Origin of the sequence: Mesorhizobium sp. L2C066B000, from assembly GCF_000502335.1 — a bacterium.
Taxonomy (GTDB): domain Bacteria; phylum Pseudomonadota; class Alphaproteobacteria; order Rhizobiales; family Rhizobiaceae; genus Mesorhizobium.
The window spans coordinates 1-57,671 of the sequence record NZ_AYWZ01000021.1 but is presented as its reverse complement, the minus strand read 5'-3'; the positions used below and the strand labels follow the sequence as shown (position 1 = coordinate 57,671).

42 protein-coding genes and 9 pseudogenes (1 of these 51 running past the window's edge) are annotated in these 57,671 nt (G+C 57.9%); 14 read left to right on the top strand and 37 right to left on the bottom strand.

Annotation, left to right across the window (positions count from 1 at the left end; translation table 11 throughout):
- From X733_RS138690 to X733_RS138700, 3 genes and pseudogenes are all read right to left on the bottom strand, one after another.
- A pseudogene (locus tag X733_RS138690) lies at positions 1 to 280 on the bottom strand (transposase) (its annotated part extends 66 nt beyond the left edge of the window); the annotation flags it as partial.
- A gap of 52 nt (positions 281 to 332) precedes the next feature.
- Positions 333 to 1,183: pseudogene (locus X733_RS138695) on the bottom strand (IS5/IS1182 family transposase); the annotation flags it as partial.
- Positions 1,184 to 1,512: 329 nt separating this feature from the next.
- The gene (locus X733_RS138700) at positions 1,513 to 2,355 is read right to left on the bottom strand and encodes an enoyl-CoA hydratase-related protein (protein WP_196813783.1); all 843 of its coding nucleotides are present in this window, start codon (positions 2,353 to 2,355) and stop codon (positions 1,513 to 1,515) included.
- A 402-nt stretch (positions 2,356 to 2,757) separates the two neighbouring features.
- On the opposite strand from X733_RS138700, the gene X733_RS138705 reads away from it, so the two are divergent.
- Positions 2,758 to 3,027, top strand: coding sequence for a hypothetical protein (locus X733_RS138705; protein ID WP_023820074.1), 270 nt, complete (start codon positions 2,758 to 2,760; stop codon positions 3,025 to 3,027).
- 697 nt (positions 3,028 to 3,724) lie between these two features.
- Positions 3,725 to 4,003 (top strand): annotated as a pseudogene (locus tag X733_RS138710) (transposase); the annotation flags it as partial.
- Between the two features lie 243 nt (positions 4,004 to 4,246).
- Here the strand turns inward: X733_RS138710 and X733_RS138715 are convergent.
- From X733_RS138715 to X733_RS1000000171545, 3 genes and pseudogenes are all read right to left on the bottom strand, one after another.
- A complete protein-coding gene (locus tag X733_RS138715; protein WP_023820071.1) occupies positions 4,247 to 6,406 on the bottom strand; it encodes a peptidase domain-containing ABC transporter in 2,160 nt (719 codons plus the stop codon).
- 32 nt (positions 6,407 to 6,438) lie between these two features.
- On the bottom strand, positions 6,439 to 7,524 hold the full coding sequence (locus X733_RS138720) for an HlyD family efflux transporter periplasmic adaptor subunit (RefSeq protein ID WP_023820070.1): 1,086 nt from the start codon (positions 7,522 to 7,524) through the stop codon (positions 6,439 to 6,441).
- Positions 7,525 to 8,198: 674 nt separating this feature from the next.
- Positions 8,199 to 8,395 (bottom strand): annotated as a pseudogene (locus tag X733_RS1000000171545) (hypothetical protein).
- Positions 8,396 to 8,708: 313 nt separating this feature from the next.
- Here X733_RS1000000171545 and X733_RS01000000166700 point away from each other — a divergent pair.
- A pseudogene (locus X733_RS01000000166700) lies at positions 8,709 to 9,218 on the top strand (SMC-Scp complex subunit ScpB); the annotation flags it as partial.
- An 837-nt stretch (positions 9,219 to 10,055) separates the two neighbouring features.
- Positions 10,056 to 10,496 carry a MucR family transcriptional regulator gene (locus X733_RS1000000168750; RefSeq protein WP_081740757.1) on the top strand — a complete coding sequence of 147 codons (441 nt, stop codon included), beginning with the start codon at positions 10,056 to 10,058 and terminating at the stop codon, positions 10,494 to 10,496.
- Positions 10,497 to 11,608: 1,112 nt separating this feature from the next.
- On the opposite strand, the gene pcaF is transcribed toward X733_RS1000000168750, so the two are convergent.
- The 6 genes from pcaF to X733_RS138750 form a co-directional block, all read right to left on the bottom strand.
- A complete protein-coding gene (gene pcaF / locus X733_RS138725) occupies positions 11,609 to 12,814 on the bottom strand; it encodes a 3-oxoadipyl-CoA thiolase (protein WP_031194120.1) in 1,206 nt (401 codons plus the stop codon).
- A 1-nt stretch (position 12,815) separates the two neighbouring features.
- Complete coding sequence (locus X733_RS138730) at positions 12,816 to 13,622, bottom strand: CoA-transferase subunit beta (protein WP_023820064.1); 807 nt, start codon at positions 13,620 to 13,622, stop codon at positions 12,816 to 12,818.
- Complete coding sequence (locus X733_RS138735; protein WP_023820063.1) at positions 13,619 to 14,476, bottom strand: CoA transferase subunit A; 858 nt, start codon at positions 14,474 to 14,476, stop codon at positions 13,619 to 13,621. Before X733_RS138735 ends, X733_RS138730 begins: the two co-directional genes overlap by 4 nt.
- A 211-nt stretch (positions 14,477 to 14,687) precedes the next feature.
- The gene (locus X733_RS138740) at positions 14,688 to 16,244 is read right to left on the bottom strand and encodes an aldehyde dehydrogenase family protein (protein ID WP_023743459.1); all 1,557 of its coding nucleotides are present in this window, start codon (positions 16,242 to 16,244) and stop codon (positions 14,688 to 14,690) included.
- Positions 16,245 to 16,680: 436 nt separating this feature from the next.
- Positions 16,681 to 18,078, bottom strand: a complete 1,398-nt coding sequence (locus X733_RS138745; protein WP_245274526.1) for a VOC family protein — start codon at positions 18,076 to 18,078, stop codon at positions 16,681 to 16,683.
- A gap of 379 nt (positions 18,079 to 18,457) precedes the next feature.
- A complete protein-coding gene (locus tag X733_RS138750) occupies positions 18,458 to 19,573 on the bottom strand; it encodes a saccharopine dehydrogenase family protein (RefSeq protein ID WP_023820061.1) in 1,116 nt (371 codons plus the stop codon).
- 128 nt (positions 19,574 to 19,701) lie between these two features.
- Between X733_RS138750 and X733_RS138755 the strand changes: the two genes are divergently transcribed.
- Both X733_RS138755 and X733_RS138760 read left to right on the top strand, forming a co-directional pair.
- Positions 19,702 to 20,133 carry an Lrp/AsnC family transcriptional regulator gene (locus X733_RS138755; RefSeq protein WP_031194117.1) on the top strand — a complete coding sequence of 144 codons (432 nt, stop codon included), beginning with the start codon at positions 19,702 to 19,704 and terminating at the stop codon, positions 20,131 to 20,133.
- A gap of 138 nt (positions 20,134 to 20,271) precedes the next feature.
- A complete protein-coding gene (locus tag X733_RS138760) occupies positions 20,272 to 21,177 on the top strand; it encodes a LysR substrate-binding domain-containing protein (RefSeq protein WP_031194115.1) in 906 nt (301 codons plus the stop codon).
- Positions 21,178 to 21,221: 44 nt separating this feature from the next.
- On the opposite strand, the gene X733_RS0135845 is transcribed toward X733_RS138760, so the two are convergent.
- From X733_RS0135845 to lysA, 21 genes are all read right to left on the bottom strand, one after another.
- Positions 21,222 to 22,274 carry a GlxA family transcriptional regulator gene (locus X733_RS0135845; RefSeq protein WP_031194112.1) on the bottom strand — a complete coding sequence of 351 codons (1,053 nt, stop codon included), beginning with the start codon at positions 22,272 to 22,274 and terminating at the stop codon, positions 21,222 to 21,224.
- A gap of 140 nt (positions 22,275 to 22,414) precedes the next feature.
- Positions 22,415 to 23,743 carry an aspartate aminotransferase family protein gene (locus tag X733_RS138765; protein ID WP_023820056.1) on the bottom strand — a complete coding sequence of 443 codons (1,329 nt, stop codon included), beginning with the start codon at positions 23,741 to 23,743 and terminating at the stop codon, positions 22,415 to 22,417.
- Between the two features lie 19 nt (positions 23,744 to 23,762).
- Positions 23,763 to 24,086 carry a ferredoxin FdxA gene (fdxA, locus tag X733_RS138770; RefSeq protein WP_023743535.1) on the bottom strand — a complete coding sequence of 108 codons (324 nt, stop codon included), beginning with the start codon at positions 24,084 to 24,086 and terminating at the stop codon, positions 23,763 to 23,765.
- Between the two features lie 45 nt (positions 24,087 to 24,131).
- Positions 24,132 to 25,562 carry a hypothetical protein gene (locus X733_RS138775; protein ID WP_050588716.1) on the bottom strand — a complete coding sequence of 477 codons (1,431 nt, stop codon included), beginning with the start codon at positions 25,560 to 25,562 and terminating at the stop codon, positions 24,132 to 24,134.
- Between the two features lie 790 nt (positions 25,563 to 26,352).
- Positions 26,353 to 27,060, bottom strand: coding sequence for an amino acid ABC transporter ATP-binding protein (locus X733_RS0135840; protein WP_245274536.1), 708 nt, complete (start codon positions 27,058 to 27,060; stop codon positions 26,353 to 26,355).
- A gap of 282 nt (positions 27,061 to 27,342) precedes the next feature.
- On the bottom strand, positions 27,343 to 28,053 hold the full coding sequence (gene ehuD, locus X733_RS138785) for an ectoine/hydroxyectoine ABC transporter permease subunit EhuD (RefSeq protein WP_023820051.1): 711 nt from the start codon (positions 28,051 to 28,053) through the stop codon (positions 27,343 to 27,345).
- 3 nt (positions 28,054 to 28,056) lie between these two features.
- A complete protein-coding gene (gene ehuC, locus X733_RS138790; RefSeq protein ID WP_023820050.1) occupies positions 28,057 to 28,719 on the bottom strand; it encodes an ectoine/hydroxyectoine ABC transporter permease subunit EhuC in 663 nt (220 codons plus the stop codon).
- 14 nt (positions 28,720 to 28,733) lie between these two features.
- Positions 28,734 to 29,627 (bottom strand): ectoine/hydroxyectoine ABC transporter substrate-binding protein EhuB, encoded by an 894-nt coding sequence (gene ehuB / locus X733_RS138795; RefSeq protein WP_023820049.1) that lies wholly within the window; start codon positions 29,625 to 29,627, stop codon positions 28,734 to 28,736.
- 539 nt (positions 29,628 to 30,166) lie between these two features.
- The gene (locus tag X733_RS138800; RefSeq protein WP_023820048.1) at positions 30,167 to 31,279 is read right to left on the bottom strand and encodes a pyridoxal phosphate-dependent aminotransferase family protein; all 1,113 of its coding nucleotides are present in this window, start codon (positions 31,277 to 31,279) and stop codon (positions 30,167 to 30,169) included.
- A 632-nt stretch (positions 31,280 to 31,911) separates the two neighbouring features.
- Positions 31,912 to 32,982 carry an ABC transporter ATP-binding protein gene (locus X733_RS138805; protein ID WP_031194102.1) on the bottom strand — a complete coding sequence of 357 codons (1,071 nt, stop codon included), beginning with the start codon at positions 32,980 to 32,982 and terminating at the stop codon, positions 31,912 to 31,914.
- Positions 32,983 to 32,998: 16 nt separating this feature from the next.
- Positions 32,999 to 34,768 (bottom strand): ABC transporter permease subunit, encoded by a 1,770-nt coding sequence (locus X733_RS138810; protein ID WP_023820046.1) that lies wholly within the window; start codon positions 34,766 to 34,768, stop codon positions 32,999 to 33,001.
- 479 nt (positions 34,769 to 35,247) lie between these two features.
- Entirely contained in the window at positions 35,248 to 36,243 is a 996-nt protein-coding gene (locus X733_RS0135830) for a succinylglutamate desuccinylase/aspartoacylase family protein (protein ID WP_031194100.1), read from the bottom strand.
- Between the two features lie 102 nt (positions 36,244 to 36,345).
- A complete protein-coding gene (locus X733_RS138815; RefSeq protein WP_031194099.1) occupies positions 36,346 to 37,452 on the bottom strand; it encodes an ABC transporter substrate-binding protein in 1,107 nt (368 codons plus the stop codon).
- A 91-nt stretch (positions 37,453 to 37,543) separates the two neighbouring features.
- Positions 37,544 to 38,431 carry a diaminopimelate epimerase gene (dapF, locus tag X733_RS138820; protein ID WP_023820043.1) on the bottom strand — a complete coding sequence of 296 codons (888 nt, stop codon included), beginning with the start codon at positions 38,429 to 38,431 and terminating at the stop codon, positions 37,544 to 37,546.
- Between the two features lie 726 nt (positions 38,432 to 39,157).
- On the bottom strand, positions 39,158 to 39,724 hold the full coding sequence (locus X733_RS0135825) for a sarcosine oxidase subunit gamma (RefSeq protein ID WP_031194097.1): 567 nt from the start codon (positions 39,722 to 39,724) through the stop codon (positions 39,158 to 39,160).
- Positions 39,717 to 42,650, bottom strand: coding sequence for a sarcosine oxidase subunit alpha family protein (locus X733_RS138825; protein ID WP_023820041.1), 2,934 nt, complete (start codon positions 42,648 to 42,650; stop codon positions 39,717 to 39,719). Before X733_RS138825 ends, X733_RS0135825 begins: the two co-directional genes overlap by 8 nt.
- Complete coding sequence (locus X733_RS138830; protein WP_023820040.1) at positions 42,647 to 42,937, bottom strand: sarcosine oxidase subunit delta; 291 nt, start codon at positions 42,935 to 42,937, stop codon at positions 42,647 to 42,649. Before X733_RS138830 ends, X733_RS138825 begins: the two co-directional genes overlap by 4 nt.
- A gap of 10 nt (positions 42,938 to 42,947) precedes the next feature.
- Positions 42,948 to 44,198 carry a sarcosine oxidase subunit beta family protein gene (locus tag X733_RS138835; RefSeq protein WP_023820039.1) on the bottom strand — a complete coding sequence of 417 codons (1,251 nt, stop codon included), beginning with the start codon at positions 44,196 to 44,198 and terminating at the stop codon, positions 42,948 to 42,950.
- A 232-nt stretch (positions 44,199 to 44,430) separates the two neighbouring features.
- Positions 44,431 to 45,426: a succinylglutamate desuccinylase/aspartoacylase family protein gene (locus tag X733_RS0135820; protein ID WP_031194095.1), complete on the bottom strand. Its 996-nt coding sequence runs from the start codon at positions 45,424 to 45,426 to the stop codon at positions 44,431 to 44,433.
- Positions 45,427 to 45,492: 66 nt separating this feature from the next.
- Positions 45,493 to 46,401 (bottom strand): diaminopimelate epimerase, encoded by a 909-nt coding sequence (gene dapF / locus X733_RS138840; protein WP_023820037.1) that lies wholly within the window; start codon positions 46,399 to 46,401, stop codon positions 45,493 to 45,495.
- The gene (gene lysA, locus X733_RS138845) at positions 46,398 to 47,744 is read right to left on the bottom strand and encodes a diaminopimelate decarboxylase (RefSeq protein ID WP_081740761.1); all 1,347 of its coding nucleotides are present in this window, start codon (positions 47,742 to 47,744) and stop codon (positions 46,398 to 46,400) included. Before lysA ends, dapF (X733_RS138840) begins: the two co-directional genes overlap by 4 nt.
- A 145-nt stretch (positions 47,745 to 47,889) precedes the next feature.
- Between lysA and X733_RS138850 the strand changes: the two genes are divergently transcribed.
- The 6 genes and pseudogenes from X733_RS138850 (at position 47,890) to X733_RS1000000171030 (ending at position 52,495) form a co-directional block, all read left to right on the top strand.
- Positions 47,890 to 48,810 carry a LysR family transcriptional regulator gene (locus X733_RS138850; protein ID WP_031194092.1) on the top strand — a complete coding sequence of 307 codons (921 nt, stop codon included), beginning with the start codon at positions 47,890 to 47,892 and terminating at the stop codon, positions 48,808 to 48,810.
- Positions 48,811 to 49,201: 391 nt separating this feature from the next.
- A pseudogene (locus X733_RS138855) lies at positions 49,202 to 49,411 on the top strand (transposase); the annotation flags it as partial.
- 234 nt (positions 49,412 to 49,645) lie between these two features.
- The gene (locus X733_RS138860) at positions 49,646 to 50,032 is read left to right on the top strand and encodes a transposase (RefSeq protein WP_031194089.1); all 387 of its coding nucleotides are present in this window, start codon (positions 49,646 to 49,648) and stop codon (positions 50,030 to 50,032) included.
- Positions 50,029 to 50,373, top strand: coding sequence for an IS66 family insertion sequence element accessory protein TnpB (gene tnpB, locus X733_RS138865; RefSeq protein ID WP_023693549.1), 345 nt, complete (start codon positions 50,029 to 50,031; stop codon positions 50,371 to 50,373). Before X733_RS138860 ends, tnpB begins: the two co-directional genes overlap by 4 nt.
- Before the next feature lie 76 nt (positions 50,374 to 50,449).
- Positions 50,450 to 52,090 carry an IS66 family transposase gene (locus tag X733_RS138870; RefSeq protein ID WP_023820032.1) on the top strand — a complete coding sequence of 547 codons (1,641 nt, stop codon included), beginning with the start codon at positions 50,450 to 50,452 and terminating at the stop codon, positions 52,088 to 52,090.
- A 54-nt stretch (positions 52,091 to 52,144) separates the two neighbouring features.
- Positions 52,145 to 52,495 carry a hypothetical protein gene (locus tag X733_RS1000000171030; protein ID WP_031194087.1) on the top strand — a complete coding sequence of 117 codons (351 nt, stop codon included), beginning with the start codon at positions 52,145 to 52,147 and terminating at the stop codon, positions 52,493 to 52,495.
- Between the two features lie 276 nt (positions 52,496 to 52,771).
- Here the strand turns inward: X733_RS1000000171030 and X733_RS138880 are convergent, their stop codons facing one another.
- The 3 genes from X733_RS138880 to X733_RS138885 form a co-directional block, all read right to left on the bottom strand.
- Positions 52,772 to 53,872 carry an ATP-grasp domain-containing protein gene (locus tag X733_RS138880; protein ID WP_081740756.1) on the bottom strand — a complete coding sequence of 367 codons (1,101 nt, stop codon included), beginning with the start codon at positions 53,870 to 53,872 and terminating at the stop codon, positions 52,772 to 52,774.
- Between the two features lie 724 nt (positions 53,873 to 54,596).
- Positions 54,597 to 54,980, bottom strand: coding sequence for an SMR family transporter (locus X733_RS0135815; RefSeq protein ID WP_245274525.1), 384 nt, complete (start codon positions 54,978 to 54,980; stop codon positions 54,597 to 54,599).
- 439 nt (positions 54,981 to 55,419) lie between these two features.
- The gene (locus X733_RS138885; protein ID WP_023820028.1) at positions 55,420 to 56,148 is read right to left on the bottom strand and encodes a methyltransferase; all 729 of its coding nucleotides are present in this window, start codon (positions 56,146 to 56,148) and stop codon (positions 55,420 to 55,422) included.
- Positions 56,149 to 56,727: 579 nt separating this feature from the next.
- Between X733_RS138885 and X733_RS1000000168740 the strand changes: the two are divergent.
- A pseudogene (locus X733_RS1000000168740) lies at positions 56,728 to 57,014 on the top strand (IS110 family transposase); the annotation flags it as partial.
- Here the strand turns inward: X733_RS1000000168740 and X733_RS1000000171025 are convergent.
- Positions 56,985 to 57,065: pseudogene (locus tag X733_RS1000000171025) on the bottom strand (aldehyde dehydrogenase family protein); the annotation flags it as partial. The pseudogenes X733_RS1000000168740 and X733_RS1000000171025 overlap by 30 nt on opposite strands.
- On the opposite strand from X733_RS1000000171025, the pseudogene X733_RS01000000166695 reads away from it, so the two are divergent.
- Positions 57,030 to 57,671: pseudogene (locus X733_RS01000000166695) on the top strand (integrase); the annotation flags it as partial. The pseudogenes X733_RS1000000171025 and X733_RS01000000166695 overlap by 36 nt on opposite strands.

The following is a 57,671-nucleotide window of genomic DNA, read 5'->3' as shown; positions in this document are numbered from 1 at the left end:
GAAGTTCCGGTCCAGTCGCCCGTCGGTCTTCATGTGGCCGATGGTGGCCTCGATGGCCGATCGTCGCTTCAACTCCCGCGTCATGGTGGCGCTCAGCCCACGCTTGCTGCCGGCGATCATCACCGAACCCGAACCGGCATAGTCATGGCCGCGATAGCCCTTGTCGACGTAGATGCGGTCCGGATCGACACCGCCAATCTGCGCGGCCTGATCGACCGTCGCTGCGAGCGTGTTGGCCGTCATACGGATTGCCCTCGAAGGATTTGGCGGCCAGCACGAGGCCTTCACGGTTGGTTGTTGCGATCCCGACCTTGCAGCCGAACTCGTAGGGNCCGCGATAGCCCTTGTCGACGTAGATGCGGTCCGGCTCGACGCCGCCAATCTGCGCGGCCTGATCGACAGTCGCTGCGAGCGTGTGGCCGTCATACGGATTGCCCTGGAAGGATTTGGCGGCCAGCACGAGGCCTTCACGGTTGTTGTTGCGAGTCCCGACCTTGCAGCCGAACTCGTAGGGTGCGCGGGCTTTGCCTTTCGAGATGCAGACCACCTCGGGCGCATGCATCGAATAGAGCTTGTTCTTGTCCTTCGGCCTCTGGGCCAGCAGCCGCTCGACCAGCCCGAGCAGCCGAGCGAACCTGGCCTCGAGTTCACCATTGCCGGCGATCTTGCGGCTGATGTCGCGGAACACCCGGCCGAGATAGGTGCGAAGGCGCTTCAGTTCGCGCCGCATCCGTCGGAACTGCCGGGCGTGGGCATAGCGGCCGGCNCCGAGATAGGTGCGAAGGCGCTTCAGTTCGCGCCGCATCCGTCGGAACTGCCGGGCGTGGGCATAGCGGCCGGCGCGTACCGCCGCGGCCTTGGCCAGCCGAGCGTGGCTCTGCCTGAGCTCGATGCCATACCGCTTCGCCTGGCGCGCCAGGATCTGGATCGCCTTTAGGTAAAGCCGGCTGTCGGTCGGATGAGCGATCGCTTTCGGCTGCACCGTCGTGTCGACGGTGATCCGCTCCGGCGAATTCGGCCTGGCGGTCCCGCTGTCGAGCGCCGCCTCGACGCTCGCCTTCAGCATTTCTTGCAGACCCTCTGGTCCGATCCGCTTGCGCCAACGTGTCATCGTGCTGGCGTCGATCGGCGCCTCATGCTGGAAAAACTCGAAGCCGCTAAAATACTGGCAGTACGCATTGTCATACTCAATCCCGTTCTTTTTCGGACGACGTGACAGACGCACACAGCGTCTGGTTCAGCGCCGGCCACGAGATACCGGTTGAGACCAGATGCATCCGGAGGCGCGGATACCCATCGGAACTGACTGACATTAGCCCACATGCGTGAAGAACGATTGCGAGCTTGCGGGCCCGTGCCACCTGAGGGACAACCACCTTCCTGGTCTATGCGAGGAGCGCCAGCCCATTACGGCATCTATATGCGTTCGCCCTTACAAGGATCTCTAGTGCGGGTCAACTCACACTCGCAGCACCGGTACAGTATCGGAGAGCGGTGTCATTCGGCCAAGTGTCATTCAAGTCCTTCGTAACGCGCTTTGCTACTTTTTAACGCCACTTTCAGACCTTTTTCAATTGTCAGCTTGGTGAGCTCTGCGTACTCAGGAACCGGTTGGATCCCTAACATCGCAACCAACTCGAGGTAGTAGTCCAACGCACTCCTGAGCCCTTGCATTTCATACACGCGATTGAGGTACATTTTGTGCATCCGCTGCATATCGCGCGGCATGCGTGCCATGAGCGTGGCTTTGCGGCGGGTGACCTCCTGAAGGTCCTCAGGGGCCACAACCTCGGTCGCCAAACCTAGTTCCTTGGCTTCCTCGCCGGAAACTTCTCGGCCAGTCAGCAGAAGGTCCTTCGCTGCCTTCATGCTGACTAGCCAGGGCATAAACATGCAATGGCCGGAGATGCCGTGGCGAAGCATGCCGTAGCCCATCCGAATGTCTGAGGTGACGATGGACACATCGCAGAACAGTGAAAGTTCGAACCCCTTGCCGATGGCATACTTATGAACGGATGCTATGACCGGCTTACTAATGACCCACGGCGTTGTGAACTGCTCGAACTGGCGAATATATTTAAGGCGATATTCGTACAATGACGAGCGATCGTCCGACGTGTCCCCTTCGAGATCATGACCGGCGCAGAATCCGCGGCCAGCACCTCGGATAACAATTACATTCACATTGCCATCATCATCAGCGCGAAGTAGTCCCGCCCTAAGTTCAGCGAGCAGGCGCTCGTTCATAGCGTTGATCTTTTCAGGCCGGTTCAGCGTTAGCCAACAAACGTGTTCGGTGTCCACCTCATAGATGAGGTGCTGGTATTCGGTAGTCTCAGGTGGGACACGGTACATCATTTTCTCCCATGAAGTCGGATTGGTGGTCGGTTCGTTTTGGGCCCGCGATCCGAGACTGGCCGGCGAATTCTCATGGAGGGTGATTTCATGCCGATCGAAGGCTGCGGTCGAGTTTCGATGCCAGCGACAGCAGGATGAGTTCTCCTCAGTCTGAGCCGCAGCGCGTTTGCGGATAGCGCAGCATGTATCGTGCCAAATGAGAAAATGATGTCAGAACAATGCTATCGCGCTGATCGCGCTGTGTGTCGTGTCCAACTTCGTCGAAGACCCGACAAAAAGTGCAACCGTAGCCACAACCGCTGTGGTGGTACGCTTCGCATCACAACAACTCGAAGTTTTGGATCACAGCCGTCAACGATCTTTGCGTCAGACCCGGCCAACACACTCTTTGAGGTCGCCTTGGCCGAGCTGTTGAGGCATCCCTACGCCAAACTGTTGGCCGTTATCCAAGCCGTTCCCGAAGAGGCACTCGATCGAGTGTTCAATCTGCTGTTGAATTTCACGGTCGCAACCGAAAGCTATGTCAAAGAGATTTGGTCGGCTCTTTTTGAACGAGGATTGGAGCGTTGGTGGCGGATGAAGCGACCCGGGCGGTTGCCGCGATTGTTGCAGAAATATGTGTTCCCCGTGGTTTTACTGGACAGCATGACCGAACCGCGCCGAGCCTGAAGAACCGATCCGACGGCATTCGTGAAATCGGACCATGACATGCCTCGCAGCCGCTCGATCACGAGGGAGGTCCGGTGTGGCAGGACCCGTGCATCGAGACAGCCTGCGCAGCATTTGCGCCGCGACGCGAATGTTGTCGCGGATGACCCGGTTGAATTTGGCAAAGTATTTCATGTCACTCTTCCTCTTCGTCATCTGCGGCAAATGAGATGGAGACGGACGCAAGTCCGTTGTTCGAACTAAAGCCAACAAGCACGCCCTGGCGTGACAGAGCCTTTCGTATTGCCCTGAGCGTGTCGGGCCGGCTGTCCCGTCCCCGCTCAACATTGGAGACCGTTCCCGCCGACACGCCGGCGGCACATTGGCAAGCGCGGCTTGGTCCAGGCCAGCCAACATACGAGCGGCGGTATAGGTTCGGCCGAGCAGCGTTAGGCAGATCAGCCGTTCTGGTCCCGTCGGTATCATTGACCATTCACCGCGGCGAAGGCAGACCGGTCATTGCGACTGCGATCGCCGGCTTGGTCGCCACTTGTCGAAACCGTCGTCAGGATCCGGAAAAGCGGAAGGGTCTTGCGTATGGCGCCCAAGCGGCGAGCCACTGGGCAAGAAGCCCGGCTGAAACCGCTTCGAACTCGTCATACATCTCCGATTGGCTCATTCTTCGACGCGTTCGGTCACTGACTATTTCAGCGTCGCCATCTCCCGCGACCTCGATCTGTGGGCCTACACCAGGGGCGTCACGCTCGACTTCTCGCGACCGGGAAAGCCAACGGACAACGCTTACATCGAAGCCTTCAACGGCCGCTTCAGGGCGGAATGTTTGAACGCCCACTGGTTCCTGACGCTTGCCGACGCGGCCGAAAAGTTGGAGGATTGGCGCAGATACTACAACGAGGTGCGCCCCCATGGCGCAATCGGGCACAAGGTTCCGATCTCGTTGATCAATCCCGATGGCGCCGTCAGCCCGCTATCGTGAAACAGCCGGAAAACTCCACCTTCCGGCGGTCCAAAGGTATCGGATCAATGAAACTCCGGATTCTCCATTGAATTGGAGGGAACAAGGGTCTCAGGTCAATGCGATTATGCAGGGCAGGCCAGACGCTATTCACCGAGTGCGACGATGCGATCCGCGTCAGCTCATACGTGATGCTGCAGGCTACGCTCCTAGGTCTCGATGACCGGATCTGGCGGTGATCGATGCGCTACGGCACCGTCGTGGTTAGCTGGATCCGGTTTGCGCCCGCCACAAGCGTGCGTAAGCACCTTCAGTTGCCAGCAGATCAGCATGCCTCCCCTCCTCAATAAGCTGTCCCTTGTCGAAGACCACGATCTTGTCGGCCCTACGAATGGTGCTGAGTCGATGAGCGATGACGATTATGGTCTTACCGGCCCGACGAAGATCTTCAATGATTCGCAGGACAAACCCCTCGGCTATCGAGTCGAGAGAGGAAGTCGCTTCGTCGAGGATCAGGATCTCCGGATCCCGGTACAGAGCCCGAGCCAACGCAAGCTGCTGCTTCTCGCCGCCGGAGAGGCGTATACCATTCTCGCCCAAATAGGTCTGAAGACCGCCGGGCCAGCGCTCGATCAGCTCTCGTAGCCCTATTTGACCGCAGATGTGCAGGATCTTCTCGATGTCCGGCTCGAACTCGCCAAGGGCGATGTTCCCGACCACCGAGCCCGAGAACACATCGACCGATTGCGGCACAGCAGCGATAGCCTTGCGCACGGACACTGTTGAGAGATCCTGGAGGGCAAAGGGACCAATCCGGATGCGTCCTCCCTCAAGCGGGTAGACATTCTGCAGCAACGCCGCAAGGGTGCTCTTGCCCGAGCCGCTTTCCCCCACCAAGGCCGTCATCTCGCCCCGGCGGAAGGTGACGCTGAGATCGTGGAAAAGCTCCGGCTGCGAACCATGGCGGAACGTGACTTTCTCCAGGCGAATATCACCAAGGTCGGACTTTGTGGCATCGATGCCGCCGCCGCTTGTCTCCTGCTCCAGGTCGAAGATCTCAAACAGGCGATCCGCTGCGATGAAGCCATCCTGAACGATCCGATTAGTCTGGATCAGATTGGCGACCGGCCGGATGACATAGCCGAGTAACGTATAACAGGACAGTAACTCGCCGGGCGTGACGGTTTGATCGAGGGCAAGCGTCGTTCCGAACCACATCAGCACGATGGTGAATAGGGTCGAGAGGAAAGTCGAGGCATTATCCCCAAAGATCGAGATGAGACCGGAACTGTAGACGGAGTGCAGCATCTTGATGAAACGGATCTCCATCTTGAAGTTGGCGAAACTCTCCATGCCGGAGGTCTTGATTGTGGAGACAGCTCCGAGCGATTCCACCAGCTCCGCCTCCAGGTTGGCGGCATCCTCCATAATGGCGCGCTGGTGCTTGCTATTCAGCCGGTTGATGGTCCAATAGACCAAGAGGTACAGCGGAATGGAGACCGCCACGACCAAGGCGATCTTCCACGAGTAGATGCACATCAGACCGAACGAAAATAGAATCATTAGCACGTCAACGAATATGTTGATCGAGACGTCGTTCAGGAAGCTCCTGATCTTCACCGCGTCGTTCATGCGGGCGATGATTTCGCCCATGCGCATGCTGTCGAAGAACTTCTGGGGCAGGTTTAGAATGTGCTTGTAGTAGCCGAGGATCAAGTGGACATCGATCTTCTGCCCCGTTTGCAGGATAAGCCGGTTCCCGAGGAGATTGATCAGGATCTGCGCCACCAGGATCACCAGCATGACGAGGCTCATCAGGTTGAGCAGGTTGCGGTTGCCCGCTGTGATCACATGATCGACGATCTTCTGGACGTAGATTGCCGTCGAGAGCCCGAGTACCGTCGTCACGAGCGCCCCGGCGAGAGCCTGGGCCATCACCGCCCTTTGTGGCGCAAGCAGACGCGCGAACCGGGCAAGCGGCGTAATGGTCTCGTCGCGGCGCTTGAAGGTGGCTGCCGGAACCAGGAGCACCAGGACGCCAGTCCATTGCGTCTTGAATTCCTCGTGCGGCAGCTTGCGGATTTCGCCATAGGCTGGGTCCATGACGGTGACCCACCTCGCGTCGATCGCCTGGATGACGACGAAGTGGTGAAGGACCCCCTTGACGACGACGTGCGCGATAGCGGGCTTGGGGATCTTGTACAGGCTGTCGAAGCCACCCTTCACTCCCTTGGCGACAAAGCCCAGCTTCCGGGCCGCTTCCGTGAGGCCCAGTACGGTAGTGCCGGAGCGGTCGGTCGAGGCATACTGGCGGATGCGCGACAATGGCAGCTTGTGACCATAGAAGGCTGCGACAGAAGCAAGACTGGCAGCTCCACAATCGGTGATGTCGTGCTGCTTGAACTTGATAACCTTGCTCGACATAGCGGCTCGCTGGCTGTTTGGATAGGGAAGGACTAGTGGCCCGCCAGGAGGGGATTGAGCCAATCGTCGGCCTCATTGTAGAGGAGTTGCAGAAGAGTGCGTTCTGCCACGAGGAAGCGGGCCCGCACGGTCATGCCCTTCTTCAGATGACCGATGACCCCGTTCTTGAGTGCGAGATGGGTGCGAGAGAGTGCGCAGCGGACCTTGAAGACCGGGCTCATGTCGTGGAGGGTGAAGTCCTGCGCTACGCCGAGCACTGTCGCATCGATGAGACCCCATTGATTGTAGTTGAAGGCATCCACTTGGAGCCGCACCGACTGGCCCTCCCGCACGAAGCCGATGTCTTTGGGGGAGACGTAGATTTCCGCCACCAGTTCGTCGTCCGGCGAAACCCAAGCAACGGTTTGCCCGGCCTGGATGTAGCTGCCGGGGGTCAGGCCGGTGAATTGCTCGAGTGCGCCTGACACGGAGGCCCGAATGTGGGTGAGATCCCGTTCCTTCTCGAGCTGATGCACGGCGGCCGTGAGTTCCTTGAGGCGCAGGGTAAGGTCGAAGAGCTGCTGGTTCCATTCGGCGGATTTGCGCCGGGCAAGGATCTCCCCCTGAACCTCAATGTTCTGGAGGGCGAAAGCCTTCTCGTCAACGGCCTTTGCGGGCGTCGCAGCAGCGGAGAGCAGTCGCTTAGCGCGGTCGAGTTCCGCCGCGGCATTACTGCTGGCATATTGGTTCTCCCGCAGCAGATTGAGAAAATGCGCCCGCTCCGCCTTGGCGGACTCGGTCAGGAGGAGGATCGGGTCCTTGGCCTTCGTGCCGGAGGAGATCAGGGTTTCGAGGTCACGGGCAAGATCACTCTTAGCGCGAATATCGCCTTTATACGCCCTGAGCTTTTCCTCAACCACCTCATCATCGAGGGCGAGAATCTCCTGCCCCTGGGCAACCAGATGGTTCTCAACGGCAAGGATACGGGAGATGCGTCCGGAGACGGGTGCGACCAGGGGCGTCTTCTCGACGGTGGGGCGAATGATACCGGGACTTTGGACCGAGATCGCTATGGTGATGAGTGGCAGCGATACCAACGTCGCAACCACAGAGAGCAAAATCAGCCGATAGATGATCAAAGATCGTCCTGATCGTCGGGAGAGAATGCTCTCTGCAGTGTAGCTGGCAATTTCAGGAGAAAGGGTATTTAGCTTGCACACTAATGTTCTAACCGTGTCTCTTCCAGTGCCTCGCCGCTACCAGTATAGTCGCAGCCGCAACGCCTACTAACCCCGCCACCGCGAAAGCTATCGCCGCAAAAAAAGCCCACCCGCCCGAAATTGTGGATGCTTCTTCTGGAGCCAATTCAGTCACACCATAGTCTGACAGATCGACCTTCATTGCTGTCTCCTTTCCTAGAGATCAAATAAGATGAACCAGTCTGCCATTTAGCGGCTTTTGCCGCCGTACAACCAACATCAAGAGTCGTGCCAACTGCACAGGAAGCGACCCAGAAAACTAATTCTGGATGTTATTCAATGGCTTCACTGAGAGCGCGGCGGCACGCCAGCCAGACGTCACCGTGTCGCGGATTCGACAAACCCGACACTGGTAGGGGCCAGTGCGGTAGGTCGGATACTTAGGGTCGGATACTTAGGGATAGAGTCGAATATAGGTCTCCTGAGGGAGCTCTGCCTGCATGGAGGATATATTTCGGCCAAGCATTCTGCCGAGAGAACCGGCCTGTCAGGAACAGCATCTGGAACGCGCTGAGCAGCTTGCGGCAGTGTGGTCTTGTGTAAGCGCCCGATTGTTATCGCGGAGATTTCGCTTTGATGCGTGCGATGATGTCTGGGTCTGACGTAGTCTTCGAGGAAATCGTTTCCAGTCATTGGTCGAGCGGCGGGCATGGGCGCCGGTGCCGTCGTAAACGCTGATGAGACTGCCGTAGGACAGATTGTCGTGGTTACAGACGATCGCCTCCAGGAGTTCGGGGTCCTCTCCGAGCATTTTCGCGACGTGATTGAATTTATCCAGCGAATCCGCGAGGCATCTGAACTGGCGAGAAGCAAGAAGAAGCCTGATTATCCTGCCGATCAGCGACCAGCTGTCATTATCGGGCAATTGCGCCGGGTCCTGGCACGACCAGCGGTTGGAAAACTGTCTCAATCCCTCACCTGCATCGGCGGTCGGCAGCCTTTTGACGACAAACCGAAATTGGTTTTCTACCCAGAAGGGAGAGGTAAAGATCGTAGGCACTTTGGTCTTGTAGGAGAGCATCGCGCAAAACGGCGAGTATGTGATCGACTTTCCCTCCCAGGTGATGCGCGGCAGCGAACCGGTCACCCGTGAGGTGCTTGCGCGCATTGTCGGCAAGAGCTGCAGCATCGACCTGCTGATCGATGACATCCGCGAGGAATTGCGCGGCCGGCCCTATGACCTCTCGCCGTCGCCGGCGGCTGGAAGCACCTGACCCGGCCGGCCTATGCCGACGCCATCCGCGCCGCCGTCGGCGGACGTGAGAAGACGGCCGACCTGACACAGTCCGAGGTTTTGGTGCTGATGTGCATTGGCTACTTCCAGCCGATCACCCGCGCCGAGTTGTCATCGTTCTTCGGCAAGGAGATCAGCCGCGATTTATTGGTCATCTTCGCGGTGCCGGCCTGATCGCTTCCGGGCCGCGCAGCCCGACGCCGGGCGCGCCCTACACCTAACGACAAAACAATTCCTGCTGGAATTCGGCCTCGACACGCTGCGCGACCTGCCGGATTTCGAGGCGCTCGAGGATGCCGGACTGCTGAGCAAGGAGAAGCTGCTTGCGGGCGACATCATGCCAGGGTTTTCAGATAGCGATCGGGATGACGTTCGGAGCCCGACATCTGAAAGCAGATCCGACCCGACCTCGGGGTTTACAGCCCATATCGCCTTTGTCCCGCCTTGGCGCAAGTCGGCCTGGGTCCGTCAAACGAGCGCGCATCAAGCTGCCGGTTGCGCGATCCGACCAACGACGATGGCTATTCCAACGCCGCATCAACAGGGGAAGGAGTCAACCTTCGATGGTCTGAGCGAGATTTGTAAGTCAGCTAGCTCCGCCACGACGTCAGATCTGAACGTCGAACACAGTTCGATCAAGTCATCTTGCCGGGTATCAGCCCGATGTGATTCAGTCGGAGTGTCGTTCGAGATGGCTACGAATCGCGTTCATGGCCCGAACTGGCTCCTCAGGAGGATCTAAACCCAATACCGGCGCCATCCTCTTCGCTGGCTTCATTACCCCGCACGGCAAAGAGCCTCAAATAGATAGTGAATGCTCTCTGTCATAAGAAACTAGGAGACCCGACTAGATGGTTTTTGTAACAATAGCGACAGCTTTATTAGGCACTTGTGGTCTCCACTCCATGATATCCCGCTTCGCATAGTCCGGAACCTGCGTTTGACGCTCCTAGATCATATTCAATTGAGTAAGTTTCAACATCCTTTGGCCCCATACCAACCGGGAGGATGGTTTGGCGTGGATACGCTTTGTCACCAAACGAAAGTTCGTTTTGCCCCTGCGTCATACAGAAATGCCAAATATCCGGCTTGATCCGGGAAAATCCGAGTGGCATAGGTTGGAGGCATATCGTCTCTTTGACGGATATGAGGATCTGATGATTGAAGGAGCACGTTGATGCCCGGGGAACCAACCAATAATATGATTGAACTTACTGCAGATATCGTTGCCGCCTATGTCCAAAAAAACTCTGTGCCAGTGTCTGGATTGCCTGATTTGATTGCCAGCGTGAATTCGGCACTGTCCAATATTGGTCCGCCAACTCCCATTGCAGAACCGGCTCCTAAGCCGGCAGTCAACCCCAAAAAGTCAGTATTTCCAGACTATATTATAAGCCTTGAGGACGGTAGGAAATACAAGTCGCTTAAACGCCATCTCGCGACTAGTCATGGCTTGACACCCGATGAATACCGGGCAAGATGGGGTTTGCCGAAAGACTATCCCATGGTTGCGCCGAGTTATTCGGCGACCCGATCGGCTTTGGCAAAGTCGCTGGGCTTGGGAAGGAAGCCGGCTCCAGCCAAGAAACCTGCGGCAAAACGCAAGGCGAAGGCCTGAGCTGTGCACGTCAAGGCCAGAGGGAGCTTTTGACGTCGCAGCGAATTTACGTTTTTGGATGGCCCAGCCGGCGGAGGCGGGCAAGGCCGCACACGACGTGTATAGCCGAATGCGGTCACTGCTGCATCTCAATGCGCCACACTTCGACCATCGCGAGCCCGGCTTCCGCTTTGGTTTGCGGTCTCTGCGAAGCTGAATGACGGTGAATGTCCAGGCATTCAGCTCGCAAGTTCGTTAGCGGCATCAAGAAGCCGCGTAACAGCTACCGCCCGACACTCAACGCCATCCCGAAGGATGGCGTCGAGCACCGTCACGCAGGTCACGCCCGGATACGGCCGAGGCAGTGAGCCTCGCTGGCATAAGTCGACAGCGCTTAGACATCGATCGTGAGAATGCTGGCCACCAAGTGCCTATTCGCAAACCATACGGTACCGCTTGCCGGGCTCGCTGACGTTCTTGCAGACAAGCACCTTGTGCGGCTCGGAAGAGGAGAGCGGCGGACTTGCGGCCCGCCAAACGACTCTCTTTGATGTCTTTTGACCTGCCGAACGGCGCGGTTCGAGCCTCTCCGGCTCCTGTGGCGCAACCGGAAACACCCTGGTTTCGATCTGTTGCTGCTGCAGGCGTGGCGGCTCTTTGTCAAAGAATCGCCTGGCATCAAGCGATCTTGGAATAATCACCGTACCATCATCGCTGTGCGCGCAGCCGCTGCCCAACAGTAAGGCCAGCCCAAGAGGAAAAAAGGCAGAATCCGTTCAAACATAAGCATACCCTTGGCGGGCGTATACCCCGGCTTGCGGGTCGCCGACAACCGGCGCAAGGGCACGAAGAAAGGGCGCATTGCTTGCCGCCCTTTCGAAATTGTCGAGATGCGTGGACCTTTAAAAGCCCATACCGCCCATGCCGCCGCCAGGCATGCCGCCGCCAGCCGACTCCTTCTTCGGAGCCTCCGCGATCATGGCTTCGGTGGTGACCACCCTGAAATCGCGGCAACATTGGCTGCGGATTGATCGAATGCCAATCGGCGAGCGCTCAAGGAACGCCGATTTAGCAAATAACGCAAAGTTATTCGCGGAGAATTGCGTCGGTCCGCTGTACTGATCACCGGAGTGTTACACCTGCTGCAACGCGATCGCGATGCCCTGGCCGACACCGATGCACATTGTGGCCAGTGCATAGCGGCCGCCGCGTTCGAGTAGCTCCAGCGCCGCGGTGCCGGATATGCGCGCGCCCGACATGCCCAGGGGATGGCCAAGCGCGATGGCGCCGCCATTCGGGTTGACGTGCTCGGCGTCCTCGGCAATGCCGAGTTGGCGCAATACGGCAATGCCTTGCGAGGCAAAGGCTTCGTTGAGCTCGATGACATCGAACTGTTTTGGCGTCAGGCCAAGCCGGGCGCACAGCCTCTGCGTCGCCGGCGCGGGACCGATCCCCATGATGCGCGGCGCGACGCCCGCGGCGGCACCCCCGAGAATGCGGGCGATCGGCGTCAGGCCGTACTTCTTCACGACTGCCTCGGAGGCAACGATCAGCGCCGCCGCGCCGTCATTGACCCCGGAGGCATTGCCGGCCGTCACAGTACCGCCCTGCCGGAACGGTGTTGGCAATTTGGCCAGCGCCTCGACCGTGCTGCCGGCACGCGGATGCTCGTCCTTCGAAACGACAATCGCATCGCCCTTGCGCTGCGGGATCATCACCTCTGTGATTTCCTTCGCCAGTCGGCCATTGGCCTGTGCGGCGACCGCCTTGTCCTGGCTGCGCACGGCAAAGGCATCCTGGTCCGCGCGGGAGATCGCGAACTCTTCCGCCACATTCTCGCCGGTCTCCGGCATCGATTCGACACCATACTGCTTCTTCATCAGCGGGTTGACGAAGCGCCAGCCGATGGTGGTGTCGAAAATCTCGGCATTGCGCGAAAACGCCGTCTCCGCCTTGGGCATGACGAAAGGCGCCCGGCTCATCGATTCGACACCACCGGCGATCATCAGCTCCGCCTCGCCGGCCTTGATCGCTCGCGCCGCAATGGTCAGCGCATCCATGCCGGAACCGCACAGGCGGTTGACGGTCGAACCCGGAACCTCCTTCGGCAGGCCAGCCAGCAGCAGCGCCATGCGCGCCACATTGCGATTGTCCTCGCCGGCCTGGTTGGCGCAGCCATAGACGACGTCGTCCACCGCTTGCCAGTCGATGCCGGGGTTGCGCTCGACCAGCGCCTTCAGCGGTATGGCGCCGAGATCGTCTGATCGTACCGAGGACAGCGAACCACCGAAGCGGCCGATCGGCGTGCGGATGTAGTCGCAGATATAGGCCTCGGCCATGTCATGCAGCCTTTGCTTTTCCGGGTCCCTCATGCGCCGCCTTGGTGCGGGCCTGCAGGTCGCGCAATGTCGTGAGTTCGAGTTCGCTTGGCGCCGGTGTTTCGTCAAGCGCCTCGGCGAACTTAACCACCCAGCCACAGGTCTCCTGCACCTGTTCACGTGTGACGCCCGGATGCAGCGACACGACCGTGAATTCCTTGGTCACGGGGTCCGGTTTCCAGATAGCAAGATCGGTGATCAGCAAGGTCGGCCCAGCCGTGTCGATGCCGAGGCGCTTGCGATGATCGCCACCCTCGCCATGGCCGAAGGAGGTGGAGAAATCGATTTTCTCGACCATGCCGCGCTTGGTCTGCGCCATGGTCATGTAGATTTCCTTCGACGAGGTTGCGATCTCCGGCGCGCCGCCCCCGCCGGGCAGCCGGGTCTTGGGGTGAAAATAGTCGCCGATGACCGTGGTGTTGATGTTGCCGAACTTGTCGAGCTGAGCGGCACCGAGGAAGCCGATCGAAATGCGGCCGCCCTGCAGCCAATAGCGGAACATTTCCGGCACCGCGACGGTGGTGACGGCGGTCTCGCACAATTCGCCGTCGCCGATCGACAGCGGCAGCACGTCAGGTGCTGTGCCGATCGTGCCGCTCTCGTAGATCAGCGTGATGTCGGGCGCATGCGTCAGCCGGGCCACATTGCAGGCGGCCGACGGCGCACCGATGCCGACGAAGCAGACATCCTCATTCCGCAGCGCGCGGCTCGCCGCGATGATCATCATCTCGTTGGGGGTGAAGCCCAAGGGGTTATGATTTTCGCTCATGCCGCTTTCCTCAGATGCTTGACTCTGGCGGCGAAATCACCGGCGCTCTTCTCCATGACGTTCACCTGCATCCATGCGCGGAATTTCACGCGGTCCGCAGCGATCTCGTCCCATTCTAGATAGGCCGCATTGTCGCGCGCATAATAGCCATGCGCATAGGACGGATGCGACCCGCCGGGCACCACCGATATCGCTGATATCGTCCAGCGCGGCAGCACGGTTAGATTGGGGTGGAGATGGTCAAAATTGTCGACCACCTCCTCCACTGTCACCACGGCCCGCTTGGCCGCCAGCACTGCTTCCTTCTGGATGCCGACAATGCCCTCGACCAGCACATTGCCTTTTTTGTCGGCCTTCTGCGCATGGATGAAGGTGACGTCCGGCCGGATCGAGGGAACGGCGGCCAGCATTTCGCCGGTGAACGGACAGGTCACCGACTTGATGTTCGGATTGACCGCCGCAAGGCCCGCGCCGCGATAGCCGCGGAACACCGCGCATGGCAGGCCGGCAGCGCCCGCCTCATAGGCATTGGCCATGCCGGCATGGCTGTGCTCCTCGACCTCGATCGCCCGGGGAAAGCCGTTCTCGATGGCGTCTCGGGCGCGCCGCAGCAGGCCGACGCCAGGATTGCCGAGATAGGAGAAGATGATCTTCTTCGCCATGCCCATGCCGATCATCTGGTCGTAGATCAGGTCCGGCGTCATGCGGATCAGGGTCAGGTCGCGAAACCCCTGGCGGATCGCCTCATGCGCCGCCGCCGTCGGGATCAGATGGGTGAAACCCTCAAAGGCAACGCAGTCGCCATTGTTCAAGTTCTCCGCAACGGCTTGTTTGAGCGGCAGGAACTTGACCATCGCAGGAACTCCAAAAAAGTGGAACATGCGTGCAGGGGATCTGCACGCGTTTTAAAGCGGTTGCTCGCGCCATCTTCGATGTCGTCTGATATTAGAAGCGCCCCGTTGGTGGGGAGGACACCGGCAGGGCTCGCCGCCCATACGTCGCGACCGTGGCGCCTGGACATCACAGCCAAGCGTGGCTTCCGGCGGCGACCTCTTCGCTGGCTACTTACTCGACTTCGAACGTCACGCCCTGAGCGAGCGGCAGGCTGCGACCGTAGTTAATGGTATTGGTGGCCCGGCGCATATAAGCTTTCCAGGCGTCCGATCCGGATTCGCGGCCGCCGCCAGTTTCCTTTTCGCCGCCGAATGCGCCACCGATTTCGGCGCCGGATGGGCCGATATTCACATTGGCTATGCCGCAGTCTGAACCTCGCACGGAAAGAAAAGTCTCGGCCTCGCGCAGGTCATTGGTGAAGATCGAGGACGACAGGCCTTGCGGCACGGCGTTGTGCAGCCGCAGGGCCTCATCGAAATCACTGTAACGAATCACGTAGAGGATGGGGGCAAAGGTCTCTTTTTCAACCGAACCTGTCTGCTCGGCGATCTCGACCAGCGCAGGGCGGACATAATAGGCGTCCTCGCCGAAGCCGACATCGACCCTCTCGCCGCCAAAGACCGTGCCGTCAGCGGCCCTTGCGTCGGAAAGGGCGGCCTGCTGTGCGTCGTAGGCTGCCTTGCCAATCAAGGGGCCGATGAGGTTTCCCGATTCGAGAGGGTTTCCGACCGAAACGGAGGCATAGGCCTTCTTCAGTCGCGGAATGAAGCTGTCATAGACGCTGTCATGCACGAACAAGCGCCGCAGCGAAGTGCAGCGTTGCCCGGCGGTGCCCATCGCTGAGAAGGCGATGCCGCGCAGGGCCAGGTCTAAATCCGCGGTGGCGGTGACGATTGCCGCATTGTTTCCACCCAGCTCCAGGATTGAGCGACCGAAACGGGAGGCGACGCGAGGACCGACCGCGCGACCCATCGCCGTCGAACCGGTGGCGGAGAGCAGCGGCATCATCGGATGGTCGACTAGCACCTCGCCGATATCCCGGGCGCCGATCAGCACGCTCGCAAGTCCATGTGGGACGCTTCCGCCTTGATCCTGGAAGCGCTTGACCGCCCGGCCGAACAAGGCTTGAGTCGCTAGCGCGGTTAGCGGCGTCTTCTCCGACGGCTTCCAGACAATGGAATTCCCACAGACCAGGGCAAGCGCCGCGTTCCACGACCACACGGCGACAGGGAAGTTGAATGCCGAGATGATGCCGGTGACGCCGAGCGGATGCCAGGTTTCCATCATGCGGTGCTCAGCACGCTCGGTAGCGATCGTCAAGCCATACAACTGACGCGATAGGCCGACCGCGAAGTCGCAGATGTCGATCATCTCCTGGACCTCGCCAAGGCCCTCCGAAGGGATCTTGCCCACTTCTATCGAGACAAGACGTCCGAGGTCAGCCTTGGCCACCCTGAGCTCCTCGCCAAGCAAACGGATCAGTTCGCCGCGCTTAGGCGCGGGCACCAGTCGCCACTCGAGGAAGGCCGAATGCGCGTTCTCAATGGCTTTGTTGGTGTTTGCCGTATCGACCGTCTTCACTCGCGCTAGAGTCTCGCCCGAAATGGGTGATTTCACGATGAGCTCGCCAGCGGTCAGGGCGGCGACATCGACCCCGCATCGACTGAGGATCGCGGCGACCTCGTCGGCGAGCGATGGACGGGCGATCTGCGTGGCGTGGGAAGTCATGGTGTTCCTCCAAGTGTTAGGAATGCGTATTGGCGGCGACAGGTGCGTGACAGAGATGCGGTAAGTTGGTGGCACCGGGAGCGTACCTGCTTCAGCAAGAAGCCTCGCTTGAGCGGGTTCCTGTTCCGCGACCTTTCAATGGCCACACCGACGTCGGCGACTGACCGTTGATGCCGGTTTCCACCGCCACGGCCCGAAAGCGGTGAGCGCTCAAAATCACCTGAAGCGGCAGGATTAATAATGCGGTCTAACTCGTCTTCCTCACGTGGATGAAGAACCGTAACCGGTACGATCAGAAAGATGCTGTCGTTAGCGGCGAACAGAATTGGGCTAGAGAAGCTGGGCGGGAAGTCGCCACAGCAACCGGAGCGCCCCAGCGCGCCAAAGATCCGCAATAAATCGGCTGTCGCGGCCTTCCTGATCCGCTGCACTGTGGTCATGGCGCTTTGCGTGCTGCTTTGCTTAGGTGCGCCAATGCCCCGTCGATCGAGTCCTGTTGCGCCTTGGCGTAGAGATCAAGTTCGTTGGCGACCTTAACTCCCAAGCCTTGTTCGAAAGCGTCCCGATTGGAACATTCCGAATAGTTCTGCTGCTCGTCGGTATCGAGATTCGATTGGAAAATTCCCGCAGCGCTGACTGGCAGGAAATCTTCATAGATGATCGGATCGAAATGCAAATGGCCGCTCGCGACGAGCTCATCGACTGATCGCAGTATCTGCTTGCTTGCAGCAGCGGCAAGGCCTTCCCGAGTCGGTGCGTATCGAAAATAGGCGAGTCCTTGTTCGCGAAGTGCGCTCCAACTGTCGGGAAACTCCTTGAACCGCCCTGTCAGTTGGCTCTCGTAGGTACCGGCATGAGAGCCTGCAACGCCAACCTGGACCTGGCGGCGAACCGACGCCAGCAGCCTGTCATAGAGCTTGCGTCCCTTCGGCGTGAGCGCAACGCCGCGCTGCTCGATTTCACCGAACCGGGCCGTGTGCCTGCCCTCTACCAAGGCCCCTTCTGCTGCTTTGAACACAATTCGCTCCTCAATCGCCTTGAAGCTGGTCTGGCGAAGCAGGATCGGGCACACGCGACGCGGCGGGCCCTCGATGACCGCCTTGGGCGTGATGCCGCGTTTGGGCATGACGGCCTGCACCGCGTCTATGTCAAGCGTGCGCGGCGTCAGGTGGTTGATGTGCGGTCCGCGGAAACTCACGATGTCGGCAATCAGGCGGTGAGCGCCGTGCAGCTTGTTGTAGGTGGCAAGCGTCACGGCTGCGTCGCTATGCCAGCGGAAAGTCTCCAGAACCTCGCGTACAAACTCCTCGGCCTCGGCCTGCTCAAGGCCGCCCTCGGCCTCGAAGACCTCGACGAGTTCGAGTGCGCGCGGGGTGAAGATCTGTCGCTGCGCCAGTATGCGCGCTGCCATTTTGCGCAGCGCTTCGTCCTCGATCAGCTCGAGGCGAAGAAGCGAGGTGAAAACGCGAAACGGGTTGTTTCGCAGCGCATCGTCTTCGACAGGGCGGAAGGCCGTGGAATGCACGGGCACGCCAGCGACCGACAGATCGTAGTAACCGACCGGATGCATGCCGAGCACCGCAAAGATGCGGCGGATGTTGAAGAGTTCTTCCGGCGTGCCGAGACGAATGGCGCCGTGACGCTCGACACCGAGCCGGTCCAACTCGTGGCTGCGGCGCAATGCCTGTTCCAGCTCCGGGTCGCTTGCCATCGTTGCAGTGTTGATGTCGGTTACCAGCCCAATGAGGGTGCCATACTGCGGCACCTCGCTGCGGTACATCTCCGACATGGCATTCGAAAAGAGCGACCGGATCTCGTCGGCGTGGACCGTCATCGAAGACATCCTGAGCGACTTTATCTGAGCATGCATGGTCATACGGACCTCCTGAATGCCAACCGGGAAAGAAGCAGCCGACGCTTGCGGCTGCTCAAGGGATCGGGATGCGATCAAACCATCCTTCTGCCGGCTTCGATATCGACATCTATTCAGAAGTTCATTCCGAAATGGAATGAATACAAATTGAGACGGCTCGATCGACGGCATCACCCAGCTTCAGCCTAATCTACATGTTGGAATGCGTTCACGTTCGATCTGATAGCCTGAAGCCGGAGTAATCTCGCCGTGAACGCCAAGCCCCCGCCTGAGGGTTAAGGCGAGGGTCTAAGCGTGGAACTTCCGCCGACCGACAAGGAAGGAAGGGGGACATGCCTGGTCATGCGGCGATAGTAACACCATGGCCCTTCACCGGTTCTCCCTGGCGATAATAGAGGCCGAAGCGGTTTCGCAAAAATGCGTCGAGGGCAATGTCCTCCTGGCGAACGAAGCCGGAGGCCGGAATATTGCCGTCAGCAAGCAGATCGAGTACCGCGCAGATGCTGGAAGCGGTCGTAACCTGGATCGCGCTCGTGGTGCGGCCACCAATCTGCGTGCTGTAGATCTTGTTCGCATAGGTCTCCTGGATCAGGCGGCCGCTCCTGCGCCCGGAAACCGTGACAAACACGATCACGACGTCCTGTAGCGTCGTCGGCAGGGCGTTTTCGAGTATGTCCTTCAGCACCTCACGGCGGTGTCGTAGCCCCAAGTCCTGCAAAAGCGCCTTCATGATCGCGGCGTGACCAGGATAGCGGATGGTTCGATAGTTGAGCGTATTGACCTTGCCCTTCAGCGTTTCGCATAGCGTCCCCAATCCGCCGGAGGTGTTGAAGGCCTCATAGGTTACGCCGTCGAGCGAGAATTCTTCCCGCTCCTCCAGTGCCGGCACTTCAATGAGCTCGCCGTTGACGACGGCCTCGCAGGGCTGGATGTACTCGTTGATGACCCCGTCCGTGCTCCAGGTGAGGTTGTAGTTCAAGGCGTTGCTCGGAAACTGCGGGAGTGCGCCAACGCGCAGCCGCACGCTGTCGAGGCTGTCGAACTTGCGGGCAAGGTCGCTGGCCACGATAGAGATGAAACCGGGCGCCAGACCGCATTGTGGAATAAATGCCGACTTGGCTGTCCTGGCGATCTGTCTCACCTGCCGAGTGGATTCTACATCCTCCGTAAGGTCGAGATAATGCACCCCAGCTTTGGCAGCGGCAGTGGCGATGGAAACTGTAAGCTGGAAAGGCGCCGCGCTTAGCACAGCAAATTTGCCGGACAGCTGAGCCGACAAGGCTGCTTCGTCGGTGATATCGAGGATTGCCGTCGAAAGGGCGGGACCACTTTCAATTTCCGCCAGTTGATGCGCGCTGCGGTCAACGACTGTCACATGATAGTCCCCGGTATCCGCGAGCAACCGAGCGATCGTGGATCCGATCTTTCCTGATCCGATGACGACGACGTCTTTCATTGTTTCCTCCTGCGACGCGACTTTGGTCCGAGCGCGTCATGTCTCTCAGGTCGCGCGGTTGATTTGCAGCGATGAATTTCATAAAACTCCTATTCATTTTGGGCATATCGCAGGGACAGTTTGACAAAATGCAGGTCTCGGCAAAAGATCGCCAACTTCTGATGCTGCTTGCCGAAGACGCGCGCACGCCCATCGCCGTGCTTGCCCGCAAGCTGGACCTCTCACGAACAACCGTTCAGACTCGGTTGGACCGCCTTGAACAGGAGGGGGTCATCGCCGGATATGGCGTGCGGCTGTCAGACACTTACGAGCACGGCCTGGTTCGAGCTCATGTCATGATTGTCCTCAAGTCCAAGGCGCTCGGCGCGGTCGTTCGCGCGCTTCGTGCTCTTCCGGAAGTCATGTCCGTCCATTCGGTCAGCGGGGGCTTCGACCTGATCGCCGACGTTGCCGCGCCATCGATCAGCGAGCTTGACAAGACTATCGACGTGATTGGTGACGTCGAGGGTGTCGAAAAAACCCAGTCGTCGATCATCCTTTCGACGCGATTCCAGCGATAGGCACCGGACTGGTGCCGTGCGGCGGCGCCGGCGACCCAAGCAGCCAACAGCTGCCGAGAGCTGTTGAAATGAACTGGATGAACGTACTAGATACGAAGCATGAGTTCCGCTCACAGAAGGTGGTAGGGTTTGCATTCGGTGGGTCACCACAATCTCCCCTCCTATGCCCTGTTGCGCAGCTTTGAATGCGCTGCGCGTCACGAAAGCTTTACACAGGCGGCCGAGGAGCTTCATCTCACGCAAAGCGCAGTCAGCCGACAAGTCAAAGAGCTTGAAGACATGATGGGCGCGACATTGTTCAGGCGGGTTGGACGACGGGTCGTAGTAACCGAGGCTGGCAGGCGGTTTGCGGCGGACCTGGCGATCGATCTCGAGAACCTCAAGCAATCGGTGGTGCGGGCGATTGCAGTCGGCGAGCGAATGTCGACGTTGCGCATCGGTATACTGCCAACATTTGCCAGTCGTTGGCTGATCCCCAGACTAGCGACGTTCCTGGGCGATCATCCCAATATCGAAATCAGGCTGGAAACCCGCACCGTACCGTTCGATCTCACCCGAGAACGCTTCGATGTCGCCATCCATTTTGGAAGGGCCGACTGGCCAGACGCCCGTATGGCCAAGCTGTTTGATGAGGAAATGCTGCCGGTAGCATCTCCCAAATTCCGCGACACGCGCATGGCCACCGAGCCGGCGCGTCTCGCGGAGGCTCCGCTGCTGCACCTCATTACCCGCGAGAGCGCATGGATTGACTGGTTTGCCATGAACAACATCCGCGACAAGCGGCTGCTGACCGGCCGGCATTTCGATCAGTTTTCCATGATCATCTCGGCTGCCGTGGCCTCCCTTGGCGCCGCGCTTCTACCCAAGTATCTGATCGAAACTGAGCTCGAGGGGGGAATTCTGATCCCGCTAAGCGACATGGCCTTAAAGACGCATAACAGCTATTTTGTTGTCAGCGCGGCTGGCGACGTCAATCCACAGGTAAACGCTTTTACACGCTGGCTGATGGCGGCGGCCAAACGCGCCCACCGGCCACCAGCATAGCTTCTCACAATTCACCTAAGACTGCGCTGCATTTAGGCTGCCTATCACGACACGACCGAGCATGCCCAGGGACGAACATGACTCGGCAGCCTTCCGAAATGATCTTTGAAGGCTTTCGAAAAATGCGAAGATGAAACATATCCGCAGGCTATTGCCACCTCGATGACCGACATGTCTGTCGTCTCGAGAAGTTGCCGTGCCTTTTTGAGCCTAACCTGAGAGTAATAAGTCATCGGGGTAGTCTTCAGGTGCTTTGAGAATAGACGCTCGATTTGGCGACGCGATAAACTGACTGAGTGAGCGATTTTCTTGAGAGGCAACGGATCCTCTACATGCCCCTCCATCAGCCTGATCACGCGAATGAACTTTTCGAGGGCGCCGCTGTAGCGCACTCCAAGCGGCACCGATTGGCAATGGTTACCTGTACGAAATCTGTCCGCACTCAACTGACCACAAACTCGCCGGGCCAGGTTCTCTCCGTGCCGAAGGCGGATCATTTCAGCTGCAAGATCGAACGCTGCGAACTCGCCGGCGCAAGTTGTAACGGAGGCATGCTGGACAAAGAGGCAATCTTCGGTGACCAAGTCCGAGAACTTTTCGCCTAAAGCTGCAAGTTTCGACCAATGAATCGTGCATCGCATGCTGCCATGTAAAATCCCTGCGTCAGCCAGCAACCAAGCAGCGGTTCCAATCGCACAGATTGGCAATTTGCGGCGACTTTTCGAGCGCAAGAGAGCGGAGAGCAGACGTGATTTTTGCTCTTCGATGCGCTCTCCACCGATTATTACAATCGGTGAATCGTCATCGTTGTTTCTGTAGCAATTGATGTCGATGTCGGCCGAAATTGCAATGCCGCTCGAGCTCAGCACGGGGGACATATCTGTGCCGATGATTCGCCAGCCAAATAACTTTTCGCCGGCGCTGCAATTCGCTTGATAAAACGGTTCTACGAACGAAGAAAGGCTAAGCTGCGAGAACCCTGGCAGAACAAGAATGTTGAACCTGAGCGTGCTCTCAGATGATGCCTTTCCTTCCGATGAGACTGCGTCGTAGTCGGGGTCCGGTGCGGGCAAGCCTATTTTGGCGGTTTTAACCATGGTCAGGCCTTCGTTTCCGCCTCGCTGCTATCAGGTCGCTAGGGTTGCAGGATCAGACCCACTTAGCAGCGGCGTGACGGTCAGCGACCTTGACCTTCCAGCCGCTCGTTGCCTCCACATTCCGCGCCCCAGTGGCGTGGTTACAAATGAGGCTTCATCTTTCGTAGAGCGATGAGAACCACAGCAGCCATGTCATCAATGTCATGCTCAGACATTGCCGTTGACAGGAAACCAGTACCCGTTTCGACCATGAGCAGGCCGCCGTCGAAAAGATGTCCGACGAATGTTGAAAGAAGTGCAGCTTTCTCCGGCGACAGGTAAGCTTGCCGGTAGTTCTCAGGCGCGTCCGCGGATAGGTGGATACGAAACATCGAGCCTCTGCCGGTAACACAAGCAGGCACGTCGGCAGTCTTGATAGCCTCGCCGATCGAGCCGCGTGCGCGGTCGCCCAGTGCGTTGAGCCTGTCAACAGCTTCCCGGTCGTACAACTTCATCGCCGTATGGCCGGCGATCATCGTGATTGGGTTTGCCGAGAAAGTGCCAGAAAGCGGGAAAGGCGCCGGACCATTGAGGGGGTTCAGGACTTCCATCACCTCAGCACTACCGGCAATGGCCCCGGCGGGAAAACCGCCCCCTATCATCTTGCCTAAGGCCGTGATGTCCGGCTGGACATCATACCATTGCTGCGCCCCTCCAAATTTGGACCGGAACGTGATCACTTCGTCGAAGATCAAGAGCGCCCCGTTATGCTCGGTCCAGCGTCTCAGCGCTTGAATGAAATCTTCGGCCGCTTGTACCACGCCTATGCGATGAGGAAGCAGGTCGACCAGCACACACGCCAATTGGTCGCGATGTTCGTCGAGTATCTCGAGCGCCCGTTGCGCATCATTGAATGGGATCACAACGACATCGTCGAGTAAGCGCTGAGGCGTCCCACGCGACACAGCAACGCTGGATGGGCGCTCCGGCTGTCCCCAATTGTCCGGCTTGGCCGTCTGGCTTGCCTCTGCATAGTCGTAGAGGCCGTGATAGGCCCCTTCGACCTTTGCGATCTTCGGTCGCCCGGTGAATGCCCGCGCGGCTTTGAGGCTCGCCATGACCGCCTCGGTGCCCGAATTGACGAAGCGGATTCTCTCAAAGGCCGGATTGCGGCTGCGAATATACTCGGCGTAATCGATCTCGACTTCCGTACCGAGGGTAAAAGCGGTTCCTTTCTGCAACTGCTCGCTGACAGCAGCAACGATCGCCGGGTGCGCATGCCCGTGAATCAGCGAGGCAATATTATTCGCAAAGTCGGTGCGACGGACGCCCTCCACGTCATAGACGTAGCACCCTTGCCCTCTCTCGACGTAGATCGGATGCGGCTTGCGCAAAATCGTATTTCGACTACATCCGCCAGGCAAAACGGATTTGGCGCGCTCAAACAGGGCTGCGCTTTTCGATATATCCGTATGCAAATTAGCGTCCATGCGCGTCTCCCAACAGCAGCTAGCGGTCCAAATGGCTGAACTTGCCTTGCACCCCGTCCCACGCCGCTGCGTCGGGGAGTGATTCCTTGGAATCAGTTATGTTGGGCCACAATCGCGAAAGCTCTTCGTTCAGCTCCAAAAAGTGCTTCATATCCGCCGGCAGGTCCGTATCCCGGTAGATCGCTTTTGCCGGACACACCGGTGTACAGGCATCGCAATCAATGCATTCGTCGGGGTGAATAACGAGAAAGTTCGGCCCCTCGTAAAAGCAGTCGACCGGGCACGCATCTACGCAGTCGGTAAATTTGCACTTGATGCAATTCTCGGTGACAACAAAGGTCACGTTGGGCCCCCATACTGTTTGGAAATGGCGAATCCTATCGCGCGCCTATTCCGCCGCCTGCAGGAATGCGGGGTTGATCCCATACATGGAATAGAGGCCAGCCTCGTCGAAGATGACGCGATCATCGTAACCGTTGAACCAGATTGCCTCTGGGTTTCGGCCGACCATGGTCACCTTGCATCGGTCGCGTGCATCAGCGGCTGAACGCAAGAGCTTGAAGATCACGACGCCTTTTTCACCACCAGGAACTCCCGGAACGGGCTCGTTGGTGACGGCCGCCACTTCGGTCTTGCCCTTGTAGTGCGTGATCGAAAGCCGCGCATGGGCCTCGACGCCCGACAGGCCCTTTTGCGACTCGTTCAAAATCTGCCATGCGCGCTCGATCGGCACATTGAATGCCTTGTGCCCGACTATGTCGCGACCACAGAAGAAATAGTGGTTGTTGATGCCGTTTCGGAGCATCTCGCGTTGCATGATCCGCAGCGCTTCGGCATCGTCGTTGATATCGCGGATGATCGGCGACTGATTGTGGATGGTGATCCAGTCGCGCCTGGCGAGTTCCTTGACCGCAACCCGCGTTTCGGGGATCCATTGCAGCCCACCGCCCTGATTGTCGACATAGCCGCCATCCGGTGTCTTGCGGAGAAACTCATCAGGATGGTTGAAGTGCACCATCATCCGCAGGCTGACCTCCGGATAGGCCTCATGAAAGCCGTCGAGCATCGCAAAGAACGTCTGGTCGAACCGCTGCGGATGAAAAGCGAGCTCCTTGGTTCCGATGCGGATGTTCTCGACGCCGGCCTCCGCGAGCCCGGCCAGCCAGGCAGCAATGTTCTTGTTCCCCAGAACCATGGGATCGCCGCCTGACATCAGGATCTCGCGAAGCTTCTCACGGCCGGTTTCTGGATGGCGGCCGCCATTCGCCGCCACCGCCCTATTGTGTTCGCTGATGTATTCGACAATCTCCCCGAGCTGCGCCAAGCCTTTTGGAGCAACTGTCCCGTCCTCACGGGTGATCTCCTTGCGGCCGATCAGTTCCTCCCGGTAGCAGAAGCGACAGTGGGCGGAGCAGGTGGACGCCACATAGAGCAGACCAAGCTCATACTTATGGATCAACCCCTCGCGTGGGCTGTAGGTCATTTGCTTGCCCGGATCTTCGGCACCGTCGAGATCATAGGTTTCCTTCGGGCTGGCTTTCACCAGCGTCTGCATGGGCCGACTGTATTGCGCCTGCTCATAATAATGCCGCGTGATCTTGATCGGCATCCGGGCTTCCAGATCCTTAGCGGTCCCCTTCAGTTCAAGGATCCGGTCGAGTTCTTCTTGCGAGTAGAAACCCCGCATGTCCTGGGACACGTCACCGCTAGCGAACTTGGCTATGCCGGTGATGATCTGCCGGTCGTATTTGCCATTGACCACCTTGTCCAGAAACGACTGCTCACGCTGCGATGGCATGTATTTCTCGATGGCATTCACAGCGCGCACCTCCAAAGCTGAAGTATTCCGGTCCGCCGCAGAAGTCGGTTACGGACCGGTGTCTTACTTTTACTGCCGCAGTGTCAGATGCCTTGGGCGGACTTACAAACGCATATATGTCACCATTCAGTGACCGGCACTCATGAGAGATGATTGGCAGGATGGCGATGATACAGTCCGCCTTCATGCCAGCGGATGGTTCGAAGTTTGTTCCGATTGTCGCGGCACTCACCCCGGAGCTCCTCCCAGGGCATGTTTTGCACCTCCATCAACAACGAAGGTACCAACGTTGAACCTCGGAAGCACCGAGCAGCGTAAGCGATACGCCAAGGCACCTTGCAATAGGCTGATGAACATGGAGCTTTCGCGCGATGACATTGGAACATGCGAGGGGCGATATGGTCGCCGAGTTAAGCGGCGCCGCGGCGGCCGAAGAGCTTTCAACGGTGCCCGGGCGCGTGCGGCAACGAAGACTGTGGAGTTGCACCGAGAAGCGCGCGTTGGTCGACCTGGCGAGCGCGGCGGGGTCGTCGGTGACGAGGTCGCGCAAGCGTTCGGCTGCTTATACTCTGCTCTGCTTCGCCGAGCGGGATAGGCGGATAGGCCGGTTTGCCTGCTGAGGACAACTTCTACCACTCGCAAGGGCACACAAGCGAAATGGGCTGTAAGCTGGCACCCGCCTCAACCAACTTCGCCACTTCGCAATGACGAGCCCGCGATCGCGCGGCGGGAGTCCACGCCAGGAAGGTCCTCGGCGGATTTGTTATTCTCGGGGTCCGCCCGTAACGAGCTACTGCAAGATCTGGCTCAAGAACAGCTTCGTTCGCTCATGCTTGGGACTGCTAAAGAATTCGGCTGGCGAGTTCTGTTCGACGATCTCGCCCTGATCCATAAAGATGACGCGGTTTGCGACCTGGCGGGCAAAGCCCATCTCGTGGGTTACGCACAGCATCGTCATGCCCTCCTCTGCGAGCAAGACCATGGTGTCGAGCACTTCGCTGATCATTTCAGGATCAAGCGCCGACGTCGGCTCGTCGAAGAGCATGACGCGCGGGTTCATGCACAGCGAGCGGGCGATCGCCACGCGCTGCTGCTGACCACCCGAGAGTTGGCCGGGATATTTGTTGACCTGCTCGGGAATCTTGACGCGCTTGAGGAAATGCATGGCGATTTCCTCAGCTCGCTTTCTAGGAATCTTGCGCACCCACATTGGCCCCAGCGTGCAGTTCTCGAGGATCGTCAGATGCGGAAATAGATTGAAGTGCTGGAACACCATGCCGACCTCGCGACGCACCTCGTCGATACTTTTGAGTTTGCTGGTGAGTTCGATGCCGTCTACGACGATCTTCCCCCTCTGGTGCTCCTCGAGCCCATTGATGCAGCGGATCATCGTCGACTTCCCTGAACCAGATGGCCCACACACCACGATGCGTTCGCCTCGCATGACCTTTAAATTAATATTTCTCAGGACCTGAAAAGCGCCAAAGTATTTATGCATGTTGACAATCTCGATGGCTACTTCGGCATCGGTCACCTGCGGCTCTGGACGACTTCCAGAGATGTTGAAATCGGTGTTTATCTGATCCATGGAAGTTATTGCCTCGATTAATCGCGTTAGTCGTTGGTTCGCCGAAAAGGCCCCGACGCGGGAATACGATCTTACCCGTTCCGACCAGTTTGCTGTTGCGTCCAACTCACAAGCTCCGGCGCCTCAGTTAACGCTACAGTGTTAGTGCGTAGGCCAGCGTAGCGAACCCTCTCCGGCTCACCGTGCACGTATCTAACCTTGCTCACTCGGTATGTTCAGAGGGTCATTGATCAGCGATCGCGGAAGTTTCATGCCTCGCGTTGAGAACCTACGCTCAAGCTTGCGCACGAAATAGGCGGCCATCAAGCTTACGCTCAAGAGGATCACTGTAACGGCAGTATAAGGCTCATTGTAGCGATAGGTGAGGCCGGCGACATTGTTAGCGGCGCCAAAGAGATCGACCACGGTAATCGCAGCAAGGAGCGGTGTCTCCTTGAAGAGGCCGATGAGGTAGTTACCAAGCGGGGGAATCATGGGCGGCACCGCCTGAGGTAGAATAACCTTGAGCCACAAGGGCAGAGGCTTGAGGCCAATGGCCAGTGCTGCTTCCCATTGGCCCCTCGCCACACCCTCGATGCCAGCGCGATAGACTTCTGCGATATAGGCGCCGATATGAAGTCCTAAGCACAAAATGCCCGTCGCTAGGGCAGAGAAGCGGATGCCGAAGGATGGCAATACGTAGAAAGCGAAATAGAGCTGTACCAGGAGCGGCGTGCAGCGCATGAAAGCGATATAGCCACCGCAAGAAAGTCGCAGCGGCATACTCTTCGAGCGACGGCCCAGCGCCAGGATCAACCCGATGATGAGAGCGAGCGCGAAGCCGCCGAAGGTGGCCTCGACTGTAACAAGAAGCCCGCGCAGGAGTTGGGGAAGGATTTGGATCAGGAATTCAAAGCTAAACATCTCTTACCCTCGCCGATAGCGTGCGGCATAACGCTCGGCCGAACGTACGATTAGACTTAGCGGATAGGCGATTGCGAAATAGAGCAGAAGCACCAGCGTCCATACTTCGACGGTGTGGCCGGTGGTAACAACCATCTGGCGGCCGGAGAAAGTGAGCTCGGTAATTGTGATGAGTGAAACGAGGGATGTCGCCTTGACCAGATCGATCAGCAAATTGCCGAAGGACGGCAGCATTACGACAAGCGCCTGGGGAAGGACGACGAGCCTGTAGGTCTGGGCTTTGGTGAGACCTAAGGAAGTCGCCCCTTCATGCTGGCCGGGCCCGATCGCGAGAATGCCTGCGCGCACCACTTCCGAGCCATAAGCTGAGAGATTGAGCCCAAGACCAATGACGGCAGTAGCAGTTGGCTGCAGCGAAATACCGAAAGCGGGCAGGATGAAGAACAGATAATAGAGCTGAACGATCGCCGAAGTGCCGCGCAGAATCTCCACATAGGCAGTAGTCAGGCCTCTCACCAAAGGGTTGGAGACAAAGCGGAGCAGTCCGATGACGAAAGAAAGAACGAAAGCCAGAACTGCTGTAAGCACAGTGATCTCGAACGTGACCGCAGCCCCCTTAAGGAGCTGCGGCAGCACGTCGAGTGCGACGATGTTATGAAGATCCATGTCCAGAGTTTAAATCAGGCTTTGCAGATCTGTTCCGCCGTCTTCACGCCATCCGGCAGTTCAGCCTTGCCGTATCCGTAGCTCGAGATGATCTCCAAGAGCTTACCGGAAGACAGGAGTTCGGCAAGTCCTGCGTCGAGCGCCTGTGTTAGGTCCGCATCGGCCTTGCGCAGCCCTAAGGCGGAATAGCCATATTTCTGCTCGCCGTTTGCATCTTTGATCTGCTCGAAGCCTTCGACCCGTTCAACGGTCGGATCGTTCGCGGACTTGAGCAGCTCGTTGAGCTCAAGCGACGGGAAGTAAATCACATCGCAGCGACCTGCTTTGAGACCTGCCAGAGCTTCGGTTGCATTGGCGAACAGCACGACGCGGTCAGTAGGCACGTTCGCTTTGGTCAGATCCTCGACATTGGCCGAACCAGTCTGAGTGCCGACCACCACATCGGAATGGGCAGCGACCTCCGCTATGCTCTTGACCCCTTTGGGGTTGCCCTTGAGCGCCGCAAAGCCTGCGCCCGCACGGGTTACCGGATTGGTGAACGAGATCGCCTCACAGCGCGCTGGGAGAATGTACATGCCGGCGCCGATTATGTCGAAGCGATCTGCATTGATGCCAGGAATGAGAGCGTTGAACTCGACGATCTCGGCCTTGAGTTCCTTCACGCCGTGCGGCGCTAGAATTGCAGCGATGACATCCGGAATGGCGCCCTTGACCTTGCCATCAGTATCGACATAGCCGTAAGGTTTCTCATTTGCGACACCAACGCGCACGACACCATCCTTCGTAATCCGCTGCAGCGTGCCTTCGGCACGGGCTATCGATGGCAAGATGAGCGAGCTGGTCGCGAGTGCCGCAGCGCCAAGGAAATCGCGACGCGAGAGTGAGAAGCCAGTCATATTGTAAACCATTCCCCAATTTCCTTCTTTTGATTGCTCTTGGTATTCGCTTAGAGCGAATTCGAACCGGCCTTAGATAGGCCTCACGTCGGTCGGGCGCCGTATAATGTCACTCACCCGCCTAGCAGACATGCTAACTCCCTGAATTTGAGCATCAGTCCATCGATCCCATCTGTAAACGAAAGAGTTCATGCAACATCTCTCACCTGTGATATATGGTGAGAGGCCGTGTCGTAGTGTCCGAGGTGCGAAACTGCGGTGACAGCTCGGCCACGTCCCCGATCTCTTTGGCATCCGCACAGGTATTTATCCCGAAGGTTGTAGCATCCGCGCGCAGCGTCAGTGATGGCGGCAGTCAACGCCGATCAAGCTGTGATTTCTGCCGACAACGATCTTGCTGGCGGCGCTGCCGATTTCGGCTGATTTTCGTTCGAAAGTCGATCAATTTTCGCAGCCAGGCCGAGCGATGGCTCCCGACCGGCGGCTACTGGCCGGGCGCGTTCAAGTGGCGGAGCGAGCGACCAACGCTCGCAACCTTCTCGGTCCGTACACTAAAGACAAATCTTAAGTGCTGCGACCAGGTCATCGATTTGGGCGCGGGAGTGGCTCGAAAAAATCGCGATTCTTAACGTTTCGACCGGGGGAGCGTCGGAATACCCATCGGCCGCCACATACTTTACGACCATGTCTTTCTCTCGCAGCCTGCTATAGACCCGCTTCAGGTTGGTGGGTGCCTGAACGCTGAAGATTGGCACCGGTGTTTCCGGAATGGAAAGCCCCAAACTACTGAGACCATCGCGCATATGTTTCAAATTGGTGCGCAATGCCTGCAGCATGGTCGGATCGTCCCTGAAGAGGCGCAGTCCCGCTCCGGCAGCAGCCACAGCAGGAACGGGGGGCCATGAGGCACCGGGGATTACTCCGGCTTTTGCAGCAATCTTTTCGGCGAGCACGCGGCTTACCGGAACAATACCGCCAAAGCCGCCAAAAGCCTTGCTGAGCGTGCCCGCGCAGAAAGTGCCGCTTCCCTCGACGCCAAAATGTTCCAACGTTCCTCGCCCGGAGGTCCCGAGCACCCCAACTCCGTGCGAATCATCGATGCATAATAGTCCGCCTGGATACGCTTTCAGCAGCTCGACTAAGTGATCCACCGGCGCCAGCGCGCCGGTGATTGGAAAAACCCCGTCGGTTACCACGACAGGCTTTTGCCCCGGCTTGAGGTGCCGCTTTAATTGATCCGATAGATCCTGCGGATCGCAATGACGAAACCAAACTACAGGCCTCTCTACACATCTCAGCGCATCCCTAACGCTGAAATGGGATCTTTCATCAGCGAACGCGACGTCATAGTCGTCACTCAAAGCCAAAAGCAGCGCCATAATGGACAGATATCCCGACGCCACGGAGACAGCCTTCTCGCACCCGAAATGTTGGCAAACCAATGCCTCTGTTTCCGCGTAGATCGCCATCTTGGCGTGCGTCCCGGGACCGAGACCGTAAGTACGCAGAGCCGCTATCGCTGCTTCGATGACTGCAGGGGCACCGTGTAGCGTGTGATAACTGGTACCGCTAAAATAACTGACCTCGCGGCCATCGATCCGCATTCGCGCACCGATTGGCGAGTCCATTCGGAAACTCGGGTCGGCAAGGTTTTCGTCGTTCATCGTGCGCTCCGGCTAGGCATGCGGCATTGCATACCGTCAATGAAGTCCCCATCTGGATCGGCGTAGATACCAGCTGCATGGGGTAGAGTAATGAATGGCGTCGGCTCCCCCTTCCGCGAGAACACTGCGTTTGTGGCGACGGCAATCGCCACGGGATTTGCCTTCGCAACTGGTCCCAATCAGAATCTCATTTTCGCGCCCACTAGGCTCTTAACCTCTCGATTTTTGCAAATGCCGCGCGGGGGTAGCCGCCTCAAGAACCCTTCAATGCTGGCAACCATCGCGAGACAGCGTCCATGCCATCCCAGTGATGAACATGCGTTCCGTCTCAAAAGGCAGTTGCGATCATCTAATCTCGCCTGGATCATTCCAGAATCCATTGACCCTTGAAAATACAATATCCATCTCGGTCAATTCATTTCCGATATATGGATTGGGCCTAGTGGCCCTGACCACTCACAACGAATTTTGCCAGGCGCAATCACAGTCCCGCCCTCCGGCAGAATGCGCTTGCCGATTGAGCAGATGCGGTCGCCTCGCACTTTGCTTCAGCGTCGAATCTCTGCTTCGCGCGCACATTAGTCAATAAATGACCAAGCCATGGCCATGCCACCGCACAGATCCGCCGTCACTTAGTTCAACACAATGCAGTTTTCCGCATCCCACGAAATGGTGACCGAGGTTCCCCCGACAAGCTGGGTCTGCCCCCGGTTCTGCTGCTTGACCGTGACGGTTTCATTTTCGCAGCGAACCGCATAGCGCGTCATTTCACCCAGAAACAGTGCATGCTCGACGACCCCATTGAGGACATTCTCGGCGTGAGCGATCACCCCGCGAGGGCTGATATCAACATGCTCGGGCCGTACAAACAGCCAACCCGCATCACCACCTCGCAATTGCCCAGATAGGCGAGCGACGCCCGTAGCCTTGCCAATGGTCACTTTGCCCGAGCCATTTTCGATACGATCGACACGGCACGAGAGAAGGTTGGACTCACCGACGAACGACGCGACGAAACGGTCCTGCGGACTGTAGTAGAGGCTCCTGCTGTCGGCGACCTGAACAAGCCTGCCTTCATTGATGACTGCAACCCGGTCTGACATGGTAAGCGCTTCGTCCTGATCGTGGGTAACGAAGACGACCGTCATATTCAGTTCATCCTGGATGCGCATAATTTCGATTTTCATATGTTCACGAAGATTGCGGTCGAGAGCACCCAAGGGTTCGTCCATCAGCAGGATACTCGGATTGAAGACGACTGCGCGTGCAAGGGCAATGCGCTGCTGCTGTCCACCAGAAAGCTGATTTGGGTAGCGATCGCGGTACTCGACCATCTTGACCAGTTGCAGGGCGCGCAAGACTTTTTCCTCCGTCTCGGCGCGCCCGACTTTGCGAACCTTTAAGGGAAAGGCGACGTTCTCCGCAACGGTCATATGCGGAAATAACGCATAGTTCTGGAACACCATGCCTATGCCGCGCTCGTAAGGGGGCACGTCCACGATTGAGCGGGACCCGAGCAACATGTCGCCACCACTCGGCGACTCGAAGCCGGCGATCATTTTGAGCGCGGTGGTCTTGCCGGACCCGGACGGACCAAGAAAGGTCAGGAATTCGCCCGGTTCGACGTAGAGATCGAAGTCGCGCACAACGTGGAGGGAGCCATACCACTTCTGGATTTTCTTCATCTCAAGGCTGGTGGACATCATTGCCTCCCGTCGTTCATTTGCTGGCACTGGTTGAGATGCGGTTCTCATGCCGTACCCTGATCCACTGAACCGTCAGGATCGATACGATTACGAGTGCGACGATGAAGGTCGAGGCCGTGCTCAGGAGCGGGTTAACCTGGAACTTGATATCACCCCAGAACTTCATCGGCAGTGTCGGCGTCTGTCGACCAAGCAGGAAGATACTGACGAGCAGTTCGTCGAACGAGGTCAGGAAGGCGAGGAGGCCTGCGGTAACGAGCGCCGGCTTAAGGATCGGCAATGTCACGAGGCGAAGCACTTGCGTGGGACGTGCGCCGTGCACCGCAGCAGCCCTCTCGAGCATCTCGTCAAAACCACGCAACGCAGCTGCCATGACGACGATGACATAAGGCACGGACAAAAGAACATGACCCAGCACCAATCCCAGGAAGCTGCCGAGCACGTGGATGCGGGCCTCGAAGACGTAGAGGGATGTCGCTACGATGACGACCGGCACCATGAGAGGCGACAGCGAGAATAGAAAGAGAGCCCTCTTGATCGGCAGCGTCGTGCGAACCAGCCAGAATGCGCCCATGGTGCCGATGATCGTTGCAAGGAGCGCAGAGGTGAGGCCGAGCTTGGTCGAGAATAGGAAGGATGCCTGCCAGTCAGTGGCGTTCGCCAACGATTCCCACCAGCGCAGTGAAAAGCCCGGAGGAGGAAAAACAACGAAGGAAGACGAACTGAATGAAAGGACGACAACGACGATCAAGGGCGCCGTCAGAAACACGAGGACGACGATCGTATAGGCCCAAAGCCACCGCGATTTGCGGGTCAGCAATGGCTTTGTCATCACATGAATCAGAGTTTCGATAGCAACCAGAAGCGGGTCCAAAACCCGTTTCGCCCACTTCAAGGCGCGGGATCTCACTCCGGGCGGCCGGTTCGACAGGTCGGCTATCGAGGGAGACCATATCATTTCCAGAGGAATGAAGAGGCTTGCGAGGAAGAGCGTAGCAATTGTCACTAGCAGGAGCACCATGGACGACGCATAGCTGAGTTCGAAATTCAGAAGCGTCGTCATCTGCGTGACTATCAGCTGTGATATCATCGTGTCGCTGGGGCCACCGAGAAGGGCGGGCGTGATGTAGAAACCGATCGCAACGATGAAGATCAGGATGCCGGCGGAGAAGACGCCCGGGAGCGACATTGGAAAATACACACGCAGGAATGCCTGGATCGGTTTCGCGCCAAGAATTTGCGCTGCACGAGCGAAATCGTGATCGATTCGCACCATCGACGAAAACATCGTGAAGATTGCCATCGGGATAAACACATGTGTCATGCCGATCACCACGGCGAATGTGGTGTTGAGAAGCGGAAGCGGCTCGCTGACGATGCCAAGTCGGACCAGCGTGTTGTTGATAATCCCCTCGCGTCCGAGGATTATGATCCAGGCGTAAGTCCTGATAAGAAAGGCGGTGAACAGCGGGACGAGGATGAACACGGTCACAATCGATAGTGTGCGCGGCCTGATCCTTGTCAATAGATACGCAACCGGGTAACCAGCGACCAGTGAGACGACTGTTACGATCAGCCCAATCTTCAAGGTATGAAGCAGGATCCTTAGGTTGGTCTCGTTGGAGATTATGCGCGCATAGTGCGCAAAGTTCAGTTTGGTACCCTCGACGCTACCCCACAGGATGAACGACAGCGGAATGACGAGGAAACCGAGCAAAAGCAGAACCAGCGGGCCGGCGACGATGATGCCGCGAATCCAGCGCTTTGCCAGGAGAATGTTCATGTAGTTTAGCCCCTTGTCTGCGGGTGATCCCGCAGAGCCAGCGGTCATACTTGTCGCCAACATTACACTCATACAAACGTCGCTCCTGGTGGCATTCCTAAGGCGCTCATGGATGTTTCTGGAAGGCGGCGGCGCGATACCCTCTTCGATTCGTCATGCGCCGAAGGAAGCAGACTGCCCTGTCTCTTTTTGAGTTCCACCATCGTCTGGCAATCCGATTGCAGTTCGTGCCGAGACGCTTGCACTTCACGAGACGGTCGCCCGACTTATGCTTTCAGCAAAGTGGCAGTCGATCTAGCGACAGTTCGTTGCAAAAGGCCCAAGCGTTCCGGAGTGGATTGCGTATCTCTACAACGCATAAATTGCAGAGATGTAGGCAATCCGTCGATGGGAAGGAGCGCCTCATTCTGCAATCCATTGGGCCTCCGCTGCGACGCCGGCACGGTCCGCCCAGGCGAGCCCGAAGTTCTCAGCATGGGTCATCGCGATCGATTTTCCTCGATCCCAATTGCTCCCGCAAAAGAACCCTCTTTGATTGACGGATGCGTAATACGCCAAAGAAGGAAGCCTGCGTCCGGAGCGTTAAGCTCGGCGAGCGTCTCCCCAAAGAGGTTACTGATTGTGCCTAGACGCTGGCCTTTGGTCACCGAGTCACCGGGCTCGACCTCAGAGTGGAAGTCCCCGCCCGCCGGGCAATAGACCCAGAGGTAATCATCACAATGCACCCGAGCGTTGCGGATCTCTGTTGCAGGTGTGCTGATGATGCCGAGCGTGCGGGCAACGTTCAAGACTCCTTCCACGAAGAAGGAAATCGTATCTTCGGTTAGGAGACCGTTCGCTCCAGCCTCCGGAAGCACGGCGATTCTATCATGTGTGGCGAAAGCCGAAGGAGAATATGTTCCCGCTTTTTCCATAAAGCGCCTCGGAAGCGCTAGAACAAACTCGGCGTTAAAACACCTCGCCATCTGTCGCCCTCGGGCGTTGAGTTGGGGGTCGCCTGTGTCCTGGTACATGACGAACTTCGAGACGTTCTCTCGCAAGTCCCCGCCGTGCATGTCGATAAGGCAATCCGCACCGATGGACCATTCGTTCATGATCGCGTCACAAAGTGCTTCGGAGAACGTTCCGTCCTTTTTGCCAGGAAACGTGTGCTCAATATTCTTGCCGTCAAGCGGACAAACGTATTGCGGATACTGAAAAAGCCCGGGTTGATTGATAAGAGGAATGATGGAAACGCTGCCTTCCATAACTTCTGGGTCGAACAATCGTTGAAGTCGAACGGCGGCTTCTATTGCGGATACCTCGTTGGGGTGAACACCGGCGCAGATACAGAGCCGCGGGCCAGGCTTTTTCCCCCGGATCTCACAGATCTCCCATTTGTAACCGGCTAGCCGCGGGCTGTCGAAACTTAGATGACCGCGAAAAATGCCGGGTTGTCCGTATTCGCAGCTATTGCTGAGTGCGAAAACTTCCATGTTCCTCTTACTTTCTTAGTTAAGCGCTCGCTTATACGGCCCGAAGCCATATCTCTGGCTAATCGCCCCCGCAGACGAACGAATGCCTGCAGGGGCAAATTACTACTGTGACAGCAGTGCGACGCAGCGTTCCATAGCAACCTCGTAGTTGGTGCGACCATCGGAGCCAGTTTTGCCCCACCATGGATAGTCTTGGAAAATCTGCTTCTTAACAATATCCGGCGCGCCGGGCAGATTTTCGGCCAACTGCTTGGGAAGGAGCTTGAACGCATCTTGGTTAACAGGGCCGTATTGGATTGCCTCGGCAAAGACCGCCTGCGGTCCTGGGCGGGAAATATAGGCCAGGAACTTGAATGCGTTTTCCTTGTTGGGCGAGCCTTTCATGACCACCCAGTAGTCATATTGAAGCAATGACTGCTCCCACGAAAACGCTACCGGTGCCCCTTGTTCCTTTGCAGCCGCCATTCGGCCATTGTAACTTGATGCCATGTCGGCCTCGCCGTCTATAAGGCTTTGGGGGCCATCGGCGCCAGCAACCAGCCATCGACCCACATCCGGCATAAGCGACTTGATCTTGGCAAAGGCCCGATCCATGTCTATCGGATAAACCTGGTCAACTGATACACCGTCGCCCATCAGCGCCCCTTCGAGTAGGCCGCCCTCAACCATCTTTTCGCACTTCGACAGTGCCCGCTTTCCCGGAAACTCCTTGACGTTATAGAAGTCGAGCCAGTTCTTTGGGTGCTTCCCGTCCTCCGGAAACTTCTTTGTGTTGTAGCCGATAACGGCCGAATACGTAAAATTGCCGATGCCGAATTCATTTCTGAGCGGCTCTGGTATGCTGGCAAGGGTCTCTTTGGCGAAGTAGCTGTAGTCTATCTTCTCAGCTCCGTTTTTGGCTATCCAACTCGCAAGCTGACCGCCGGCCAGGTCGGCAATGTCGTTTGCAGGCTGGCCGAGCTGCACCGAAGCCAACAGCTTTGCGTGATCCTCCGCAACCAGCACAACGTTAATGCCTGTATCGCGCGTGAATGGATCAAAAAATGCTTTCTTTTCAGCCGCTTCTAAGGTCCCTCCGCTCGATTCTATAACGACTTCCCCGCTACCCTTAAGGTTATCCGGGATGGTGTCCTGCGCTTGCGCCGCGAACGGCAACGCGGCCAATAGCAGCGCGGCATTGAATCTAAAATACCTGGTTGTTGCGCTCATAATCTCATTCCCCTGTTTTTGTGATATGGCTCTCATCGCTTTCTATCGGCTCGCATGTCTGAGCCATGACCTGCGGCGAATTTGGACGTCGCTACTTGCCTCCTTCTATGAAGCCGTGACAGCAAAACGCGACCGGCCCAGTCAATTGAACTCTGTCGCTATCCAGAAGTTCGACATCGAGCTTCCCGCCGGGAAGATGCACGGCGATTTTCTTGGAGGTTATGAGACCTCGCTCAAGCGCCGCATAAGAGGCAACGCAGGCGCCGGTTCCACAGGCCTTGGTGAGCACGCCCGGTCGTTCCCAGACCTTGAGCCGAATCGTTTGGCTGTCGATAATCTCAGCCGCGCCCACGTTGGTACCCTCTGCAAAAAGAGGATCATTCTGCACCGCCGGCGCATAGCGGCTCATGTCGACGCTATCGAGTTGCTCAACAAAGAAGACCGCATGCGGGTTGCCGATGTACAGGGCGACACCATTTGTGAGCGGGCCGCTTTGGATTGGCAGGTGGAGCGTATCAACCTCTCGCGATAGTGGGATCTTTCGCCAATCCATGCTGATCGGTCCGAGGGTGACGCTGACCTCCATCGGCCCTGCCCGGCGGCAGAGGACGACGCCCCCTGCCAACTCCATGACAAGCTCATCCTTGCCGGATTCCTCAAGCAGCAGATATGCCATGCAGCGCGTGGCATTGCCGCAAGCCCCCACTTCCTTGCCGTCGATGTTGAAAATCCTCATTGCCGCGTAGGCGCCATCGCGCAGCCCCTCCTCCGAGGCCGGTTCAATGGTCAGAAGCTGCTCGCCCCCAATGCCGATGTTCGTGCTGCAGATGCGCACTATATCGTCGGCATCCAGGGCTTTGTTGCCGTCGCGCCGGTCGAAAATAACAAAGTAGTTCTCCAGACCGTGCATCTTGATGAATGGCCACTGCAGCGGCAGCTCGATCGGCGAAGGTAGCGACAGAAACTCTGTGTGCTTCATATCTCTTTCCATTCGTGTCTGAGATCTGTCGCAGAGCGGAGGGGCGATCCTTTACCACTCAAGCTCTTTCATCCCGAACCCGGCTTTCATCCACACGTTTCCAATAAAGATCCTTGACGTTTTCCGATCGAGCTACCCCAGCTTGGGCCGCAACAAGAAACGGATGCCAGCGGCGCTTTGCGCCATCGGTACTGAGATCGAAACTTTCGCAGGTTAGGCTGCAATCGCGTGCGACCTATAGGCCTCGCCGGCAACTGAGCCATTGGCGTTGCCTGCATCGTCGTAATGGGCATCCCCATACCTGGATTTTCCGACATTTGAGTTCGTCAGGGGTTCCCTTCTGTTGAGAAAGCATTCCACACACCCCATAGTTTGGAAAATAGAAATTCAACGTGCCTTTATCCAATCTGGATATGTACGGGACCAGTCGCATAAGGAAGTTTAGCAGTCGCATCTCAAGCGGCCGCACAGCGCATACACGTCAACTCGCGACGAGCGCCGGCATTCCGAATGCTGGTGCGAAGCCAGAGAGTGACCTCTTCGTTCGCGCTTGTGGGATTAGGAAATGGGCCGCCGTCGACACCGGCTGACGCAGCAACGACTTCGACGTAGGAACTCCAGAACCGCAGCGGGGCCGAGCTTGACACGGCGGTCTGCCGTGAGCCGGGTCAAATGACGAGCCGCTGTCAAGCGCTGCTGGACCGCGAACCCGTTTCGTAAGTGTAGTCAGACTACGTTCTCATCCAAGCGCTGGGCCGCCGTTTCGAGCGCGTGCCACAGCGATCCGGCAAACGAGCGCGCGCCCATCACAGCGACATGACTTTCGCTCCGACGGATCACGAAACAGCTCATCTCCTCAAGGCCGGAACGCGTCGCTCGGCCGGGACCAAAGCCCGCAAGATCTATGTTGACGAGCTTCGACAATAATGCCTCGACAGGCGTGCTTCCGGCGCGCGAAGCAATCTCGAACACGATCCAGCCATCAGTTTGCTCGGTTATCGTACAATCGGGCGAAGCCTCTTTCAGATCGGCAGCGAAATTCTCCTCGGCACGGCCCTTGGCTTCGAGCATCCATTGATCGAGGCCGACCCAGAAGGCCGCCATCCCCTGCTCTGCCACCCAGTGGCCCGGCTCGGGAAGATGAAGGCCGAAGGGCACTGGCTTTGCCGAACCGCGGCGTAGCGAAAGAGAGGCAAGCGCCAGCCCCGGGTTTTCCCGGATGTCCAGTGCCGCAAAGGATACTGAGCGGGGCTGTGCGGCGCCGAGCGCCATTGAGGCGTTGAGGTTAGTCACGCAGACGTGCTCCTTCTGGATCAACGAAGTGTGCCGGCACGATCCGGAGGCGTTCGCTTTCGCCTTCAACTGGGTTCGCGGCGACGATCACCTCGCCTATGCGTTGGTCGCCATTTTCCAGAAAGCCGAGCCCGATCATCGATCCGACATGCGGGCTGTAGCAGGCCGATGTGATCCAGCCCTGGTCGGTGTCGAGATTTTGGGTAGCGCCCTGGGTGAACAGATGTGACCCCGCAACAACCTTGCCTGCGCGCTCGACGGGTTGCAGACCCACAATGCGACGGACATCACCCGCCAGTCCCTCACGTCGCGACATGACCGCGCCGATGGCGTCCTTCTTCTGCGACACCATCTTTCCCAACCCCAGCATCGCGGCCGTGCTTTGGCCATTCAGCTCGGAACCCCCCACATGGCCCTTTTCGACGCGCAGCACGGATAGTGCTTCAACCCCATAGGGCGTCACTCCCAGATCGGCTCCCGTTTCCATCAGCCGCTCCATCAGCGCATGGCCGTACCGGGCGGGCACCGCGAGTTCGTAGGCGAGTTCGCCCGAGAAGGAGATCCGGAAGAGTCGGGCGCGCAACCCACTGCAAAGGGTCAGTTCCGCGCAGGCCATAAAGGGAAAGGCGTCCTTCGACAGGTCGAAGCCATCCGCGATGCGGGCAAGCAGGGCGCGCGATTTTGGTCCGGCGACAGCGATCTGCGCCCAGGCGTCGGTCGTGGAGATGATCTGCACGTCGAGTTCCGGCCAGAGGCATTGCCGCGCAAACTCCATGTTGCGGTAGACCAGCCCGGCGTTGGCAGTTGTCGTGGTGACCACGTAGTGGTCCTCGGCCAGTCTAGCGCAGGTGCCGTCGTCATAGGCAAAGCCATCTTCGCGCAGCATCAGCCCATAGCGGACTCGACCGACCTTCAGCGTATCCATCACATTGCTATAGAGCCGGTTCAGAAATTCCCCGGCATCAGCGCCCTGCACGTCGACCTTGCCGAGTGTCGAAACGTCGCACAAGCCCACAGCGCTGCGAACTGCCTTGGTCTCACGCTCAACACTTTGGCGCCAATGCGTTTCGCCCTGACGGGGGAAATACTCGGCTCGCATCCACTGGCCGCTCTCAACGAAAACGGCACCTTGGGCTGCAGCCCAACCATGCGTCGGCGTAAGGCGGCGCGGGCGGAAATGCGGTCCTGTATCGCCTCCGCCCAGCACCGAGATGGTCACTGGAGTGTAGGGCGGGCGGAAAATCGTCGTTCCCGTTTCCGGGATCGTTCTCCCGGTGAGCTCCGCCATCACGGCCAGCCCGGTCACGTTTGCGGTCTTGCCCTGGTCCGTCGCCATGCCCAGCGTCGTATAGCGTTTCAGATGCTCTACCGGACGCATGTTCTCGGCATGAGCGATCTTGATGTCCTTCACCGTCACGTCGTTCTGGAAATCGACCCAGGCACGCTTTTTGCCCGGTACATGGAAAATGGGCGCGACCCCGTACACTGAGTCCTCCGAATGCGGCAAAACCGGCGGTGCTGCCGCAATTGCGAGTTCGTTCAGCGCGCGCAGAGCCGCCTCGGCGCCCGAGCGAAGCGTCTGAGCGGTCGAAAAATAGCCCGCCGCCGCACCCGCCGGAAGCAATCCCGAAGGACCATCAGCGCCCGGCAGGAACGCCTGCAGCGCTTCATTCCAAACCGGGCGACCACGGTGATGGGAGGTTAGATGCACATTCGGGTTCCAGCCGCCCGAAACACCCAGCGCGCCACAGTCGATCCATTCGCGGCGGCAGTTCGCGGAAACCTCAATTGCTGTCAGGCCCAGCCGCCCGCGCGAACCCGTCACCATGCCACCGGCGATCATGCGATAATCGCCCTGGGCTCTGGCCTCGCGACGCGCGTCGATAACGGCCGCGACGTGGACGCCCTTGGCGGCAAGGTCGCAAGCAGTGCGATGGCCGTCGTCGTTGTTGGTGAAGACGGCAATCCTTCCGGATGGGCACGCCGCCCATCGATTGGCGTAGGACCGCATTGCGCCCGCCAACATGATCCCCGGACGGTCATTGTCGGCAAAGGCGATGGGACGTTCGGTGGCACCCGCCGCCAATATGGCGCGTTTGGCAGTGATGCGCCACAGCGTCTGACGGACCCTGTCCCCCGGCTCCGGAAGGTGATCGGAAACCCGTTCCACGGCACCGTAGATCCCGTGATCATAGACTCCGAACACGGTGGTGCGACGCATCACGCGAACGTTCGGCAGGCTCTCCAATTCAGCCTCCAACGCGGAGATCCAATCGGTAGCCGGCGCCCCGTCCAGCGTTTCCGTCTCCGCCAAGAGTCTGCCGCCCAAACGGAAATCCTCATCCGCCAGGATCACGCGTGCACCGGAACGCGCCGCTGTCAGTGCCGCCGCAAGCCCGGCCAGGCCCCCGCCGATGATCAGGAGGTCGCAATGCAAGAAGCCCTTGTCGTAGGCATCGGGATCAGCCTGCATGGACAAGCTTCCGAGGCCGGCCGCCTTGCGGATTGCGGGCTCGTAAAGCTTCTCCCAGAAGGCTTTCGGCCACATGAAGGTCTTGTAGTAGAAACCGGCCGTGAAGAATGGCGACAGCAAATCATTGACCGCCAAGGCATCGAAGCTGAGTGAGGGCCACCGATTCTGGCTTCGCGCCGCAAGCCCTTCAAACAACTCCGCAACGGTTGCGCGCGTATTGGGCTCCTGACGAGCGCCCAAGCGCAGCTCGACCAAGGCGTTCGGCTCTTCGGAGCCGGCCGAGAGCACACCGCGCGGACGATGATATTTGAAGCTGCGGCCCATCAGGCGAACTCCATTGGCCAGAAGCGCTGAGGAAAGCGTGTCGCCTGGATGACCCTGGTATCGCTTGCCATCGAAGGTAAAGTTCAGGGTTTTCGAGCGGTCGACCAGCCCGCCGGCTAGTCGGGTCATTGACCGCTCCTTTTGCGCGCCAGGGCGGCATCGCGTGCCAGTTCGGCGCCGAGGATTTCGTGCGTTACTGTGTTGCGGGTGATTAGCAGCCATGACCGATCGCCCTGCTCATGGAACCATAGTTCGCGATGCACGCCCGCCGGGTTGTCGCGCAGGAAGACGTAGTCGCAGAATAAGTACTCGGCATCAGGCCTGGTTGGGTCGGGACGGTCCAGGAGCCTGACATCGCCGAGATACGTGAATTCTCGCGCATCGCGCGAGCCCAGAATGGGATGGGGAATTAGCATTCGGTTGACCTCAATGCAGGTTGGGCTGGGCCCCGGTGCCGGTTTCGTCAATTACATACCCGCGTGAGAACCGATCGAGCCGGTAAGCGCGCGCAGTCTCGTGTGGGCATCCGGTGGCAAGCAGATGGGCGAAGGCATAGCCGCTGGCGGGCGTCGCCTTGAAGCCACCAATGCACCAGCCGCCGTTGAAAAAGAGATCTTCGACGTCCGTGCGGTCGATGATCGGTGAGCCGTCCATCGACATATCCATCAGGCCGCCCCACATACGCAGGACGCGAGCACGCCCGATCATTGGCATCAGCGCCAACCCGCATTCGGCCGCATGCTCGACCACAGGCAGGTTGCCCCGCTGGGCGTAGGAATTATAGCCATCGATATCGCCACCGAAGACGAGGCCGCCCTTGTCCGACTGGCTGATGTAGAAGTGTCCCGCCCCGAAGGTGATGACGCCAGGAAGTATGGGCTTTAAGCCTTCCGAGACGTAGGCCTGCAAGACATGGCTCTCCATTGGAAGCCGCATTCCCGCCATCGCCATGACGCGGCCCGAAGAGCCCGCCACTGCAACGCCGACCTTGCCGGCACCGATATAGCCGCGCGAGGTCTCGACACCGCGGATCTTGCCACCAACAATCCGGAAACCTGTCACCTCGCAGTTCTGAATCAGGTCCACACCCTGCAGATCGGCGCCACGAGCGTATCCCCACGCGACACCATCATGACGCGCCGTGCCCCCGCGCGGCTGCAGCAAACCGCCACGGATCGGAAAGCGCGCATTGTCAAAATTCAGAAAGGGAACCATCGCGCGCAAATCTTCACGGCTCAACAGACGCGCGTCAGCTCCGGCGAGTATCACGGCGTTGGCGCGGCGCCGAAAAGAATCGCGCTGCGAATCCGAGTGGAGAAGGTTGATGACCCCACGTTGAGAGACCATCGCGTTGAAGTTGAGTTCCTGCTCCAGTCCTTCCCAGAGCTTCATCGAAAATTCGTAGAATGGCTCGTTGCCGGGAAGTAGGTAGTTTGAACGGATAATGGTGGTGTTGCGGCCAATATTCCCCGATCCTAACCAGCCCTTCTCCAGCACAGCGATCCGGGACTGTCGGAACGTCTTGGCAAGATAGTAAGCGGTCGCTAAACCGTGCCCGCCTCCGCCGACGACCACATAGTCATAGTCTGATTGGGGCTCCGGATTGCGCCAAAGCGGGCGCCATCCGGTGTTCCCTTTGAGCGCTTCGGCAAATACGCGGAAGCCTGAGAATTTCATTCCTAACCCTCTCATCGACAAAGCTTCCAATTAACGACAGTCAAGCGCAGCAAGTGCCCCATCACGTTCTAGAGCATGCCTGCAGACCGGCCCTTCCGGCTTTTCTTCGGCCTTCCGTTTCTCTCAAGCCGAGTCAGTTGCGTGGTTGCTATGCCAAGCGTGCCGAATGAGCGGCCGTTCTGTCGCCCCGGCAGCCCCAGAGCAACCGAAAAGCGATCCTGAAGTGTTCGTCCTACTGGTAAACCGATGTTTCCTCGACTGCGACCGCTCCTAAGGGCGACCCTTTTGGAATCGTCGGATGGGTCATGCGCCACAGAAGAAAACCTGTCTCCGGTGCGGCGACTTCTGCCAGCGTCTCGCCGAAAAGATTGCTGATCGTACCGAGGCGTTGGCCCTTGGTAACCCGATCACCCGGCTCGGCCTCAGCGTGGAACTCGCCATCCACGGGGCAGTCAAGCCAGAGATACTCATCACATGGAATTCGGGCGTTCAGGAACGGTGCGAGGGGCGCATCGATGATTCCTAGGGTGCGGGCGATGTTGAGCACTCCTTCGAGGTGGAAGGAGATCGAACCCTCATCCAGAAGCCCATTCGCTCCTGCTTCCGACATCAAGGCCAGCCGGTTGTGACGAGCAAAAGCCGTCGGAGCCCGACCCGACTTCTCCATATGTGCAGCCGGCAGACCCATTACTATCTCGGCGTCGAAGCACATTGCCATCCGCCTGCCCAACGCGTCGAGCTCGACGTCGTCGGTACGCTGGAAGATTGAAAACTTGGAGACGTTCTCCCGCAGGTCGCCCCCATGCAAGTCGACGTAGCAATCAGAGTCTACGCACCATTCATTCATGATTGAGTCGCACAGCGCTTCCGAAAAAGTTCCATCCCTGTTGCCCGGGAAAGTGAAATTGATATTTCGGCCATCAATCGGACAGACTAGTTCGGTATATTTGTAGAACGCCGGCTGGTTGATCAAAGGAATAATAGAGACGGAACCCTGGATCGTCTCCGGATCGATCATCCGCTGCAAGCGAACAGCAGCTTCGATGCTGGATACCTCGTTGACGTGAACTCCAGCGGATACACATAGCCGCGGACCAGGCTTCCTGCCGCGAATCTCACAAAGTGGCCAGCTGTAGTCCGCCAGACGAGGATTGTCGAAACGCAAATGCCCTCGGAAAATGCCAGATTGCCCATAGGCGCAGCTATCGTTTGAAGGGCTAATTTCCATTGTCTTATCTTCCAGTCTGATGCTCGCGCTTTTCTGGCCGGGTCATTCTGTACATACGATGCTGGCCTATGAGACCTTGGCTGCGGCTTTCTTGCCCGCTTCGAGGAAACCATGACAGCAAAACGCGACTGGTCCGGTCATGCGGACTCTGTCGCCATCCAGAAGTTCGATATCGAGCTTCCCGGCCTGTAGATGGACTACGATGTTCTTCGAGGTGACGAGGCCTCGTTTAAGCGCCGCATATGCAGCAACGCAGGCGCCGGTCCCACATGCCCTGGTTACTATTCCTTGCCGTTCCCAGACCTCGAGCCGAAGGGCCTGTCCGTCGAGAACCTGAGCAGCGCCCACGTTGGCTCCCTCTGGGAAGAGAGGATCATTATGCACCACGGGCGCATAGCGGCCCAGGTCGACGCTATCGAGTTGATCAACAAAGAAAACGGCATGCGGGTTGCCGATATAAAGAGCGGTACCATCGGCGAGCGGGCCGCTTTCAATGGGCAGGTGGAGCGTATCAACCTCCCGCGATAAAGGAATCTCGCGCCAATCCATGCTGATCGGTCCGAGCGTGACGCTGACCTCCATCGGCCCCGCCCTGCGGCAGTGGACGACGCCCCCCGCCAACTCCATTAGCACCTCATCCTTGCCGGATTCCTCGAGCAGCAAATATGCCATGCAGCGCGTGGCGTTGCCGCATGCCCCAACTTCCTTACCGTCGATGTTGAAGATCCGCATTGCCGCATAGGCGCCGGCGCGCAGACCCTGGTCCGACGCCCGTTCAATTGTCAGCAGCTGCTCGCCCCCAATGCCGACATTAGTGCTGCATATACGCACAATGTCATCATCATCTAGAGGCTTGCTGCCGTCTCGACGGTCGAGAATAACGAAGTAGTTTTCCAGACCGTGCATCTTGATGAATGGCCACTGGAGCGGCAACTCAACTGGAGAAGGTAGTGAGAGAAGATCCGTATGCTTCATATCTCTTTCCATTCGTTTCTGAGATCTGTCGCCGATTGGACGCAAGATCCTTGCCACTCTGTCTCTTCCTCGAGCGTCAGCAAGGCTGCGGTGGTCTGCCTACGCCGGATCACCCGGAACCGATCCCCGTCGACAAGGACTTCAGCTGCTAGGTCGCGCGCATTGTAGGTCGATGCCATCGAGGCGCCATATGCGCCGGCGCACCCAAAGGCGAGACGGTCCCCGGATCGCAGCAGAGGCAAATCTTCATAGGTACCGAAGATGTCCGAACTCTCGCAAACGGGACCGGCAATCTGATAGGTGTGCAAGCCTTGCCGAGCCTGCTTCACAGGAAAAACTGGATGAACGGCCCCATACATCGCGGGGCGCATTAGGTCATTCATGCCCGCGTCGACAATGGCGGTAAGCCGGTCAGCGGTCTTTTTTATGTAAAGCACTTCGGCCACCAGAATCCCGGCCGGCCCCACCAACCAACGTCCCGGTTCGACAGTCAACTCGCAACCGAGACCGCTAACCGTTTCGCGCACGATCGTGGCGTACTCGCCCAAGTCCGGACTGCGGCCTTGATCGTACGGGATGCCTATGCCGCCACCCAGATCAAGGCGACGAACGGCCATACCTTGCGAACGCAGCAATCTTACAAGGTAAGCAATGCGAGAATAAGCCGCGCGATAAGGCGAAAGATCAAGAATTTGCGATCCGATATGCACGGCAAGGCCTATTGGATCGAGCTCTGGCGCAGTTAAGGCTTTGGCATAAAGAGCCGGTATGTCCTCGAGGGGGATTCCGAACTTGTCATGCTTCTTGCCTGTGCTGATTTTGGCATGCGTCCCTGCGTCCACATCTGGATTCACCCGCAGTGCAACCGGCGCCCGCACGCCCAGGGCCCCCGCCACGTTAATGACAGCGTCGAGTTCGGCTTCAGATTCGATGTTGATCTGGTGGATACCCACTTCCAGTGCACTGGCGATCTCGGAGCGCCTCTTGCCGACGCCAGAGAAGATGATCTTCGATGCGGGGACACCCGCCGATACCGCACGTTCCAGTTCGCCGCCGGATACGATGTCCATGCCGCTTCCCAAAGCTGCCAACACTCCGAGAACAGACAGGTTTCCGTTCGCCTTCACCGCAAAGCAGACTGAGACGCCACTAGGCTTAAGCGCGGCGCTCAGGGTAAGGTATGCCGTTCTTATGGCGTCAGAGGAGTAGCAATAGAACGGCGTCGGAACTGCCATAGCGACTGTGTCGATGCAAACGCGCTCCATGTGCAGGGCTTGATTGCGATAGGCCAGCTGTTTCGAGCCGGTGTCGCCATGTGGAGCATCGATCATAGCAGTTGCCATTCTCGGCCATCCCGAGTCCTGTCGATCCATCGTGGGTGGGGCCTTACCTTCCAATCTTGACAGGGATCATTCCAGAAAACTCTAGGCGTGGAAAATATATTGTCTTAGGCTTCAAATTCATTTTCGATATATGACAGCAGGGAACATGCGACTCAATCAGCGCCAGATAGAAGTCTTCAACGCCATCATGGTGCATAAGAGTGTGACCGCAGCGGCGGCCTCTTTGAGAACGTCGCAACCAACCGTGAGCCGCGAGTTGCGCGATCTTGAAAAGCAGATAGGCTTCGATCTATTCAACCGCTTCGGCAAGCGCCTCACGCCGACAAGCCAGGCTCAACTGCTGCATTCGGTGGTTGCGCGGTCATTTGTTGGGATGGAAGAAATCAGCCGAGTGGCCACTGCGATCAAAGGGCATAACGCCGCCCACATCAGAATCGCCTGCCTTCCGGCTTACGCCGAGGCGTTTTTGCCCGATGTGGTGCACCGTTTTTTGAAGGCTCGTCCCCAAGTCCACCTTTCGGTGCATTCACTGGGTGAAGTGGCGCTCAGGCATGACATGACGACGCAGCTGTTCGACATCGGCCTAACTGAAGGGAGCTATGACTACGACGACGCAACAACCGAAAAGATTGATGCAGGCGAACTCCTCTGCGTTTTTCCTGCTGGACATCCTCTAACGGCAAAGTCGGTCATTGATCCACAGGATTTCCAAGGGGTCGCGTTTGTCTATTACTCGGAAGAGGATCCTTATAGGGACAAGATAGACGAGGTCTTCGATGCTGCAGGCGTCGCGCGCCATTTTACGCTCGAAACCACCACCGCCACGGGGCTTTGCTCAATGGTAGCCGCTGGCGTGGGCGTTTCGATCGTAAATCCGTTCACAGCCGCGCACTATGCTGAGAGAGGCGTGGTCTTGCGAAAGCTGAGCGTTCGTGTGTCCTATCATGTCAACCTGTGGAGACCGGCAAAGGGGCTTCGATCTGCGCATGCAGACCAATTTGTTAGACTGTTGCGTCAGGTGACGGAAGAAATGAAGCAGCGATTCAAGGTTTTACTGGCAGATTGATCTGGCCAAAAACATAGCTCGCGTGCTCCCCTTCCCTCAAGTCAAGTTCCGCACTCTCTCGGCTAGGCTTTTCGGTCCCACATTCACTGGAGGGGATTTGGCGTGAAGCGTTGGTGCTGACTGAGGGTCTTGAGCCCTGGCGTCAGCCGTTGACCGACCCAGGTCTAGCATGTGATTTCCAAAGCCCGGTCGCAAGCTGTCGCCATGAGCGGCTTGGCGTCTCCGCCCTTCCCGTAGCCGTAAGGGGTCGTTGCCGCCCCATTCAGCTGGCGGCCCGTGGACTTGGCGACGTTGGCGCCGTGCGGCGACCGCGACCGCTAGGGTCCGGATCCATAAAAGGGGTTCCTCTGACGACAGGATTGTGATTCACGGGTCTCTGAGGGGGCCATTCATGAATCGCGAATATTTCTGGCTCAGCGATGAGCAGTTTGGGTTGCTTGAACCACATCTGCCGACCGACACCCGAGGCAAGCCGCGCGTCGATGATCGCCGCGTGATCAGCGGCATTATTCATGTGGTGAAGGTCGACGCTCCGTCGGTCTATGGACCGCGCAAGACCCTCTACAACCGTTTCCAGCGCTGGTCGGCCAAGGGCGTTTGGAGGAGCTATGGCGGGTGATGACGGGAAGGGCGGCGTATCGAGGCTGGTGATTGAAGCCTGCCAGAACCTCTCAAGGAGAGCGATACGCCATGAACGAGACTATCAACATTGTTCGCCTTCGTCAGCCCGACGAAATCGATGATGCCCTGACGGATGGTAAGCGCGTAGGCATCCCCACGTAGCGTGCAGGCGGTTGATCGCTCATTTTCAGCATGAATCATGCGGAGAATCCTGGTGAGCGACAGTATGAGCCATCATCGAACATTCGAGATTTTGACGGCGGAGCCTGTGCCGTTCCGACGCAAGCCGCGCCATCGGTCGGACGAAGAGAAGGCACGGCTTGTCGCCGAAGCCTTCTCTCCAGGGGGTAATGTGTCGGCAGTTGCGCGTTCCGAGGGGCTGGACCCCTCGCAGCTCTATGCATGGCGCCGCAAGGCGCTTTCGTCGGGCATGGTTGCGCCACTGACGGAGGGAGCGAGCAAGCCGGCGAAGTTCACGCGCTTTGAAGCAATGGGCAGCGACACGGTGGAAATCGTCATTGGCGATGCCGTGGTGCGCGCCGGCGGCGATGTTGATCCCGATCGCCTGGCGAGAATCATCCGCGCGGTTCGCAAGGCATGATCGCTTCCGGTGTGGTGGTTTACGTGTCGTGCCAGCCTGTCGACTTCCGCAAGGGCGCGGCATCTTTGATGGCGCTGGTCAGGGATGGCGGCCTGGACCCGTTCTCGGGGGCGCTTCACGTGTTCCGCTCGAAGCGTGCGGACCGGGTTCGCATCGTGTGGTGGGACGGCAGCGGGGTTTGTCTTTATTCGAAGACTCTGGAAGATCACAGCTTCTGCTGGTCTGCGATATCGGCCGCGCGCATGCGTCTCGACCACGCCCAGTTGATGGCGCTTCTGGCTGGACTGGACTGGAAAAAGATCCGCCCGGCCAGGGTCAGGCGGCCGTTATCGACGGGCTGAAACCGGCCTGCGGCAAGATGAATCATGCGGCTGGAACGGTTGGGAAAGCGGCTGTTTTTGTGCTTTGTTGCTTGCCATGGTTCTACCGGGTCTTGCCCTTCCCGACGACGTTGATGCGCTGAAGGCGATGATCCTTTCCATGGCTCGCGAGCAGGCTGCAAGCGAGGCCCGGATCGTAGTCGCCGAAGCTCGGATCGCAGCCTCCGAGGCGGAGGTCGCCCGGCTGAAAGCCATCGAGAAGAGCGCCAACGAGCGGATTGCCAATCTCACGTCGATCCTGAAGGTTTTGCAGCGCACGCAACATGGCACGCGTTCCGAGCGGCTACGCCTGGCCATCGACGACGAGCAGGCCTCCTTTGCCTTCGAAGAGGTCGAGACCGGCCTTTCGGCGATCCGGAGCGAACTTGCTCACGCGGCTGGGGACAAGCCAAAGCGCGCAGCGCGTCCACGCAAGGGTTTTGCAGCTCATCTCGAACGCATCGAGGAAGTTATCGAGCCGGAAGTCCCGGGCGACTGCGAGGGGCTGGAAAAGGTTCTGATCGGCGAGGATCGATCCGAGCGGCTGGACGTCGTGCCGCCGAAGTTCCGGGTCATCGTCACGCGCCGTCCCAAATACGCTTTCCGGGGCCGTGACGGCGTGGTCCAGGCTCTGGCGTCGGCGCACATCGTTGAAAGCGGCCTGCCGACGGAGCGGCTGCTCGCCTATATCGCCGTGTCGAAATACGCCGACGGCCTTCCGCTTTACCGGCAGGAGACGATCTATCTGCGCGATGGCGTTGAACTCAGCCGGTCGTTGATGGCGCAGTGGATGGGGCACCTGGGCTTCGAATTGCAGATGCTCGCCGATTACATCCTTGAGCGCGTCAAGGAGGGCGAAAGGGTCTTCGCCGACGAGACGACCTTGCCCACCCTTGCCCCCGGAGCGGGGAAAACCACGAAGGCCTGGCTATGGGCCTACGCACGAGATGATCGACCCTATTGTGGAACCAGTCCGCCAATGGTTGCCTATCGTTTTGAAGACAGCAGAGGCGCGGATTGCGTGGCGCGCCACCTCGCCGGATTCAGCGGTATCCTACAAGTGGATGGCTACTCGGCCTATACCAACCTGGTCAAGGCACGGGCCAAAGCCGGCAGCAATGAAACAATCCGGCTCGCCGGGTGCTGGGCTCACCTGCGGCGCAAATTCTACGACCTGCACATCAGCGGGATCTCGCAGGCCGCGACGGTAACGATCGTCGCCATGACCGAATTGTGGAAGGTCGAGGACGAGGTTCGCGGCAAGGATGCCGGAAGCCGCGCCGCGCTCCGTCAGGAAAAGTCCGTGGCCATTGTCGCGAGCCTCTTTGATCTATGGGAAGCGGAACTGGGGAAGGTCTCCGGAAAATCCAAGACCGCCGAGGCGATCCGCTACGCGCTCACCCGGCGGGAGGCGCAGGAACGCTTTCTGATGGATGGTCGCATCGAAATCGACTCCAACATCGTCGAGCGTGCAATCAGGCCCCAGACAATCACGCGAAAGAATAGTCTATTCGCCGGCAGCCAAGGCGGTGGACGAACCTGGGCGACGGTAGCCACCTTGCTGCAAACCTGCAAAATGAACAGCGTCGATCCGCTCGACTGGCTCTCGCAGACCTTGACCCGCATCGCTCAAGGATGGCCGGCATCCGAGATCGAAATGCTCATGCCTTGGAACTTTAGGCCTGACGTTATCGGCTGACCGCTTACGACGGATGTGCTTCGCAGCGGCGCGCGGCGTCTGCTTGCGCAGGCGGTGGAGATAGAAGCCGAAGCGTTTCTTGCCGAGATGCGGGATCTGAAGCTGCCGGACGGACGTGACCGGCTGGTCTGGCACGGTCGCGGCCCGGAGCGGATCATCCAGACGGGGATCGGGGCGGTGCACGTCAGCCGGGTGAAGGTCCGGGACCGCGGCGCGAACGATGAAGCGGAGCGCATCCGTTTTTCAAAGGACGGGCAGGAATGCAAAATATTCGAACCAGTTCTGGACGGGCGACCGGATAGCCTCACCCCGAGGAATGATGGAAAACTGACCACATCTCGGCAGGGTCCAACGAGCGCATTCGCTCGCGCTACCTGCGGGACAGCTTGCAAAGTCCTCGGCTGACATCTTCGCTGAGATAGCCGCCTTTTCCAGAAATGATAGGGCGGAGCGCCATTGGGCCGGCTCGATCGAAAGCCATGCTGCCAACAATCCTTGGTGCGGCGGCGAGCGCCTTGGCATCCTCTGTGGATGAGGATCGGGATGACTCCCGCCACGATAAGTATAGATTGTCGCGGCGCTGCCCTGTTCGTTCAGTGTGCCCCCTCGCTGAGGAATCCAATGGGCAAGCCTCTCTTCAAAACAGGCGCTGCCGCCCATCGCTGGCTTACACGGAAACCATCAAATGCTTTCGTAGTTTATGTAATGCTCTGGCGCCACGAATGGAGTTGAGTTTGACACGATCCATGATATCAAATCGATGACCGTCATTCCATAACGGTTAAGCATCAGCTCGAATGAGCCATCTTTAGCCACCCCAGGAATATAATTGCATTCTAAAAACCAAATTTGCGAATCGTCAGTTACTCTAAAGTCAAACCTGGCCATATTGTATATATCTATCGACGACGCAATCGATTTGACCAAAGTTCGCACCCTATCCGAGATTTCGCTTTCCAAGTCGACTACCGTTTTTCTAGCTACACGGCTCGAATATTTCTGATCTCTACCGCAGAACTGCATATCTGCTTCTATCTCAACTACCGGAAGTGGTATTATATCAGACGAACTGACTATGCAGCCGCAGGTATACTCCTCCCCTGGAATGAATTCTTGCAGCAAAGCGGCGCTATCATAGGTAAATATCGTGCGAACTAGAGCCTCGATCTCCGCCTCAGACCTTCCAGGATCGTGAAAAAGCTTTGAGAATAGCGACGACCCAAGTGAATTTGGTTTCACGACAATTGGTCCTTGGATTGACTTCGCGACCTGCATTGCCTCGGCAACATTTCTGGGTTTTATTAGTGTTGTTTTCGGGACTTTCACCATTTCGGCAGGTAGTATCGAAGAGACGAATGACGCCATTGCGTACTTGTTCATAGTTAAAGATGCCACATGCGGGTCGCCGAACGTGCCTCTTACTCCTGAAAGCCCCGCAATCGTCTGAACCCCTCCGTCTTCGCCAAACTGTCCGTGCAACAAATTAACGACGTATTCGCTGCGGGATGCAATAGCATCAAAGGCCATAAGCAATGCGCTTCCAGCCGTAGTGTTGGTATCAGAGATATACGATTGCAGCTCATCGACGGTAAACCCACTGTGGAACGGTATCGTACGAACAAGCCCATCGTTTCGGCTAATATGATAAAAGTTTTTTACAGAAAATGGGCGTTCCGCATAGGGCAGTTCGATGTAAGACGAGATGACGTTCGTTAGAGATGTGATGGAGCCATCGTATTCCGTAGAAACTCCGCCGAATATAAATGAAACTTGAGGGGGCATTTCGTTTCCATTCCTTTAAGTATGGTGTTCACGACAAGGTTATTGGATGGAGACAAAGGCGCTTGGCCGCGAGGACGTATTGCAAACCAGTGCCGCGTGTGTTGCCTTCAACCAGGATGAACGCTCTTCTCACCATTCACTGTGTCGCCGACGTTGCGTGCTCTGCAGCCGTCAGGCTGGCGCTTTCAGCCGCGCCTTAACAGCGAACATATCATCGTCGGCGACCTGCAATCGTAAAGGTTATGTAAATTTGCTTGAACGAATTCGTTACCGCAATCGATCACCGGAGGCGTAGCGCAGAGGGTCTCGACGGATTTCGAAAGATGGAATTTTAAGAGACTGAACAATGAGATCTCGCTGCTTACGAGTTGTAGTCAGCAGGGTGTTCTGTCTACCTTGTCACCGCAGTTGTCCCATGGCGAAAGACTGTCGAGAACGGGCCGCATGATCATCTCCACCAACTTTCGCGCTCCGAACTCGAGCCGTCAGTCACGGCATCGCTTCCAACTGCAGTGCGTTGCTCAGACGAACACTGCCGATCATCGCCAGAGCGCACCAGGGAAACTGAGGGGCGCGGCACTCGCAGCGGAAAGCCATAGGCATGTCTGCGCGGGCGCTTGCTTGCCAGCAACCCTCCCAAACGTCTAAATCAAGCACGAAAAACTCGGCATTTCAAAATCCTTCGCCTCTGCACGCGAACATGAAAGAGAGCTGCATTCCCATTTCAACCTTCTCGTGCCAGAAAATAAATACCGGCCAAGACAAGAGCGAGCCCAGTCCATTTTGACAATTGGAACGGCTCTCCAAACACGTAATGTGATGCAATAGTCAGCATTGCAAATCCGGAGCCCATCATAACCGGATAAGCGGCCGACACTTCCATAGAACCCAGAGCTTTCGCATACAACACTATCGTTATAGCATAAAATATGATTGCGCTTATAAAGGCGATGGAGAGGAACTTATCAGCTAGTCCCGCGTCCACAGGCAATGAAGTCCGGCTCCATTTTAGAAAAATGCTGCTAATGGAGGAAGTCAGGCCTGCAAGGAGAAGGGAAGTCAGCCATAGTTTATTCATCGCCCCGCCCTCTGCCAGAATTCGCTGCATTGCCGGCCACTTATGGTATGACGCTCAGCCTTTGCTCGGAGATTCCTTATTGTATCGACATCAATCATGGATTCCACGTGTCAGGTTTTGAGTTTTGCTGAGTGGCAACGATTCAGGGGAACTCGTCTCTGAAACGCAAATCGGCTACTGCCAATCACGCATATTCTGTGCCAATGCCAAACGACGCTTTTCATCAGCATGATAGCTTGATGGCCGCTCTGTCTCATGCCCGCTGTTAGGTTTCAGACAATAATGTCGGTCGAAGATCTTCGGCCGCTGGCATCGGCACGTTGCCCAGCTGGTGGCGATGTGATCGGGGCTCCTTACGCCGGGGATGCAGTTGAAGCGGCGCCGTCGCTTGTGACGCGGTGCGAGCTTGGCAGGGCCGCGACTTAAGGAATGAGCGGTGAACGGCAGTCGTGCTGAAAGACGCGGCTCATTAACAGGATGAAGGCGCTCGTCGCCTATTCGCTTCTTCAGATCGACCTGGGTGTCCCGCCGAAGATTTGCGTATGGAGAACATCCGGTAGATTTGGTTCCCCTTAGGGGCGGTACCGGACGCGAGAAGCACGGAGGCGAGATCGTTTGCATCGATGATTTCCGAGAGAAGATCGTCGCGCCCACCGCTGGCGAAGCCTAGGAGGATGCAGCCCGAGTCTGTGAGGAATTCTGTCCCTTGCGATAGGAACCGGCTCAGCAATCTATAACCCGGATCGATAGCTCCTGGTTCGAGATTATCCTTATATTCGTAATCGTCGGGCGCAAATACCGACGGGTAGTTCCAAAATATAAAATCGAATTTTCGATTGAGGGGAATATCATTGAAAATGTCGCTTTCGATCACCTCGACGTTCTGGATACCGTTTCTTGCAGCATTTTCGAATGTGTTCGCCACCGCCTTCGGGTTGACATCACAAGCAAGCAACGAAAGTGCGCCGAGCTTGGCGAGGTGCAGTCCTGGAAGGCCGAAGCCGCAGCCGATCTCCAGGATGCTTTTCCCGGCGACAGGAGGAAAATTTTCAGTAAGCCAACGCCAATTCTGGAATTCCAGTGGTGAAAATACCTCTTCGTTCACAATCAAATCCAACCCAAATTCTTTGATATACGCCGGAAAGGTGCATTGTTGGCTGAGTTTTAGTCTCGTCCTGATCTGGGCAAGGTCCGTCATATCTCTGCTCTCCTCACACCGCCGAAAAATCTAAAAATTTTGCGAGTAGTTGACGACGGGCCAGGCAGGCGCCGGCGCAAAAATATCCCGTCCTGCCAAGTCTCCGTAGAGTCCAGAATTGATGGATTAACATTTTAAGTCAACTATCACGGCATTTTTTGTTGTGAAAAAGGTCTTCATACGATCAACATGATGTCGCATAATAGTTGTGATATGTTTCGGTTACGTGTTTAGATACGTCATGAATACATAATATTTTCCGACCTTCGCAGAGCCCGTAGGGCGCGATTGGAAAATCGGTCCAGAATCGGAGAATTTTGAAAACAACAGAGCAGGCGCATGTACCCGCTTAAAAGATACGCGCTGCTGTATCCTCAACGGCGCGGCCGCGCTCACCTGTCAGCCCGGCGATCCTATCATCGTCGTACCCCTCCCGTAACGCTTCCGGTTACATGGGGTAATCGCGGGGTTGAAACACCGGCGCGTTTGTGAGGCGTTGGAAGGGTGGCTGCCCCCGAATAGGATGAAATACGGGCTCACGACCATATAGCCGGCCCCAGCATCAAACGGGAGACAACCATGAAACAGTTTATCGGCCTCGACGTACATTGAAAGATACATTCATCTCGGTGCGCGAAGGAGGCAAGCGGATCTGGCGCGGCAAATGCCTGTCCGATCGGAAACCGATAGCAGAGACTATCCGCCAGCGTGCTCCGAACGTCGAACGAGTCGTGTTCGAAACAGGACCCCTGGCGGTTTGTTTCTATCATGCGGTGACGCTGGAAGGCTTGCCGCCGATCTGCATTGATGCCCGCCATGCCAAGGCGGCGCTGGATATAGTCCTTCTTCAGTCGCGCAATGAAGCTGTCGTAAACACTGTCATGCACGAACAAGCGCCGCAGCGAGGTGCAGCGTTGAGGAACTGTGTGGGGCAGTCACGTTTTCTGGCCGAAATCCTCACCGACGACGATGTCGCCACGTTGCGCCATCTCGCCAAAGAAGGCATCGGCGAGAATTCGCTAAAAGCCCTGGCGTTGGACCTCGGTTATCTCGAAGCCTGGTCGCTTGGCGCCACCGGTTTCGCTCCCCTGGCCCGCGCCGGACGCGCTCTTGATAAAATTCGTCGCCCATCATCTCTGGGATCCCGCCGAAACCGATCCAGCACACGGCATGCCCGCCGAAGTCACGATAACGCTGAAAGCTGAAGGGCTTCTGCGCATTGACGGCCCGCACGCGCCCGCCACCGTGGGCCGGCGGCTGTCGAGCTGGTCGACGCTGACCGGATGGCGCGGGCTGAAGGGAAATTTTTCGGCGCCGGGCCTGCGCAGCGCCATAAGGCTCGCCGTGAGTGCCAGCGCCCGCCCCCGGGCGAAAAAAAGCAAAAAGGCGGTGACCGCTGACATCCTGTCCGCACTGCTTACGACTAGCGCCGGCGACCGTCTCGTTGACCTCCGCGATCGCGCGCTTCTCATCACCGCCTTCGCCTCCGGCGGCCGCCGCCGCAGCGAGATTTCGTCTCTGCG

Coding starts and splice junctions, on each gene's coding strand:
- X733_RS138700 (WP_196813783.1), bottom strand. CDS start 2,355: ATGTACCGTGTCCCACCTGAGACTACCGAATACCAGCACCTCATCTAT.
- X733_RS138715 (WP_023820071.1), bottom strand. CDS start 6,406: ATGTCGAGCAAGGTTATCAAGTTCAAGCAGCACGACATCACCGATTGT.
- X733_RS1000000168750 (WP_081740757.1), top strand. CDS start 10,056: ATGCCCGGGGAACCAACCAATAATATGATTGAACTTACTGCAGATATC.
- pcaF (WP_031194120.1), bottom strand. CDS start 12,814: ATGGCCGAGGCCTATATCTGCGACTACATCCGCACGCCGATCGGCCGC.
- X733_RS138730 (WP_023820064.1), bottom strand. CDS start 13,622: ATGAGCGAAAATCATAACCCCTTGGGCTTCACCCCCAACGAGATGATG.
- X733_RS138735 (WP_023820063.1), bottom strand. CDS start 14,476: ATGGTCAAGTTCCTGCCGCTCAAACAAGCCGTTGCGGAGAACTTGAAC.
- X733_RS138740 (WP_023743459.1), bottom strand. CDS start 16,244: ATGACTTCCCACGCCACGCAGATCGCCCGTCCATCGCTCGCCGACGAG.
- X733_RS138745 (WP_245274526.1), bottom strand. CDS start 18,078: ATGACGGTCCACGCCGACGAGATCCGGTCGCTCTTTTCGAATGCCATG.
- X733_RS138750 (WP_023820061.1), bottom strand. CDS start 19,573: ATGAAAGACGTCGTCGTCATCGGATCAGGAAAGATCGGATCCACGATC.
- X733_RS138755 (WP_031194117.1), top strand. CDS start 19,702: ATGCAGGTCTCGGCAAAAGATCGCCAACTTCTGATGCTGCTTGCCGAA.
- X733_RS0135845 (WP_031194112.1), bottom strand. CDS start 22,274: ATGGTTAAAACCGCCAAAATAGGCTTGCCCGCACCGGACCCCGACTAC.
- X733_RS138765 (WP_023820056.1), bottom strand. CDS start 23,743: ATGGACGCTAATTTGCATACGGATATATCGAAAAGCGCAGCCCTGTTT.
- X733_RS0135840 (WP_245274536.1), bottom strand. CDS start 27,060: ATGCATAAATACTTTGGCGCTTTTCAGGTCCTGAGAAATATTAATTTA.
- ehuD (WP_023820051.1), bottom strand. CDS start 28,053: ATGTTTAGCTTTGAATTCCTGATCCAAATCCTTCCCCAACTCCTGCGC.
- ehuC (WP_023820050.1), bottom strand. CDS start 28,719: ATGGATCTTCATAACATCGTCGCACTCGACGTGCTGCCGCAGCTCCTT.
- ehuB (WP_023820049.1), bottom strand. CDS start 29,627: ATGGTTTACAATATGACTGGCTTCTCACTCTCGCGTCGCGATTTCCTT.
- X733_RS138800 (WP_023820048.1), bottom strand. CDS start 31,279: ATGAACGACGAAAACCTTGCCGACCCGAGTTTCCGAATGGACTCGCCA.
- X733_RS138805 (WP_031194102.1), bottom strand. CDS start 32,982: ATGTCCACCAGCCTTGAGATGAAGAAAATCCAGAAGTGGTATGGCTCC.
- X733_RS138810 (WP_023820046.1), bottom strand. CDS start 34,768: ATGAACATTCTCCTGGCAAAGCGCTGGATTCGCGGCATCATCGTCGCC.
- X733_RS0135830 (WP_031194100.1), bottom strand. CDS start 36,243: ATGGAAGTTTTCGCACTCAGCAATAGCTGCGAATACGGACAACCCGGC.
- X733_RS138815 (WP_031194099.1), bottom strand. CDS start 37,452: ATGAGCGCAACAACCAGGTATTTTAGATTCAATGCCGCGCTGCTATTG.
- dapF (WP_023820043.1), bottom strand. CDS start 38,431: ATGAAGCACACAGAGTTTCTGTCGCTACCTTCGCCGATCGAGCTGCCG.
- X733_RS138825 (WP_023820041.1), bottom strand. CDS start 42,650: ATGACCCGACTAGCCGGCGGGCTGGTCGACCGCTCGAAAACCCTGAAC.
- X733_RS138830 (WP_023820040.1), bottom strand. CDS start 42,937: ATGCTAATTCCCCATCCCATTCTGGGCTCGCGCGATGCGCGAGAATTC.
- X733_RS138835 (WP_023820039.1), bottom strand. CDS start 44,198: ATGAAATTCTCAGGCTTCCGCGTATTTGCCGAAGCGCTCAAAGGGAAC.
- X733_RS0135820 (WP_031194095.1), bottom strand. CDS start 45,426: ATGGAAATTAGCCCTTCAAACGATAGCTGCGCCTATGGGCAATCTGGC.
- dapF (WP_023820037.1), bottom strand. CDS start 46,401: ATGAAGCATACGGATCTTCTCTCACTACCTTCTCCAGTTGAGTTGCCG.
- lysA (WP_081740761.1), bottom strand. CDS start 47,744: ATGGCAACTGCTATGATCGATGCTCCACATGGCGACACCGGCTCGAAA.
- X733_RS138850 (WP_031194092.1), top strand. CDS start 47,890: ATGCGACTCAATCAGCGCCAGATAGAAGTCTTCAACGCCATCATGGTG.
- tnpB (WP_023693549.1), top strand. CDS start 50,029: ATGATCGCTTCCGGTGTGGTGGTTTACGTGTCGTGCCAGCCTGTCGAC.
- X733_RS138870 (WP_023820032.1), top strand. CDS start 50,450: ATGGTTCTACCGGGTCTTGCCCTTCCCGACGACGTTGATGCGCTGAAG.
- X733_RS138880 (WP_081740756.1), bottom strand. CDS start 53,872: ATGCCCCCTCAAGTTTCATTTATATTCGGCGGAGTTTCTACGGAATAC.
- X733_RS0135815 (WP_245274525.1), bottom strand. CDS start 54,980: ATGCAGCGAATTCTGGCAGAGGGCGGGGCGATGAATAAACTATGGCTG.
- X733_RS138885 (WP_023820028.1), bottom strand. CDS start 56,148: ATGACGGACCTTGCCCAGATCAGGACGAGACTAAAACTCAGCCAACAA.